The following is a 57,671-nucleotide window of genomic DNA, read 5'->3' as shown; positions in this document are numbered from 1 at the left end:
AGGTTTCTACTTCTACCAGGTTAAACTTTTGCCCGAGAACTGAAAGATATTTCGCGTTTGAGTTCTTGAATTTTTCTACTCTCTCGACAAAAATAGATTCAACCCTAACTTCTTCAAGTCTTTCCGCATCGAAAACAAATCCTTCGTGCTCTTTTCTTAGTACATCTTGTTCGTAAAGGTATCTAAGGTATTCAACTATAAGCCCTGGTAAGCCTCCACTGGCAGCATAGAGCCAATCAACGAGGATGTCTTGATTTTGTATTTTTAAGAAAGACGAGTCTAAAAGCCTTTTTATTGTATGTTTGTCAAACGCTTTTAATTCAACACGAAGATGGAAGTCTTCCGAGTCCTCAACAGAGAAAGCAAGAATTTTTATTCTCCCAGTACTGTCAAAGCTTGCAAGTCTTCTTAAGAATGATTTCAGTCGTTCATCTGCTTCTTGATAGTCATCAACGAATATAACCACGTTATCAAGATGCGTCAAAGCTTGAACCACATCTATGCTCACTGTGTCTGTAGTGCAAACGTTTTCCAGACAATAAGATAAACTCGAAACCAGCTTCTCTGATACTTTGTCTGAACAAACTTGCAATGTTTGTGCAATTAAATCAGATCCACTGGTAACGTGCAAAAAAGGTATTCCTTTTTGCCTGAAGTTACTCTGCAAATTCTCAATCATGGTAGTTTTACCTATCCGTTGTGGACCTATAACACCTATAAAGCCTTGCCCTGGCAGTGGTCGTAGAACAAGTTCTACTATTTGGTTCTCCTCTTCTCTGTGAATTCTTCTTATAGTCAGAATCTTCTTGGAACCAAACACATTCTGAAAAGGAATCTCCTCCACATAGTCTCTCTGACTTGGCTCCTCAACTATCATACGCTGAACAATTCTTTTGAGCTCTTCATTGCTAGTCAAATCGTGGATTATTTTGCCAAAGACATAGATTGTTGATTTGTCTGTTATTTCTTTTCTGAAGTATTCGGGAGCAGCAAACACTTTTCCAGTTTTTGCCATACTTTCAACATGTTCAAAAGATTGTATCAACGGCAGAAATATCCTAATTTCATCGTTAACAATAACTAAGTCATCTAGCCCCATGTAAGGAACAAAGAGACCAGGAATATGTAAGACTGTCTTCATAATAGAAAGCAACTGTGGAAGGAGTTTCTCAACATGTTCACGTCCGTACCTGCTAATAGAATCATACGAAGGAATATCATATACAAGAATATCTCGTTCGCCCTCTTCAAAATAAAAGATTTCAGGAACTATAAGCCCGTAAACGTTGCGAGCTAGTCCTGAACGCAGAATAGCATCTGCCTTACTTTTAATCAAGCTTTTTTCTACGAATTTCGCTACTTTTTTGTAACCCTGAATTTCAACGATATAATCACTGCTCCAGTAGGTATCACCAATGTATTCGAGTATTTCCAACCTATACCACGCCTCCCGCTAAATTTAAACTAAAAACTTTCAACAAGCTCTTAGGAAAAACAGACTCTGTTTTTCCCGGTCTCTTTAGCAATGTACAATCTATTATCTGCAAGTCCTATCAGCTCAGTTATGTTCTGTTTCTCAAAAGAAGATGCAATTCCAAAACTAATCGTTACTTGAAACCCGAAAATATCATAGGAAGTCTTTTCTATTGCCCTTCGAACGCCTTCACATATTTCAACACACCTTGCTTTGTCTACTTTCATCGCACCAACGAATTCTTCACCTCCGTATCTTGCAACAATCCCGTTCTCTCCAATGTCATCTTTCAAAATAGTAGCAATATTTTTCAGCACCATATCACCAGTCAAATGACCGTAAGTATCATTAATTTTCTTGAAATTGTCTATATCCGCTATAAAGACAGTTACTTCTTTTTCCTTTCGTGAAACAGCGGGTTCTTCCATGTATTCTTGAAGAATTTCCAAAAATCTCCATCTGTTGTATAGCCCTGTCAAAACATCCCTCGTTGCCCTTTCTCTATATATTATGCCTCTTACTTGACTTGCAAATAACTCATCCAACAAAGTTATCTTATCCCATATATCCTTTTTCTCTTCTTCCGACAACACTGAACGGTTGCTTGAGAAGAATATTAGATAATCGCTATCCTTGTCTATATTATCCTTGATATGCACCTCGAGAGGGTCAAATGTAACAATGCTTTTCTTTTCATCAGATGTCGCAATGCCTATAGATGCTCTTAGATTCGTCTTTTTATCCCTCACTGATACAAAAACATGATTGGGCTCGAAAAGATTAATCAATATATTTGAAAGTATCATTAGAAATTCATCCAAACCTGTCTTTTGGTCGATTGATTTTAATATCTCGAGTGTATCAACTATCTCGTTTTCCACTGCATTTCTTTGGAAATCAACAAACAAAATATCCTTCAAAGGCTGCTCAAAGTCTTTTTCAATTTCCAAATCAAAAACAATCCTTGCGATTCTTAGCTTTACTAAATCGCGTTTGATCTCATTTTGAATTAGCTCATAATATTTTTGCTTAGCCAGAAGTATGTAAAGCAAAGAGAGTTTTGTCATTTCCGAAGTATAGAAACTGTCCCATTTGTCAAGCTCATCAGCCAATCTCTCTTTGTCGACCTTGTAGATTTGCTCTACAAATAGGTATAAAATCTCTTCTCTCAGCAAAGTGTAATTCGATGTAATATAATCATTCCACGCTCTAAAGAATTCCTCATCATCCTTAGCCATTATCATTGCGGTGAAATATTCAAAGGCTCTTGCATGAATTGCTGGATCGTCGTGGTGTTTTTGGATCAATTCTTTTGCATTTTCTCTATTCCCGCAAAGCATTTCATGGAGAATCAATCCTCGCAAAGAGTGATGAGGTAACTTTTTCTCAGATTCAATTTCAAAAGCTTTCTTAAAGTATCTTAAACCTTCTTCGTAACGCTGCAGATATGAATAAACCATACCATGGAGTCTGTACAAGAAGGATAAATCAGAATAACTTAAGTAATCTTTGTGAGAGTTTTCTAACAAGGAAAACTCGGTAAATAGTTCTTTGAACTTTCCAAAATAAAGTAACTCATGTGCCAGGTTAAGCCTCTGGGTCAAACTGCGGCGCGTGTACCCAATTTCACCCACTATTTTTATGGCTTCTTTGAAATACACTATGGAGAGTAGGTATCCATGGTACGCTATACCAAATGAGTTATATATGCTTACTAAAAGATGTTTCAAACTGTACTGATTAGCAATCTCCAGTGCTTGGTTTAAAAACACTGTAGCTTTCTTCCTATTCGTGTATACCAAAGCATTGCCAATTAACCATAACCATTCCGCCTTTAACTCGGCCCATTTTTCGTTCCAAATTTTAATCTTTTGAATTTCTTCAACGTCAGGACCAGTATCTGATAGTTTATCGTAATACGACAAGTATGCTCTTTCCTTGATAAAAGATAGTTTTAATGACTTGTATTTTGTTAGTTCGAAGGACCTCAAAATATCGTCAATATAAGAAACACAGTCTAAATACTTTTCTTCAACGAATAGTTCAAGTGCTTTCAGGTAAGTAAAAATTCTTTTTTCTGGAAGCTGTATGCTTTTAAAATTTAAACTAATTCCTGCTCGATTTTCAAGTTCAAGTCTCAACTTGTGGAATGCATATGATTCTTCTTTACAATTTTTCTTTAAGATTTCGTAAGCTTCGTATAAAGTATCCGACAGAAAAGAAGGAGAAAATGTGTATTTTTCCAATCCTATCTTCACAAACCTAAGATAAGTAACTGCTGCAGATAGTTCCCTACCAGCCCGCAGGTAGTGAAAAGCAGCTTTAAGCGCGTATTGATTATATGGACTAATGTGTCTACTGTACTCTTTTGCCATCATCTCATGAATTAGTTTTAATTGCGCGTCATCTTCTATTCGAGATGTCAAATCGTGATCAACTATGTACTCACCATCGTCCGACCTTACTAATTGTTCTTCTATGAGTTTTCTTAGCATACTTTCTCCATCTTTGCCTGTTACTGAACTGAATATCATCAGGTCTTGCCTATCAAATTCCTTCCCTAAGGTTTTTATCAACAGCAAGTCTTCCGCCACACGTGAAAGTTTTGCTTCAATATCTTTGTCAGATAACTTCTTCCCTGGTATTTCAATAATGAATTTTTTATCCGGTTGCTTTGATTTGTAAGTCAAAACCACCGTTTTAATTTCAGAATTCTTCAAAATCTCTAAGAATCGTCTTACAAGGTAATGCGGTTCGTCAACATCTTTGACAATCAGTGTTATCCTCCCGAATCTCTTGAAAATATTAATTAGTTCACCAACCGTTGTGTCAAATTTGCAAACTGAATATAAGCACTTCACCAAGCCTGAGAATTCTTCTTGCGTTAATTCATTCCTTTTTTTCAAAAGCAACTGTCTTACAACGTTTGTAAAATCATCGCCTATATAAAATATCGTCTCATTTTTTTCTGTAAAGTGGTAATCAATTCTTGCGATGTAATCCTTAAATAAACGATAGTATCCTTCAGTATCAATTTGGACCACTGTGTAGTTTTTCTCAGCAATTGTGATTTCTGAAATTATCCTGTAAAGTGTGTCATCACTTAACATATCTTTTTCTAAATCAACAACGGTAATGCTACTGTTCTTAAGTTTTGAAACTATACTTGCTTTTTCTCCGTTTTCATCGAAAAGTTCAATAATCTCAGCCAAAATCCGCATTGTTGAATTTTTATCGTAGATGCCATTTTTAAGATACTCTTCGTCAACAAAAACACAGTTAAAACCATCTGATGATTTCACCATTTTGGAGCTATCCAATAACTGTTTGTAAAATTCCGAACTAAAGATTAAGGGAGGTCTAAAGAAAAATTCTCCTGCGTATGTGTAGATATCGAACAAGCTTATAGCAGGAAACGGAGGGATATTACCAAGCAAGACAAACTTTGCAATTCTTAAGATTGATTCTATGAGTCTCTTTCGTTCCTCGTAAGATAGCGAGACTAATTCACCAGATGAGGTTACAATATGCTTCTCACCTGAGTATCTGAAGAATACTGAGATATTTTTATCTGCACGTTCTACTCTAACAGGGAGCAAAAATCTCTTAGAAAATGTGTAACTGTTTAAATGGACTACAAAGTCGTGAAAGTTGTTAACAAAACCGCTGTCAAAAGTCCATTTTAAGTCCCTTCCGTCGTCTGTTTCGGTAATCTCTTCTTTACAAAGTAAATCTCTAATGAGTGCCAGGTTGCAGTTTAAACGCGTAGTTATCCCCCCTGGAAATTAAGAAAAGCGATATCAACAAAGACTTAAAGCTATTTTGTCTTGTTGGTAATGTTGGGCATCTAAATATTCTAAATATTCTTAACAGCCTCTAATTGTGTGCTAAACATCAATTTAGCTTCTCTAACAACTTGTTCTACGATAACGGATAATTCTCCTTTCAGCGTACATCCTGCGGCTCTTGGATGTCCACCGCCGCCTAAAAGAACTGCAAGCTTACTGCAGTCAAACCAATCCTTGGAGCGGAAGCTTATATGTACCTCATTCTTTTCATATTCAGAAAAGAAAATTGCAAGTTCTACGCCCTGTATTGAACGTAATTCCCCAACAAAGCCACCACTGTCATCTTCCGTGCAGTTGTTTGATTCGTAATCTTTTTTCGAAAGGTAAGAATAGACTATCTTTCCATCGTTTTCTGTGCAAATATGCTCCACCATCGTCGACAGTAGTTTAAACTGTTCGATTCTCTTATTTTCAAAAATCCTCGAAACTAAATATGCTTTTCCGCCCATAGAAACAAGTTTTGTCGCATCCGAAAAGACAATTTCGTCTGCGTTGGAGTACCTGAAAAAGCCTGTGTCCGTGGCTATTCCCATAAGATTGATTGTAGCAAGTCTTTCATCGTATGATACACCAAGTTCAGTGTTAATTCTGAGAATCATCTGAGCCGTAGAACCAAACTTTGTATCAACCCAATTCAGAGTTCCAAAAAGTGTATTTGTACCATGATGGTCCACTACAGCCGTTGTTACTTTCCCAAGAAACTCTTGAAACCGTCCAATTCTATCAGGACTTGATGCATCAACGATTAGCATAAAATCTGGTTCAAAACCGCTGTTAACCACTTCGTCGTAACCTTTAATAAGATTCGTCTCATCAAACTCGTAAAAATACCAAGGAATTCTCCAGTCGATACATGCCACAACTTCCTTGCCTAGTTTTTGAAGCCCTAACGTAGCACTCAGAACTGAGCTTATATCATCGCCATCAGGCATTATATGCCCAACAACTAAAATTTTTTTAGCAAGATTAAGTTCGCCTACTATCGAAAGGAAATCGCGATTCATTCGAGCACCTCCAATGCTTTCTTGATTACTTCTGTGAATCTTTCTTTCACCTTGTTAGCAACCTCAACAACTTCCTCATGCGACAAAGGCTGGTCAAGTATACCGGCTGCCATATTTGTGGCACAAGAGAATACTAAAACCTTTATACCGGCGTGTGCACAAGCGATTACTTCTGGAACTGTCGACATTCCTACTAAGTCAGCACCGAGTTTTCTAAAAGCTCTTATTTCCGCCGGTGTCTCATAAGTAGGACCGGTTACAGCTAGATAGACTCCCTCGTTCATGTCTTGAAAGACGCTCTTTACTTTTTCCATCCATGTTCTGTCAAAAACTCCAAGCATGTCTGGAAACCTTGGACCTATATCTTCATCATTTGGACCTCTCAGAGGATTTCGGAACATAAGGTTTATAACATCCTTAACTAAAACTATGTCACCTGGCTTGTAACTTGTATTAATTGCACCTGCAGCGTTTGTGATGAGCATTCGCTCTATTCCGAGCAGTTTTAATGTGTGTATAACAACCTTTATATCACTTGGATTCCATCCTTCGTATATATGAAATCTTCCATTCAAAACAACAACCTCTTTACCGAAGAGTTCACCAAAAATTAGTTTTCCCTCATGCCCAGGTGCTGTAGAATAAGGAAAACTAGGTATGTCTTTATAACTTATATGTGTAGCGTTCTTTACCCCATTAGCCAAAAAACCCAATCCGGAGCCAAGTATGAGTGCTACCTTGGGTTTTGAAGAAATTTTTGAAGCTATATACTTATATGCTTCTTTAACCCGCTTATCCACGAAAATCCCTCCTAAAGAGCTCTTTGCATTATCTCATTCTTGTTTTAAAATTGAGTTGTAGTTCTCGTTTTTGATTTTATTATACCACAAGTTCTTCAAAACCAAAGCCAAAAAACTATGAAGATTGAAAGGGGGAACAGTATGATAAAACCAGCAGCAAGGTATCCGCGTTTGATAATAAATCTTTCCGCCATAACAGAGAATGCTTCAAAAGTTGCACAATTTTGCCATTCAAGGGGCATAGAACTTGTTGGTGTGACGAAACTTTCGCTTGGAAATCCAGCGATTGCAAAGGTAATGAAATCTGCAGGCGTCGATAAAATTGGAGAATCTCGACTGAAGAATATTATAAATCTTTATCAAAATGGTGTCCCAAGTCCCTTCCAGTTGCTAAGGATTCCTATGCTCTCAGAAATCCCTCAAGCTGTGCGTTTGGTTGATGAATTCTTGGTTTCTATGCCTGAAGCTGCTTTTGAGATTGATAAACAAGCGGGCGAATTGGATAAAAACGTTAGCATTATCTACATGATAGATGTTGGAGATTTAAGAGAAGGTGTCTGGTTTGAACACGCAGTTGATGAGATTCTTTCAGTTGCAGTGAAACTAAAACACGCCATTTTAAGAGGAATAGGAACAAACGTTGGATGTTACGGTGGAGTCTTACCAACAAAAGAAAATATGACCATGCTTGTAGAAATTGGGAAAGAACTAGAATCTAAACTTGGATACGAGTTGGTAATTAGCGGTGGAAGTACAGTTACGCTCGCTCTTTTGGAAAATGGTGCGTTACCAGAAGGGATTAATCAATTCAGGGTAGGCGAAGGCATAATACTTGGAACCGATGCTACGGGAGATAGGGATATTCCATATCTAAGACAAGACACAGTAATTCTGGAGGCAGAAGTTATAGAAGTAGATTACAAACCGTCCGTTCCCGTTGGAGAGCTCGGGAAAGATGCATTTGGAAGGACACCACACTTTGAAGACAAAGGATACAGAAAAAGAATTATACTTGCTGTAGGCGAGCAGGATGTGAAACCTGACGGATTAATACCTCTTGAAAAAGGTTTACACGTTCTTCACGCATCAAGTGACCACTTGATAGTAGATACAACAGAAAGTACTGAAACATTTAAATTAGGAGACATAGTTCGTTTCAGAATGAGCTATGGCTGCGCATTGAGGGCCTTCACAAGTCCGTATGTGGAAAAAGTATTCACCGAAGATTAATAATGTTTTCCTTTAGTGCATTTCTAACCTTGTCTCTTCTTTCAACGTAAATTTCTTCACCGGTGAATGGGTCAAAGCCTGTGTAATATATCGTTGTACTTAGTGTGCCAGGAGTAGGCGTGAATATCTGCACTTGCTGAGGAACATATCCAAGGTGCTTTTTTATGAATTCCCTTAGGTAAATGTTTTCCTTTTCACCCTCCCCAGGGTGGGCGACTATAAAATAACCAATAACGTATTTCTTCTGACCTTTCCTTTTTGCTGCTGCTTCGAACCTTTTTTTGAACTCTAGGAATTGTTCGGCAGAAGGTTTTCGCATAATTTTTAGAACATATGGATGAGCATGTTCTGGTGCTAATTTAAGTTGTCCGGATGTAAAATCAACCAGAGAAGATATTGTGTAATCTGCGTTTTTTGAAGCAAGAATCAAATCATGTCTTATACCAGAGCCTACGAATACATGTTTTACCCCTGGGACACTCTTGACTTTTTTCAAAAGTTCAATGAATTCAGCAGCTGCATCATTTTTAGTTTCGCCTGTCAAGGATAACTTACAAACGTTTGGTGTTAAACAATTTCTAAGACATTGCCCTTTGGTATTCCTAACCGGGCAAACCAAACCAAACATATTTGCAGTCGGACCACCAACATCAACAATAGTTCCGTGAAACTCGGGCATTTTGGTTAGAATCCTGACCTCTTCAATTATTGAATCAACTGAGCGTGAAACAACATGCGTTGTTTGGTGATTCGTAATCGCACAGAACGAACAATTCCCAAAGCAACCTCTCACCGCTGTGATGGAAAACCTTACAGTTTCTATAGCTTTTACCGGTCCTTTAGCAAGATAGTAAGGATGAACTCTCCTGGTGTATGGTAGCAAATAAAGCTCATCTAACTCATCTTGTGTTAAGGGCAAAGCTGGGGGATACTGGATAACGTATCGACTGTCGTGCTTTTGAACCAGAATTACCTTTTTCAAAGGTTCGGTATTTTCGACCATTATCCTATAAGCTTCTGCATACTTTCGCTTGTCATTTGCAACCTCTTCATACGATGGGAGATGAATGATATTGAACTGTTCTTCCAAGTTTAAACCTTCCATTGAGCTCTTCCATATTACGGTTCCCAAAATACCATCGAGGCTCTTTCCAGAAGCTATCTTTTCAGCTATCTTTAAGATAGCGCGTTCACCCATTCCGTAGACTAAGATATCTGCCTTTGAATCCAGAAGTATCGACTTTCTTACCTTATCACTCCACCAATCATAATGTGCAAATCTTCTTAGACTTGCCTCGATACCACCAATCACAATCTTGACATCCTTGAACGTTTGTTTAATCCAGTTTACGTACTGTATGACTGCTCTATCTGGGCGTTTGTTATTAATACCACCTGGAGTGTAATCATCACTTTTTCTTTTCTTGCGGGATGCTGTGTAATTTGCAACCATTGAGTCTACATTCCCTGATGTAACACCAAAGAATAAATTAGGTTTTCCAAGCCTTTTTATATCCTCTGGACCTTCCGGTTGCGCTATTATTCCTACCTTATAACCTCTCGCCTCCAAAAGCCTTCCAAGTAAAGCAACACCAAAAGACGGGTGATCCACATAGGCATCACCCGTCACTAGGATAACATCTAAACTTTTTAAATTTCGCAGTTTTATTTCTTCCTCTGTCGTTGGTAAAAACATCTTTAAGTCAGAATTTTTCATATATTCTCGTATTTCTTTCTTTCCCATTCAGTAACGGTAGTTGAATATTCCCACCATTCTCGCTCTTTCAATTTTAAGAACTTTTCCCAAATATGTTCGCCAAGGACTTCTCTAACAAGCTTGCTATTTTCCGCCTCGTTTAGTGCTTCTTTTAAATTCGCGGGTAGTCTGTAAATACCACGTTTTTGCTTTTCACTTTCGGACATCTGATAAATGTTTTCCTCAACTGCCGCGGGCGGTTCTATTTTTTTCTCAATTCCGTCCAAACCAGCCGCAAGAATTACAGCAAATGCTAAGTATGGGTTACATGATGGGTCCGGAGACCTGTACTCGATTCTTGTTGCTTTTCCTCTGGCTTTTGGTATCCTTATCAACGCTGTTCTGTTTCCTTTACTCCAAGCAATGTTCACGGGAGCCTCGTAGCCAGGCACAAGCCTTTTGTAACTGTTGACCGTTGGGTTTGTTATTGCCGTTATTTCTCGCGCATGTGCAATCAAACCACCTATGAAGTATTTCATAACTTGAGAAATACCATCAGGAGCACTTTCATCATAAAAGGCGTTTTTCCCGTCAAGTGTGAATAAGCTCATATGAACATGCATTCCACTACCGTTTACACCAAAGAACGGTTTTGGCATAAACGTTGCATAGAGATTGTTCTTTATAGCAAGCGTTTTAATGACAAGCTTGACCGTTTGAACGTTATCAGCTGCAATAACAGGTTCTGCGTATCTAAAATCTACCTCATGTTGTGAAGGGGCAACCTCATGATGAGTAGTCTCAACATCCAAACCCATTTCCTCCAAGTGGACAGACACTTCTGTTCTGATGTGCTCTGCGATATCAACAGGTAGAAGGTCAAAATAACTACCACTGTCCAAGAATTCGAAAACAGGTCTGTTATTTTGTCTTGGAAGAATGAAAAATTCAACCTCAGGACCTGCGTAGGGAATGAACCCCATCTTTCGAGCTTTTTCTTCAACAAGCTTTAACCTATATCTTGGGTCACCTTCGAATGGATGTTCGGAATCGTTGTAAACATCACATATAATTCTCGCACTTCTGTGACCATCAAATGTCCAAGGAAGCATGGCAACTGTTCTCAAATCTGGTTTAAGGTACATATCAGATTCATGAAGCCTTGCAAAACCCTCAACGGAAGAACCATCAAACATGATACCCGATTCTAAAGCTGTCTCAAGTTCATCAACAGGGATTTCAACATTTTTCATCATCCCGTTGATATCCGTAAACTGCAATCTTACAAACCTGACCTGGTTTTCTTCCACAAACCTAAAAAGCTCCTCACGAGTTATGTCTTTGTTTGACGCCATAACTTTCCCCCCACTCTTCGCAATCTAAAAATAGTGAGTAAAAACACGAAATAACAACTATAATTGTATTTTATCACTTTTACTCTTAACAGTCAATTATAATCACATATTTCCGGCAATATCGTCCAACGCAAAGTTAATACGAAAAAGGAGCTGCACTTTGTTTCAAAAAAATTGTGTTGACAATCTTTTCTTTCCCATTTACAATCTTATTGAGAATCACTCTCAACAAAACTCTAAAACCATTCTTCCCAATTCTGAATCCTGAAATGCGAGGTGAAATATGTGAAACTGTCAGAGGCACCCGTTGGTGCTAAAGTAATGGTCAAGGATGTAGAAGAATCCGAAATTTCGCCAAAGCTCAGAGCCATTGGCATCATGCCCGGGGTAACGATAACAGTAGTAAAGAGTGCGCCGATGGGTGACCCGAGGATATACAAAGTTTTCAATAAACTTATAAGCTTGAGGCAGTCAGAAGCAAGTCTTGTCGAAGTAGAAATACTTAGAGATTCAATTATACCTCTTTCCAGTGCTACTCCGGGATTATATAAAGTAAAACAAATTCTGGGAGGGCATATTATACATCGTCGGTTATCGAAAGTAGGGATAACGGAAGGTTCAACTATCAGACTGCTTGGTGACAGAAGAGTTGTTACATCGCTGGGAACCTTTCATATCGGATTTGGGAAGCTTTCAAAGATACTGGTAACAAGCGCTGAAACTCAATCCGAGCAAGGGAGTTGAAAACTGTGGTGATAACTGTAGGCTTATTGGGTAACCCAAATGTTGGAAAGACCAGCCTTTTCAATAAATTAGTAGGTGCCAGGCAGTACGTTGCTAATTGGCCTGGCGTTACAGTTACGAGGATTGAAGGAGCTACAACTTACAAAGACTACACTCTACATTTTGTTGATTTACCAGGTGTTTACAGTCTAACAGCGACATCTGTAGACGAGAAATTGACAAGAGATTATCTACTTTTTTCTCCACCAAATGTTACTGTCGTTGTCATAGATAGTATGAGTCCTGAACAGGGGATGTTTTTACTCTTAGAAGCTTGCGAGTTAGGATTAAATGTAATCGCTGTGTTTAACGCTATCGATGAAGCAAAAAAATCTGGAACAAAAATTGACAAGTCTTCCCTTGAGAAATTTCTTAGAGCTCCAGTTGTGCTTACATCAGCTCACACTGGAGAAGGAATCGAAGAGCTTAAAGAAAAGATTGTGGAATCCTTCAAAAGAACAACAAGACCTATTGTAATAGATTATGGAAAGGAAACTGAAGAAATAATTAAAGAAATAGAGCAATGTGTAGAAGAAACTTTTAATAAGAGATTTACTGCAGTTAAAATTATTGAAGGAGACAAATATGCAAGAGCGTTTTTGAAAAAAGATTGTCCAAAGGATATATTAGAGACGATTTCTCAGGAAATTAAAACATCAATACCTTTGACGAAGTACGAATATATAACAAACGTTGTCCAGCTTTCGATTCAAAGAACAGGCGAGGCACTTACTGTTACAGAAGCCCTCGACCATGTTTTAACACATAAGTATATAGGTATTCCTGTATTTTTGTCTCTAATTTATATGGCCTTCAACTTTACTTTCAAGGTATCAGAACCTTTGGTAGGGTTACTTGAGTATCTTTTTGAAAAAATCGCAGATTCTGTTGGAAGCGAAACTATACTGAGTTCATTAATATCGCAAGGAATCATAAATGGTGTAGGTAGTGTTTTGGCATTTGTTCCAAGTATCTTTGCACTCTTTTTTGCACTTGGAATCATGGAAGAGAGCGGTTATCTCCCACGCATAGCCTTTTTAGTCGACAAGTTAATGTATTCATTGAGATTAACCGGGAGGTCTTTCATGACATTGTTATTAGGTTTCGGGTGTAATGTAAGCAGCGTCATGGCAGCCCGGGGTTTATCGGACGAGCGCGAAAGAGTTACGACTATCTTGGTTTCGCCTTTCATTAGTTGTAGTGCAAGGATTCCCGTGTATCTTCTGATTGTTAACGTGGCATTCTCAAACCATAAAGCAGAAGCTTTTTTTGCAATATATGCCTTGAGCCTTCTTCTCACAGCTTTGTCATCAAGGATAGTAAACAAAGTAATTCTAAAGGGTGAATCGGTTCCTCTTGTTATGGAATTACCAAGGTACCGATTTCCTAAACTCCCAAATATTCTGACTTACGTGTGGAACAGAGGAAAGCACTTTCTCGAAAAAGCCGGAACGATTATTTTTGCTACAAGCATTGTAATTTGGGTGTTAACTTATTTTCCAGGTAGAGGAGACGTAGATAATAGCTTCGTTTCCATGCTTGGAAAATTTCTTCAACCATTGTTTGCACCTTTAGGATTTTCATGGCAAATAGTGTCAGCGCTTATATTTGGGGGAGTCGCAAAGGAAGTCATAGTATCCTCGCTTTCACAATTTTACGGCAACGTTTCCAATATTCATTTTGACCCTCTCATAGGTGCAACACTAATGACCTTTATACTTGGTTATATGCCATGCTTCGCTACACTTGCAGCAATAAAAAGTGAAACAAATAGCTCGAAATATACATTATTTGCAGTTTTTTACAGTCTTGCTATTTCCTACTTACTTTCGTTGGTAGTATACACAACGGGAAGGTGGATACTATGAGAAGTATTAACAGAATGCTTGCAATAATGTTAATTCTTTCCCTGGTAACCTTCATTTTATACGTTATAGAAGGGCAATATTTGTTCTCTTTGGTGATACTGTCGTTTATGTCCGTTCTAATATCAGGTTTCCAAGAATTTGGAAGTAATGAGTACACTTTTAAAATCGCACATCTGTATGTTGGGAGCATACTTTTCTTAATTGCTGCAGGATATGTATTCTTCACGTTTACATTTTCTATAGTTAATGTACTTATTGGTGAAGAAATCTATAAACTGAGTCCTGGGGACGTTATGCTCTTGATTACAGGCGCATATTCAATTATATATGTAATCCACTTACGAAAAGCTGCGCTAAAACCTGATAAAACAGACTTAATGAGTACAGATGCAAATAAAACTTGTTGTCATTAATTAATGGCGGTAGTATAATATGAACTAGAAAACAAGTTAAAATAAACCTCCCTTCGTATGTCCAAGGGAAGTCCGGTGAGAATCCGGCACGGGGCCGCCACCGTGAGCGGGGACGAAACCTGCACAGTGCCACTGGCTTTAAAGCTGGGAAGGCGCAGGGAGTAGGATGATCCGCGAGTCGGGAGACCTGACATACGAAGGAAGGTGGCCATCCACCACGTAGCCTGGGGATGGCAACAAATTTTTGCAAAGAGGGAGGGTTTGTGTATGGTTAAGTCGTTTTCTTTTGGCTCTTTAAGAAAGCTTTTCGTCATGTTCATGCTCATTGTGACAGTTTTTTCACTTGCTATTGCGGTTGTTGATGATGCTGGAAGAATTGTGAATATTCCAATGCCACCAAGAAGGGTTGTCTCTGCTGCACCAAGTGCGACAAGGTATTTGCAAGCTCTTGGACTTGAAAATCGAATCGTCGGTGTTACTACTTGGGATAATTACAAAAAGGCAGAGAACATAGGCAACATGGTGCCTTTAAACATCGAGAAAATTCATTCTCTAAAGCCTGACCTAGTTATCATGTTCGGTGGTTTCCAATTCCCAGAAGTGGAAAAACTAGAAAAAGCAAATCTCACAGCTTATGTTTTAAACGCAAACACTTTGACAGATATAATTAAAGCTGTTGGTCAACTCGGTGCCGTTTTCAATGTCAAAAACAAGGCCGACAAGCTTGTCTCCGAGCTCAGAAATAAAATGACAGAAATTGGACAAAAAACTTCGAAAATTCCATTGGAAAGCAGACCGACGGTGTTTTTCACAATAACAACACCAGACGAAAATGCGAAACAACTATGGACGGCAGGAACTGGTTCGTATATGAACGAACTTATCGTCATCGCCGGTGGTAGAAATATAGCAGCTCCATACACAGGAAATAACGGATGGTTACCTGTAAGTTGGGAATGGCTTGTTAAAAATGATCCTGATGTAATAATAATCGGAGCATATGGTGATCCAAAAGAAGTTGAGCAGGCTGTAAAAAACCATTCAATAATGAAGAATTTAAAAGCAGTAAAACAAGGTAAAGTTTTGATAGTCGATGGTGATGAGGTTAGCCAAGCAGCACCACATATTTTCAAGTATTTGGATATTTTCTATAACTTCTTCTACGGAGGTAAGTAATAATTGGCTAGAACCCAAAAATGGTTCAAAACTTTGGGGAGGTATTCCCTCCCCTTTATTTTCGTCATAGTTTTTGTTTTTAACTTGTCCTTTGGAACAGTGTATGTCAGTCCTTTGAAAATATTCCAACTTCTTCAACAAGAAAGCGCCGAAAAATATATGATATGGAACTTGAGGTTTCCAAGGGTTTTAATGGCAACACTAACGGGAATAGCACTGTCGTTGGTAGGAAATATATTCCAAGCGATAATGAAAAATCCTCTTGTTGACCCTTATCTTATAGGAACATCCGCCGGAGCTAGTTTTGGTGCACTCTTAGCAATATACTTTATTGTGAACTCGATTGCCCATGTGAGTGTCCCCACGATGAGTTTCATATTTGCGTTAATCGCTTCTAGTCTTTCCATAATACTTGCAAAGAAAGGAAATGTGGTACCAACAGTTCATCTTGTTTTAAGTGGTGTATTGGTTAGCACATTATTTTCCGCTGGTAGTATGTTACTTTTAAACATTGCAAATAAATCTCTTGTAACTGGGCACGTTTGGCTCTACGGTTCATTCTCGGGAATAACTTTCAGAGATTTAACTGTTCCTGTGATTTCCTTAACAGTTTTCGTAACCTTAGCCTTTACGTTAAACAAACAACTGGACGTTATGACCTTGGGTGAAAAAGAAGCAAAGAGTTTAGGTATCAATGTGGAAGCCTTAAAATGGACTTTTTATTTGCTTGGTTCATTTGTTACTGCTACATTTGTTTCCAAAACAGGTATCATAGGCTTTGTTGGACTGGTAGTTCCACACATGGCACGGACAATTGCTGGTCCCAAACATAGTAGAAATCTTTTAGCAACAATTTTAATAGGTGGTATGCTAATGTCAGTTTGTGACACACTTGCACGTACGTTGTTAAACCCTATTGAAATTCCAGTTGGAATTATTACATCGTTCATAGGTGCTCCGTTTATGTTTGTTTTGATGAAGTGGAAAAACGGGGTTGCAAAGTGATTTATTTTCAAGCTAACAAATATAAGAGTTGACTAATCATTACTGTCGAAGTAAAATATAGACAAGAAAGTTAGTTAAATCTTTTACGTACTCTCGGGGCAGGGTGAAATTCCCGACCGGCGGTGAAAGCCCGCGAGCCCTCTATAAATACAGAGGGTTGATCCGGTGAAATTCCGGAGCCGACGGTGAAAGTCCGGATGGGAGAGAGTACGATAGATAAGTTAACATCTTTCGACACTTATCTAACCCTTTAGTGAATGAAAATTCAAGCCCCGAGAGATTTTCTCGGGGCTTTTTATTTTATAGATTTTAGTAAAACCAGGAGGGAGTCCCATGAATAAGCTTGGAGTGCCTAATGATGAGTTTTATATGAAAATAGCTTTAAGATTAGCTAAAAAAGGGCTTGGTTTTGTCAACTCTAATCCTCCTGTTGGAGCGGTAATCGTAAAAGGCGGAAACATAATAGGGAAAGGGTATCACACACGTTTTGGAGCTCTGCATGCCGAAAGAGAAGCTTTGTTAGATGCCAAGAAGAATGGGTTCGATGTATCTGGTGCAACAATGTATGTAACGTTGGAACCTTGTGACCACTACGGGAAAACACCGCCATGCACTGATGCAATTATTGAAAGTGGAATAAAAAGGGTAGTTATCGCAGCAAAGGACCCTAATCCGGTGAGTGGAGATGGGATTAAAAAGCTAATGAAAAATGGAATCGAAGTTAAGGTTGGGGTTTTGGAAAATGAAGCGAAAGAAGTTGCAAAGTTCTTCTTCAAATACGTTACCACCGGTCTTCCCTACGTTACACTTAAATACGCTTCCACCCTTGATGGAAAGATTGCTGATAAGATTGCAAATTCAAAGTGGATTACTCAAGAACTACGAAGTGAAGTGCACAAACTGAGAAGTATTCACAAAGCTGTCTTAATTGGCGCTGAAACTGTTCTAAAGGATAATCCTATGCTCAACGTTAGGCTTCCCAAAAGGAAATTCAGAAACCCGGACGTTGTTGTTCTAGATGAGAATGGGAGGGTCTTAAAAAGAATTATTTCCGACACCGATAAGTTTGAGCTTTTTAATCCTGATTACCAAAGGAGGGTTATTATTTTTTCCTCAAAGCATTATCAAAACGTCGAGCTTCCAGAGTACGTAAAAGTAAAGACTCCAGAAAGTCTATCTGTAGAAAACATCCTAAAAGAGTTGGCAAGAGAAGGTATCGATTCCGTGTTAATTGAGGGTGGTGCTTCTGTATTTTCACAATTTTTGCCTTATGCTGATGAAATATACGGTTTCTACGCAACCAAGATATTTGGTAAAGGGAAATCAATTTTTCAACATTTAAGCATACCCATCGAGGAAAGTGAAATACCTTTTGAAATTCAAAAGATAAGAATTGCCAAGAACAGAAAAGAACTAATGGTGGTGATGAGGAAATGTTCACAGGAATTATCCAGCATGTATGTAAAGGATACTTCGATGGTAAAAGGTTGATTGTTGAAAACCCTTGGCGATATCCCAAGGATAGTTCTCAGTGTGTTTTCATTGGTGAAAGTATATCCGTCAACGGCGCATGTTTAACCGTAGTTAAGGTTGACGAAAACCTACACTTTGATGTCGGAGTAGAAACCTTGAATAAGACAAACCTGCGTTTTGAAAAGTATTTTAACTTAGAACGAGCGTTAAGAGTTGGAGATTCGCTATCTGGTCATTACGTCACAGGACATGTAGATGGAACAATTATCTTCCTTTCAAAACAAAATGTGAAAAATTCTGTGCTTATGACTTTTAAAAAACCAAGAGAATACTGGGCAGTTACACAAAAAGGTTCCATAGCCCTCAACGGTGTAAGCTTAACAATAGCATCTGTATCCGATGAAACATTCACAGTCCAAGTAATTCCACACACTCTCGAGAAAACCAACTTAAAGTTCTTAGTCCCAGGTTCACCTGTAAATTATGAAATCGATATTTTTGCACGATACATGAAAGGGGTGTTAGATATATGGATGAAGAACTTATACAATCTATCAGAGATGACTTTTTAAATGGTAAACCTGTGATTGTCGTTGACGAAGAACGCGAAATTGAAGCGGATTTCGTCTACCCGGCAGAGTTGATGAATAGACAAATAACCGAATTCTTTGTACGTTATGGAAAAGGTCTTTTCTGTGTCGTCGGTCCAGAAGAAAATCTTCTTAAAAGGGGATTTTTCAGACTACCTTCCAATTACGGAGCTAATTATTTCGTCCCCATTGACTGGGGTTCTGGGACAGGTATAAGCACAGTCGAAAGAGCTATAACTTGTAACAAAATCTCCGACGAAAGTACAACGCTTCAAGACTTTAAATACCCTGGTCATGTAACGTTAATAGGTGCAAAAGGTTTCACCACTCGGCGTGGACACAGCGAGTCTTCGGTCGAGCTTGTTAGATTGTTAGGATTTAAACCTTTCAGCTGCATTGTAGAAATTCTCGATGAAAATGGAGACTCTCACAATTTAGAGTACGTGAAACACTTGGCTAAACAATTCAAATTAAAGGTTCTTACTATAAACCAGATTTGGAAATTATACGTAAAGCATGAACAACTCATAAAGGTAAAATCCACAGCAAGGTTACCAACAGAATACGGCGAATTTGAAATCTATGCTTTTGATAACAGACTAGATGGAAAGGAACATGTAGCAATTGTAAAGAAATGGCCAGACCAATCAATTCCTCTTGTTCGCATTCACTCTGAATGTTTCACAGGTGACACGCTTTCTTCGCTAAGATGCGATTGTGGTAGTCAGCTTTCAAGCGCATTAAAAAGGATAGCCGAAAATGGAGGAATATTGATTTATCTAAGACAAGAAGGAAGAGGCATAGGTTTGACCAATAAAATTAACGCCTACCACTTGCAAGACAAAGGATTGGACACTTACGAGGCCAACATTACGCTTGGTTTCAAACCGGACGAACGCGACTATACTGCTGCCTACCAGATATTAAAATCCCTTGGTGTAAAGAGGATAGTATTACTCACAAACAATCCAGAGAAAGTTAAACAACTTGAGGACTTCGGCGTACACGTAGAAAGAACAGAGAGACTGTTTGGTAGAGTAACGGAGCATAACAAATTTTACCTGAAAACAAAGATGGTAAGATTCAATCACTTATTGAAAGACATCGAAGGCTTGGTTTAAGAACTTACATGTGCTTTGAATATGAAAAACATCGAAAATTGAAAAGGAGGTAACGAAAGCCTATGGAAGGTAAAACCGCACAACTAAGACTTAAAATCCAAGAAGGTACGTACGACGGGAGTGGTTTGAAGTTTGCCATCATTGTTCCAAGGTTCAACAGCTCAGTAACAGAAAGACTCCTTGAAGGAGCGATAGACTGTTTGATAAGGCACAACGTCAGAGAAGAGGACATCACGATAGTACGTGTTCCAGGAAGTATGGAAGTTGTATTTGTACTTAACCATCTGATTAACTTCCACTCCGACAAATTCGATGCTATCATCGTACTAGGAGCTGTCATACAAGGTGAAACATACCACTTCAACATAGTTGCTAACGAGATAGGAAAAGCTGTTGCACATTTCAATTCAATATCAAAAATCCCTATAACTTTCGGTGTTCTAACAACAGAAACTGTGGAACAAGCATTGAATAGGGCAGGAATCAAGAGCGGTAACAAAGGTTTTGAGGCTGCCTTGGCTGCATTGGAAATGGCTAATTTGAAAAGAGTATTAGACAGCTCAAAATCTTCTGTGATAAAATAAAAATATGATATGTTCTAACTCTTCTGTGAACTTGAAGGTTAATCGAAACCCTTGCGTAAATAAACGAGAGGAGATGCTCAGACATGGAGAATATTACTATCAAAGCCTTAGGACTCACAAAAAAATTCGGCGATTTTACAGCCGTGGATAATGTGAACTTAAGTGTTAACCGTGGTGAAATATTTGGATTTCTTGGACCAAACGGTGCAGGAAAGACAACTACCATAAGAATGCTAACGGGGGTTTTGAAACCAACAAGCGGAAAGGTAGAAATACTTGGGCTTGATATGAAGGACCACGAAACCGAGATAAAAAGAAAAATAGGCGTGGTTCCGGATGAACCTAAGATATATGAACATCTAAAAGGTTACGAATTTTTAGACTTCGTTATCGCAATTTACAGATTGAACAAGCAAGAATTGAAAAACCGTATAGAAGAATTATGTAATGCCTTTGGTGTAGATTACCTCTCGAAATTTGTTGGTGAGATGTCTCACGGAATGAAACAAAAATTAATGCTCATTTCCGTACTCATGAGAAAACCCGAAGTTCTTTTCTTAGATGAACCAACCGTTGGACTTGATGCAAGAAGCGCAAAGATATTGAAAGAATTACTTCGAAAATATGCAGACGAAGGAACAACGATATTCATGACGACTCACATACTCGAGATAGCAGAAAAGATGTGCGATCGAGTTGCCATTATCAATAAAGGGCAGATTATTGCTGAAAGCTACGTCGCCGAGTTGAAAGAGAAACATGGAAAATCACTTGAAGATATCTTCCTTTCGCTTACAGCAACCGAAGACATTAGAGACATTGTAGAAAACCTGTAATTACATATTGCAATCATACAATTTTAAAGAACGAGGGATAAGACTATGGGAGAACTTAGGATTCTATTCAAGTATCTTGGGCTTTCTTTAAATCCGCAAAACACGGTAAAAACTAAAAGAAAGAGGATTACAAGTTCAAAAGAACCAAATTACGCCTTGCGATACATCTTACTTATGTTTAGTTCTATTCTTCCCATGGCTGTATTTTTGACGATTTCCAACTACAATATCTACAAGCTGTTGACAAATTATCCGGATGTTGCTGAGTCGTTTTTTATCGCCTCGATGTCCATTTTTTCGCTCTTTTATGTTGTGGGGTTTGTTGGAACTGGTATGCATGCTTTCTCAAGAAGTGACGAAATGGAACTACTTCTCACGATGCCAATAAGACGGAGCGTGCTCGCCGTATATAACTTAGTCGTAACCCTTGCTAATCAGCTCTTTACATTAGGTTTTTTTGTATCTACAGTTCTTGGATTTTTACTGGTGGTTAGAACTAACATCGTTGGTTTCATCCTTCGAACATTACTCCACATTGCTTTTTTGACGTCACTGTCAGCGCTTTTATCAGTATTGAGTGGAGGAATCAGTTCAAAACGGTTTGTTAGAGTGTTGAATGCTGTAATTGTGCTTCTGCTTGTTGTTGTTTACCTATTCTTCGTTTACATTCAAGATGTGAATGTAGAACTACTTGGGCAAAATGCGCGGTTTGTAAAATTTGTGGCTTTTACTACGTCAAAATATAACCCGTTCAACTGGTCTTATTCTGATGACCTTTTGTTTTTGATTTATGTAATCATCTTAACAGGTGCCTTTTTGCATTCATTTTGGTATTTCGCCGGACGCGTTGTTTACGAAAACACGCAAACCAAGAAAGGAAACAACAAATCGAATGAAGTTGTCGTCAGTCAAAAAACATACGCTTCAAAGTTTGGAGGGTTTTTGTGGAAAGATTTGAAACTTCTATCACGTAGCGAGCAATTTGTATTCCTCATATTCTATCCTGCTATATTTTCTCTATTCATGCTTTTTGTTGGTGGTTCTTCAATGAACGCCGCTATTCCATTTTTAGCCATTGCTTCTCTTTACTGTGCTATTGAAGCAGGATTATTGACTAAGAACGATTTTGAGTACAGAGAGATATTACGTACCTTCCCAGTAACCATACGAACGATAATAACTCCAAAACTGGCAATACCAATTATCTTAAACGAAGGCTTGTTGATTATAGTGGCTTTCATCTCTTATGCTTTCGGAAAGTTTGAAAAAAATAGCCTGTTTCTCTTTCCTTTATCACTTGCAATTTTCGCGTTAAGTGCATTGATAGGTTCGTACTACAGTATTGTTGACCCAGGTAAGACCAAAAACAATCCTTTTTCTTTGAAAGCAACATTCCTAATAGAGGGTATTGTGTTGGGATTATCTTTTGGTCTGCTTTTAACGTTGACCATAATTTTGGCAAGACCTAATCTGACTACTTGGAAGTTCTACGCTATTTGGCTAACGTTCATCGGTTCCATAATTGCATTGATTATCCTAACGACGAATTATTATCGGAAATTAAAACATGCCCTAACACAAAAAGATTAAAGAAAGAAATAACCTGCGGCTCGTTAGAGTCGGGGGGTTGTTTGGTGTTTTTGATTTTCCTGCCACCTTACTCACTAGTCGAATATCTCAAATGCAACTCTGTATTTGCTGTTGTTTTACCATGTTCAAATGTTGTTTCAGTTGCCTTTCTTCCTTCAATACTGTATCTATCTCCATCCCAATACCATGTAACATTATCCCAAACTACTACAGTATACGTTCCAGCTGGATGTTTTCCGAGCCAGAAGTAAGCATCATCTCGTGGTCTTCTCATTTTTAGCACTGTTGGTGTAGCTGTTGTGTCCGTTCCTTCGAACAAACCGATAAGCAATGGGACAGTTGGTGTTGCATCGTTAATCAGTATGTCTCCGTAAATCGCCCACAACTTCTTCAATTCTCCACGCCAACGATACGCGACCCTTGGGACAAGCATGTAGCTTTCTGGACCTATCTTAATGATACTCCTTGTCCAATCGATCGCAAGGACTATCTGTGACTCATCGGTTTTTACTTGCCAGTTGAGATTTGGAATCACTATTTTTGCCTTCTCTGAAGGAATGTTCACATGAAAATTCGAACCATTTATTGTTATTGTTGCCTGCTCAACTTCAAAACCGAGTGCAACTATAACCGCTCCATTTGGAATATCAAAAGTTAACCAAGTTGCTTCGTCAGTTAAGTTCACAAGGTCCACTTCTTTATCAACAACTGTTGGTGTGGCCCATTTTCCAGCACCAGGTCCTGTTGAATATTTGTAAGAGAATTTCGAAACTTTAACGTATAAATGTTGAATATCTTTTACCCATGGAGCTTGTTCTCTGTAGATGCCTTGCAAGTTCACTGATGAATATTCTTGCGGCTTTACGGTGTCGCCGTCGCCGTCAACTCCGGAAGAAAGCACAACAGATACCGCCGACTTTCTTGGTTCAAACAAGTTTAGTTGGCTGCAACTAAAAAGTACCAATACTATGACACTCAATACAAACACGAAGAATACCTTTTTCATAACTCCGCCACCTCCTTATGCAAGTGTTGTACCATATAAAAACCTTTTCAAATAGACCGAAGTTATATACGACAATCAGAACATGTTATAACGCAGTTTAAAGGATCTTACAAATACTCCTACACAAATAAAATAACTTAAAATGCTTAAAAAAACCTTAGAAAAATCCCTTGCAATTCTAAGGATTTTCTAAGGATTTTCTAAGAATATAAAGATATAATTTAACCGTCGAGATGAAAAAGCAACAATATTTAGAAAATGTTGAGAGGATGGTGGTGATTTCTGATGAGATTTTATGGTTTTGGTCCTTGGTTAGTATCTGGATGTAGAGCAGGTTTTGGAGGTTGGCTATACAACACCCTTTGGTGGCTTAGACCTATAATATCATTTGGACTCTTTCTTATTGCAGTTTTTGTAATTTATAAACTGTTTTTTGCAAAGTCTAACCTTTTAAGAAAAAAGGACAATGCTATTGAAATTCTCAAAGAACGTTTCGTAAAAGGTGAGATAAGTGAAGAAGAATACAGAAAGATGAGAAGTATACTTGAAGAAAAAGAATAAAAAGAATAATTAACAGCCGATCCGTTGAAACCCCAGTACCCCCTTCCCCTCCCAGGAAAGTGAAAAAGCGAGAACATTAAAGAAGTCGCCCCTATATATAATGGGGCGCTCTTCTTTTATTCCTTGTTAGTTTGATGAAAACTTAACTTTTGCAATCCATCTTTGATATATTTGTTTCTCATTGTGATGTCCCAAAGTAGACCTGTCTTGTAATTTTCGATCATTAGCAGTTCTATACCTTTGTCTATACCAATGTAAATTCTTGACACCCAATCTCTGTCTAAATTGAAAGCATCCTTAAAACCGTAGTAACCCCATAACTGGGGCACGTGTTCGAAATAATATCTCACAGTTTCTTCAACTATGTCTGGTGTAAAAACCACGGACCCAATAGCACCACAAGGTGGTACTGTGCCATACCGATTATTCTTTGTTTTCACAAGATGATTTTGCGGCCTATGTGAATAACCTCAAGGAAATGTTACATAAGAAAGGAATCGATGTGACATTTATCGTGAACATTCACGGAACTTCGGCTGGAAGAGCACATACTTTCCCGATAGGTATTTCACAACTCAGGAAGATGTTTGATTTAGAAGGTATAATTCCTGCAACAGATATTTATTTAGGAGACTTCACGATAAGAAATATCATCGACATATGGAATATAAATGAGATACTTAAAGCTACAACGAAGAAACCTTTTGGGGTAATGGAGTTCGAGTGTGGAAATGGAGACTATGGAAACAATTTGGGTGAAAGAATAGACCCGAACGCTACAGTTCACAAGGCAGTCATTTCCTACATTCTGGGCAATAGGTTCCTCAATTACTACCTATTTTCCGGAGGAGTAAACCCAAAGTTAAGAAAAGAAGTTAAAGATGGAAATGGTCGAATAGCTTTTACTGGTGAAGAGCATGGATTTGCAGCACCAATAAAACCGAATGGTGAACTCGATTATACATACGAATATGTAAAATTCGCTAACGAGTTCTTAACAAGCCTCGAAAGGCAGCTGGGAAAGGATTTTTCATTGGTCTATGACAATGTATTAATCGGATATTTAGACGAGTATTATCGCACAGAGTATGCTTACGGAATTGGTAATAGAAAGCGCTCTGATATTGAAATTCACAGGGGATACAATTTTTGGGATAGTTTCTTGAAAACGCTATTTGTTATGGGATTTAGATATAAATTCGTCGACCTTGAATTTTCAAAACCTAATGTCGACCAGCTTTTAATCCTTCCTACAGCAAAATACGTGTCAAAGAGCGTGCAAGAAAATATCGTAAGATTCATTGAAAAAGGTGGAAAAGTTATTTTTTATGGTGATCTTCCCGTTTTTGATGAATTTGGTTCTAAATGCACCATTTTGATTGATTATCTGAATATAAAACCTGGCAGAGAATTCCTACCTTCACCTCACTTTTATCTTTCGGTAAGTTCACCAGATAATCTGTTCCGCGAGTTTAGAACCGACTGGGCACGTGAGATAATCACTAAAGACAACGAGAAGTGCAGTTCTTCTATCTTAGCCTACGTTACTCAGGAGAATGCAGCTTGTTCGGTATTCCTACATCAGATGAACACACTATTTATTGCTGCACATTTTAATACCAATTTCATTTTCTTCAACCGCATATTCGAAATAATGGGCTTGAAACCGCATATTAGAGTTTTGGCAGAAGACAAAGACAAAATTGGAACGCTCTTATTCGCATTGGAGAATATGAAAACTCGAGAAAAATTTTTACTTGCTGTTAATATAGACAACTTCCCCAAAAAAGTTAGAATAATGATTGACGATGTCGAAATTGGAATCAGAAACGTATCTCCGAAGGAGATTATTTTCGAGAAAATTTCTGATTAATACGGAGGAGTCAATATATGGAAAGCAAAAAACGAATATCTTATGTGGTCTTACTTCTTTTAACAATACTCATAATTGCTTTTATCACTTGGGCATACAGTCCTTTAAAACCTGCTGAAGAAGTGAAAGAATATTTACAATCATCAAATTACGTAGAAGTAATACGGGAAAAGAACATATATTTCATACCAAGAAATTTTAAAAAGAACTATTTTGAAAACGTTGGCATTATTTTTTATCCTGGGGGGCATGTTGACTACACTGCTTATGCACCTCTTGCTTATCGCCTTGCCGAAAAGGGAATAACAACAGTGATATTAAACGTTCCATTAAGTTTTGCGATTTTCGATGTGGACTCAGCGAGAACAATAATAAATGGTACGAGGTTTTCAGATAAGGAATGGTTCCTGGCAGGGCACTCTCTTGGCGGTGTGGCGGCTTCTGAGTTCTTAGTTAAACATCCAGAGTTAGTTGGAATCAAGGTCAAAGGGATTATTTTCCTGGCTTCATACCCAGCAAGAGATATTTCATACTTGCCTATAAAATCACTGTGCATCTACGGTTCCGAAGATGGTATTTTACCTCCTAAAACGATTAAGGAAAAGAAAGCTCTTTTCCCATCATCAACGGAATACGTTGAAATACTTGGAGGTAATCACTCACAATTTGGGAGCTATGGTCTTCAGAAAGGTGATAAGGAAGCTAAAATCAGCGCACACGAGCAAATAAGCATTGTGGTTAAAGCCATCAAAGAGTTCTTAGAGAAATATACGTCTCAAAGATAGGATCGAAGTAAAGTGAAATTAAATTTTGAAAGACGCATAATATCTGTTATAATTTCCTCAGAAACTCAAGATATTTTTGGAAAGGAGTGGCGAGATGGCGAACATTTTTCAAAAATTGATACCTTACCGTTCCCCTCTTGAATTACTGAGTGAACACTCAAAACTCTGCGCAAAGGCAGCAAATTTGATGTATACAGCTGTTGAGAAATATCTGAACAACACCTCAGTAGATGACCTATCCAAAGAAGTAGACAAGTTGGAACACGCCGCTGATCAACTTAAACTCCAACTTAGGAATATATATAGCAAACTCAAATGGACATATTTTAACAAGGCAGATTTTCTTGACATACTCCATAACGTGGATTCTATTATCGATTTGACAGACGATGTGGTTAAGGTCTTAACAATAAACCGGATAGACCATGTGCCGGAAGATATTAAAGCTCCCGTTCAGGAACTTACAGATACTGTTAGGAAGAGTGTGGAGCACATGGATGTAATAATTCAGGAACTTAAGACCGTTGTGGAATCTGGTTTTGCACCAAAGGAAATTGAGAAGGAAGACCAAGGTGTAGAAACTGTTGAAGCGGAGGAACGCTCATCGGACAAACTTGGTTTGGAACTTGGTAAAAAATTGTTCGCAAAGAAAAATGAGATGAACCCCGTCGATATAATGTTCTTAAACAATGTCGTAATTCTTCTTATGAGAATTGAAGACAGAGCAAGAAATGTTGTTGAGCGAATCAGAATGATAACGCATAGTTAAAAAGCTTGAGAAGTTTCGAAATTGAGAACTATTGTTTATGTATGTGCACATTAAAGAGGAGGGAAAAAGCGTGATTACACTCTTCACCATACTTGTCGGAATGTTTATGGCATTTACTATAGGTGCAAACGACGTGGCAAATGGTATGGCAACAGCCGTTGGTGCAAAGGCAATAACGCCAAAACAAGCAGCCTTCCTTGCTTCTTTTCTTGAATTTCTTGGTGCGGTTATGTTCGGCGCCACTGTTACAAAAACAATTGCAAATGGGATAGTTTCGATAGAACATATAACGAATCCAAATCACATTATATACGGTGCATTATCAGCACTTTTAGCTGCTGCTACTTGGGTCTTGATAGCAACTGTTTTTGCAATGCCTGTGTCTACAACACACTCAATAATTGGCGGAATGATAGGATTCGGACTCGTAAGTGGTGGGGTTAGGGTAGTTTATTGGTCGAATCTGGGAAAGATTGTGCTTTCTTGGATAATTTCTCCGGTAGTTGGTGGACTGCTTTCTTTTGTAGTTTTTAAAGTTATAGTTCTAACAATCTTGCACCGCCCAAGTCCGTTGAAAGCAGCTAAGAAAGTCGCCCCTGTTTTGATTGGTTTCACTTTCTTCCTCATTTCTTTCCTCTTCTCTCTTAAGACTCTCAAAAAGCCTTACAATGTTTCTCTCTTGGCTGGCTTGGTATTTTTTGTTGTTGCTTTTGTACTATCTTACTTGCTTCTAAGAAGAGTGATTAATAATAAAAGCAATGAATACGATGCCGTTGAAGATATATTTAGGCACGTCCAAGTCATGACATCTGCTTATGTTTGTTTTTCACATGGTGCTAACGATGTTGCAAATGCAGTTGGACCGGTAGCATTGATACTTATGATAAGACAAGCAGGGACAGCAAATCTAGGTGCTATAGAAATTCCAAAGTACATCCTATTCATTGGTGGACTCGGAATTGCCCTCAGAGTTTTACTATACGGTTACAAGGTCATGGAAACTATAGGGTATAACATTACAGAACTCAATAACACGAGAGGCTTCTCTGTCGATTTTGGAACAGCAACAACGGTACTATTATCATCGATATTTGGTTTTCCTATCAGCACGACTCACACCGTCGTTGGTGCGGTTACTGGAGTAGGACTCGCGCGTGGAATCGAAGTTATAAACATAGGTATACTTAGGGATATACTTATCTCATGGTTTATAACAATCCCATTCTCAGCAGGTGCTAGTGCCATACTTTACTTAATTTTAACAAGGTTATTCTGATCTTAGACACGCTATTTCCTTCTCTATACAGTCCGTTATTTGGTCCCACATTGGGACCTTTTTATTTATTTGTCATATACCACGTGATATAATTAAATGGAATAGTGGAATAGAGCAGAATAGGTTATCGAGGGGAGGTATGTGCGTGAAAGTACTCTTTCTTACTAAAATGATAGACTATTTTCTGCAACGCATTGAGGACCTAAAAAAGGAATTCTCCAGTGATTTCTTCATTGTCCCAAAAAATAGAGAAGAAGCGCAGAAACACATTGAAGATGCGGATGTAATAGTGAGTGGAAGTTTGACAAAAGAACAAGTTTTAAACGCAAAGAAACTGAAATTCGTTTTAGTTCCTTGGGCAGGGGTTAATGGACTACCTTTAGACTTATTAGATGAAAGGAATATTATCATTGCAAATAACCACGGTAATGGAAAAATTGTCGCGGAGAGAGCTTTGGGATTAGCATTAGCACTTTTGGGTAGGATTGTAGAATACCACAACGACCTTGCAAAAGGTGTTTGGCACGGTTACGAAGCAGGGGCAAAACCTGAAGATTTCTGGTATTCGCTTCAAGGAAAGCGCGTAACAATTCTTGGACTTGGCACTATTGGAAAACACTTAGCTAAGTTGTTGTGCGGTTTTGAGTGTGAAATAATGGGATTTAAGAGGAATGTTGAACCTGTCAAAGGGGTGAACTATGTAACCAACAATCTTGAAGAAGCAATAAAATTTGGGAAAGTTATTTTCGTAACTTTGCCACTCACAAAGGAAACATATCATCTTATAAATAAAGAAATCATATCACAAATGCAAGGAAAGTTTTTGGTGAACGTCGGTCGAGGACAGATTATTGAAGAAGAGGCGTTGTACTATGCCCTGAAAAATGGAATTCTTGCAGGTGCTGCAATTGACACATGGTATTTGTATCCTGATTCCGACCACACGGTTCAACTCCCATCTAGATATCCAATCCATACTTTAAAAAACGTGGTTATTTCACCACATGTTGGAGGTTTTACGATAGAAGGACAAGTGGGACGAATAGATGAAACTATTGAAAATCTTAGAAGAATTCTTTCTGGTGGAATGCCAAAGAACATTGTTGACTTGAAAAGTGAGTACTGATAAGAAATAAAGCATTGGAAAGGAGCATCCAAATGCCGTTCGATGGTTTTGTAATGAAAACCGTTGTTGAAGAAATTAGGAACCTTATTCTTGGACAGCATGTTAGGAACATATACCTTTACGATAAAGTGATATACTTCTCATTTGACAAAGGCGATTTGAAAATATCCTTGAATCCGAATTATTCGCACGTCTCATTTACGGACCATATAGTTAGGGAACCTGAAAAACATCCATTTGTGGAGTTATTGCGCAGTAGAATCCGTGGCGGAATGGTTACAGAACTTACAACGAACGGCTATGAAAGAACGATGATTATGAAACTGCGCAAATTTGACGAAATTGGAGAAAGACATGAATATGAAATCTACTTCGATATCATGGGGAAGCATTCAAACGCCGTTTTGGTCGAAAATGGATTGATAGTCGATGCCTACAAAAGGATAGAAACACGCATCAGAAAGATATCACCAGGAGAACCATTCGTGTTGTTTACATCTGAAAAACTTTCAATAGATGAAGTAACATTAGAAAAACTAACAAATGCTCTTTATAGGTTCCAAAACAAACAACGGATGATTTCAGAGTTTATTTATTCCACCATCCAGGGATTCTCAAAAATAACTGCCGAAGAAATTCTTTTTCGTTCAGAAGTAGAAGATAAACTACTATCTTTCGTCAGTGAAAGTGATTTGGGGAACATAGCCAAAAGTCTCTCAAGTGTATTAGAAGAAATTAGACAGAAAGTCCTCTACATATACTACGAAAACGAACAGCCCACTGATATCTCAGCATTTAGACTCCACAAATATAAGGACCTAAAAAGATGTGATAATGCTATCAGTTGTATTAATGAGTATTTTGATTTTGTCGAAAATAAGGATAAACTAGTTCAAAAACGCTTCCAAATGCTAAGTATTGTTAACAGTCGAATTTATTCTTTGGAAGATATCCTAACACAGATTGAAAAAGAAAGAGAGGAGTGCTTAGAATCCGATAGATACAGGAAATACGGGGAGCTGATAAAAGCTTACAGTTACCAAATACCACACGGAGTAGATAGCGTGGAACTCTTTGATTGGGAAACGAATCAGAATGTAGCGGTACCACTGGAACCACACCTATCCCCTATAGAGAACAGTGTGAAGTATTTCAAGCTCTATAATAAATTAAAGAAAAAGTTAGAGGGATTAAGCAAACGCGAAATTGTGATTAAAAGAGAATTAGAATACTTGAAACAGTTACAAGATACAATAGAAAACGCAGAAACACTGGAAGAATTAGAAGAGATTGAAGAAGAAATGCTCGAAAACGACTTAATAAAGAAAACGCACAAGAGAAAGAGTAATAAATCGAAAAGTGAACAAGCAGTGTCTGAACCGAGAAAGTACATGTATAACGGTTTTACAATTCTTGTAGGACGAAATAACAAGCAAAACGACGAACTGGTTAGAAAATCCAATGAGCACGATATATGGCTCCACGTACAGGGTATGCCTGGTGCACATGTCGTAATAAAGACGAATGGTCAACCTGTCGATGAAGATGTTCTTTTATATGCTGCAAAACTTGCTGCACAATTCAGTAAAGGGAAGTATTCTACAAAAGTACCGGTGGATTACACATACATAAAGTACGTAAAAAAACCCAAAGGTTTTAAGCCTGGGCTAGTTCTTTACTCAAATTTTAAGACTCTTTTTGTAACCCCTGATGAGAAGTTTCAATGACAAGAACTATCAAAACAATTGCACTCATGAAAAGGTGGATTACACAAAAGTTTGCTAAGATGCGAAGGTGAGATTATGCTTTACGAGCTTGTCAGTGATTACGAGCCCGCAGGTGATCAACCTCAAGCTATTGAAAAGTTGGTGGAAGGCTTAAGAAAAGGCTATCGATTTCAAACGCTTATAGGTGTTACTGGTAGCGGGAAAACATTCACGATGGCAAATGTTATAAAGGAGATAGAAAAACCCGTTTTAGTGATTTCTCCAAACAAAACGCTGGCTGCACAACTATACACAGAGTTCAAATCTTTCTTTCCGAAGAATAAAGTAGAATTCTTTATAAGCTACTACGACTACTATCAGCCTGAAGCCTACGTACCTACTAAGGACCTATACATAGAGAAGAGCGCTGACATAAACGAAGTAATAGCAAGAATGAGGATGAGTGCTATAAAATCGCTAATGACCAGAAGGGATGTTATCGTCGTAGCAAGTGTTTCAGCAATATACGCTTGCGGTGACCCTCGTGATTTCGATACCCTCAACATAAAACTCGCTGTTGGGGAGCGTATCAAACTCAATGACTTACTCAAACACTTAGTACGAATAGGGTACGAAAGAAAAGAAGATATAGGATTAACTGGAAGCTTCCGCTTACGTGGTGACACTCTTGAAATCTTTCCGACTTACCAAGACGAAGGTATCCATATAGAGTTCTTTGGTGATGAAATTGACAGAATCTACACATTCGATAGATTAAACAGAGATGTTATTGAGCGTCTGGACAGGATAACGATATATCCAGCCAAAGAATACGTTACAACCGAAGAAAAGATTGCAATGGCTGTAAAAAGCATACGCCAAGAACTTGAAGAAAGGCTCGCAGAACTTAGAAGGCAAGGCAAGGAGCTTGAAGCTCAAAGGCTGTATCAAAGAACGATGAATGACATTGAACTGTTGAGCACGTTGGGTTACTGCACAGGTATCGAGAACTACTCGCGTCATTTCGATGGGAGAAAACCAGGAGAACCACCTTATTCACTACTTGATTACTACGACGAAGATTACATCGTATTCATAGACGAATCACACATCACAATCCCACAACTCAGGGCGATGTATCACGGCGAGATGTCTAGAAAGAGAAGCCTTGTTGAATACGGATTTAGGCTGCCTTGTGCTTATGATAACAGACCACTTAAGTTTGAAGAATTCCTGTCGAAAGTAAATCAAGTGATATTTGTCTCTGCTACCCCTGGTCCTTTTGAATTGGAAGTTTCTGAACAAGTTATTGAACAAATAATAAGACCAACCGGATTAATTGACCCCCTTGTAGAAGTTAGACCCACGAGATATCAAATCGATGACTTAGTAAAAGAAATCGTTGAAGTAAAAAAGCGAGGCGAACGCGCCCTTGTCACAGTCCTAACAAAGAAAACCGCAGAGATGTTAGCAGAATATCTGGTTGAATTCAACATTAGAGCTTTGTATCTTCACTCCGAACTCGATGCTATCAAACGATTTGAAGTGTTAAAAAAACTCCGCTCAGGTGAAATCGATGTTGTCGTTGGTGTGAACTTGTTAAGGGAAGGGTTGGACCTGCCGGAAGTTTCGCTTGTCGCTATACTCGATGCCGATACAGAAGGCTTCTTACGCAGCGAGACTACACTGATTCAGATTATAGGACGAACAGCACGAAATGAAAACGGAAAGGTGATAATGTATGCAGATAAAATCACTCCGGCAATGCAAAGAGCGATTGAGGAGACAAACAGGAGAAGAAAAATCCAAATGGAGTACAATGAAAAACATGGAATCAAGCCTCAAACAATCGTTAAACCTATGATGGAAGATATCTTCGCACCGTTCAAAGAGGAAGAAGAAGAGCTATACAAAGTCTACGAAGATAGCATCTTTGCCTTGAAAGAATCTCTTCCATTGGAAGATTACGCTGCTCTTCTTGAAGAAGAGATGTACAAAGCGGCATCTGAACTGAGATATGAAGACGCAGCAAGAATTAGAGATGAGTTATTCAGGGTTAAGGAAGAGTTGAAAAACAATAAATGAAAGAAATTAAAAGAAGGGGCACCAGCCCCTTCTTCTCCTCACAATTCTACAACTAACAAATTACAGATGTATTGGCAAACCTGTTATCCCTTCCAGCGCACCAAGAACGCTTTCGCTTAGAGTTGGATGTGGATGTATGGATTCCTCAAGTTCGTGTGCCTTTAATTTATTCCTAACAGCGATAACGCCCTCCATAATAAGTTCGGTTGCAACTGGGGAAACAATTGACATACCTAAGACTGTCTCTGTTTCTTTATCGGCAATTATCTTTACGAATCCTATGTTTTCAAGCATAGTTCTTGCCCTTCCATTCGCCGAGAGCGGGAATTTCGAAATCTTAACTTTATCCTTATCGACATCTTTTTCTCTAAGTCCTGTTGAAGCAATCTCTGGAGTTGTGAATATAATCGATGGAACTGCTGAATAGTCCATCTCAGTCTCTATGCCTGCAATATTTTTCGCTGCAACGATGCCTTCATACATAGCAACGTGAGCAAGCATTATTTGCCCTCTCACATCACCAATGGCATAAACACCTTCAATATTGGTCCTCATTCTCCTATCAGTCTTAATTCCTCGCTCAATTTCTACTCCGAGATTTTTTACATCGTCATGAATATTTGGTCTTCTTCCAATTGCGACAAGTACTTTATCAACTACAACGCTCTCACTTTTCCCTTCTGAATCAATTAGTACGACTTCATATCCATCTGTCACTTTCTTGACACCTTCAACTTTCGTTTTTTCCTTTATTTCGACACCTTTTCTGGCAAATGATTTCTTAATCTCTTCAACCACGTCATCATCTTCATATGGAAGGATATGGTCGGCAAGTTCAACAATCTTCACTTTTACGCCAAGCGAACTAAAGAACGTCGCAAACTCAACTCCTATTACTCCTCCACCAACAATCAACAAAGATGATGGAAGTTCTTTCATAAGGAAAATATCGTTACTTGTCCATATGCCTTCCACTTGATTGAAAGGTGGGAATATTGTTGGCACAGAACCATGTGCTAGGACTAAGTTTGAACTTTCGAGTTTTTCGCCCGTTTCCTTTATTATTACTTTGTTCTTATTAATAACTTCTGCAGTTCCCTTAATAACCGTTACGTTGTTCTTTTTCATCAAATACTCGATACCTTTTCTTGACATCACTATGCTCTTGTTCGCATGAGCCATGATTTTTGAAAGGTCAAAGCCTTCAACAGAAAGCTTGATACCAAGCTTATCAGCCTTTTCCTTTGCCTCGTCGAGTAAGTGCGTTGCGGTTAAAAGTGCTTTTGTTGGGATACAACCCCAGTTTGTACACGTGCCACCAAGGTTTTCTTTTTCAACAAGAGCTACCTTCTTTCCATAATGTGCAAGCTTAATTGCACAAACGTATCCACCTGGACCGCCACCGATAATAATTGCATCGTAGGACATACTTTCAGCTCCTTCCAAAAAAAATAATTCTTTAACACTTTAAAATTATATTATTTCGTGGACTTAGTATCAAGTTCTAAAATTAATCGTAAATGCGATATAATTATTTTAAACGCACTCAAAATCAACAAGGGGGGATGCATTGTGAGTTCATCACAGTTTTCATTTCGAAAGCTCTTACTTCTCGGTTTTGGGTTCTTCGGGATAAGCTTAGTGTGGCCACTGTATAACTCCTACGTTCCGATATTTTTGAAAGACTTCGAGCTGTCATCAACTCTCATAGGTTTTGTGATGACCATTGATAACATCTTTGCTATTATCATGCTTCCGCTTATAGGAGTTCTAAGTGACCAAACGAGAACAAAACTCGGTCGTAGGATGCCTTACATACTTGTTGGTGCACCGCTTGCTGCTATCACATTTTCGCTGATACCTATAACAAAGGCTTGGCACGTATTATGGTTAATGATGCTCAACATTATCTTCATGAATTTCTTCATGGCTCTCTTCAGGTCTCCTGTTATTGCACTCATGCCTGACATAACACCATCTGAGTACAGAAGTCAAGCAAATGGTGTAATCAATTTCATGGGTGGCGTAGGCGCACTTCTTGCGTTTTTCGCAGGAAAACCGCTGTATGACAAAAATCCCGGTCTGCCATTCTACGTCGGAGCTATAATAATGCTTATTGCCAAGTTGCTCGTTGTTTTGTTCATCAGAGAAGACGAGAAATACAAAGTAAAAACTGGAGAGAAAGTAAGATTTGAGAATGTCTACAAGAAAACAATAGATGAATTAAAAGAGAACATGAAAGATGTCTTTACTTCCAAAGAAAAGAGCCTTTTGATGATGCTTCTTTCCATACTCTTGTGGTTCATCGGTTACAACGCACTCGAAACTTTCTTCACAAGTTACGCAAAATTCCAAATGGGGATTAAAGAAAGCACCGGTGCACTTGTACTTGGCTTTTTCTCATTAACGTTTATGCTCTTTGCAATTCCTGCAGGGTTTATAGGCTCAAAAATAGGCAGGAAGAAGACAATGACGATAGGGCTGTCAATAGTTATCGCTATACTCATCGGCACGATACTATCAACAAGGATAATAACAGATGTAGGACTACTAACAAAAGTGTTCTTTGAGTTATTTGCAATTGGAGGCTTTGGTTGGGCGATGGTTAACGTTAATTCTCTACCAACAATAGTTGATATGACTGTAGAGGAAAAAGTTGGAGGCTATACGGGGTTGTATTACTTCTTTTCAATGGCAGCAAACATTATTGCACCACCACTCGCTGGGTTCTTTATCGATAAAATAGGCTACAGCACTTTAATAATACTAACTTTAGTTTTCTTCGTATTAGCTGTTCTAACACTTCAGTTTGTCAAAAAAGGAGACGTAAAAGTAGTACGTTAAGCAAAAAAGTATTATAATTATCCAAAAAATAATCCCCCGTAGCATAGAACCGACGGGGGATTTTTTGATTTCAATGATTGCACCTATCTGCTACTCTTTTTTCTTTAGTCTCACAGCTGTTCCGTAAGCTAATAACTCTGCAGCACCTTGCATCACCGATGATGAACCAAATCGCACACCTACAACTGCGTCAGCCCCAAGCCTTTCAGCCTCGCTAATCATCCTCTTTAGTGCTATGTTTCTACTCTCTACAAGTAGTTCTGTATAGCTTTTTATCTCTCCGCCAGCGAGTGTTTTGAATGCAGCTGCGATATCCTTTCCTAAGTGCTTTGAGTTAACGATACTTCCTGTCACAATTCCGAGTGTCTCGACTATTTCATATCCTGGCACAAAATCTGTCGTTACAACTATCATACTCACACCCCCATTTTGACAGCACTTTTTTGTTAAACTTCCTTCCTTTCAAAAACTAAGTAACCAATCCAGGTAATCACTACGCACACGACTATTATTCCCAGCGTATACCAAAAATCAACACTGCCCTTCTCAAAAATACTTACTCCAAGCTGATATGGAAAAGTATTCAAAAATTTTATCGCCTTTATCAAACCCGCTGTTGTGGTTAAAGCAAGTAAACCCAAGCTGGCAAGAAGAGGCTTGACTTGGTCGTTGAAAAGCACTGAGAAAAACACCCCAACACAATACCATAAAAGTGCTCCGAAAATTGAGTGTATCATAAACTTAGGTACGACTGAGTAGTTATACTCCTTTCCAGCAACCGCTGAATATATAGCCGGAAGTATCGAACCTACTAACATAACAATCAATGTTGCGACAGCTCCAGTGAAGAGTTTATTAAAGTATATCCATTTCCTTGGTTTTCTAACAAGTAAAAACACTATTGTCTCATTCTCAAATTCTCTTGCAAAAAGGGGAAATGCCATTATTATACCTATAATACCCACCATTTGTCCGAAGTTTTTACCATACCACTGAGAATTTATGTAGAAATTCCACTCTTTTAACTTATTTAGCATCGCGCCCGGTAGAAACTTTTCGACCTGGGGATTCCCCGAGTAACCTTCGAGCATGGAGATTGTAAACTTTTGGAATGGTGCCACAATGAAAAACAGTGTTATTGTAACTATTAGAACACCAATAAACCTGACTTTCATATCATAAAACTCTTTCCTCATATTCAGCACCACCTTTTAAGATTTATTGCATGTTTATTGAATCGTTGTTCCCCATTACAAGTGCTTCAAATATCACTTCAAAAGGAACAGGAGTGTATTCCAAATTATTCGAAATAGCATAATCTCTTGTTACAACATAGACATCTTCATTTTTCGTACTCTTGTACTTGTAACCATCAATTTCTGAACCCATTGGTACGGTAACAGCACAGTATTTTTCCTTAATCTCATCAAGATAACCCATATCAAGTATCTTTCCTTTGTTCATAATTGCAACTTTATCGGCTACTTTCTCAACTTCGCTTAAGATATGGCTTGTATAGAGTACGCTCCTATCACCTAATGGTAAATCTCTTATCATCTCAAGCACCTGGCTTCTTACTATCGGATCGAGTCCCCATGTTGGTTCGTCAAAGATGTAAAGCTCGGCATCTTGAGAAAACGCAATTGATAAGTAAAGCTGTGTTGTTTGACCGCTGGACAAACTGGAAACTTTTTCATTTAATGGTATTTGGAATCTCTCAACATACTCAAAGCACTTCTTTTCATCAAACCTCTCGGTTAGTTCTTTAGCAACTTTTACCATTTTTTCCACAGTGTACGAACCATACAATTCCTTTCCATCAGGCACAAATGAAATACTTCCTTTTAAGACAATCTCTCCGGCATCCTTTCTTCTCAAACCAAGGATACACTTGATTGTAGTGGTCTTACCCGCCCCGTTTGGACCAAGAAGTGCGAAGATTTCACCTTTTAAGACTTCAAATGAGATACCATCAACAGCATGGATGTTGCCGTAGTACTTTTTCAAGTTTTTAATGCTCAAAACCAACATGCTTTCATTTACCATCATCTTCACCTTCCTTGTGTTGATAACTTGATTGATTCGATTGTTGATATATTCTCTCAACAAGGCTAAAAACAGTAGACTTTTCTATCTTGAGTTCTTTGCAACGTCGCAATACACTTTCGAGCTCCGTGAGTATCTGACGTTTTACTTTCTCGTGGACAGTATTTTCAAGTCCAACAACGGTATACCCTTCACCACGTTCTGCACGTATAACCCCTTCGAGTTCAAGTTCTCTGTAAGCACGTGCCACCGTGTTCACATTTACTCCTAAGTCTTTAGCCAACGTTCTGATAGAAGGCAACAAATCACCTGGTTTTAGCTTACCGCTAAGAATAAGTGCCTTCACTTTTTCTTTTATTTGTGCATAAATCGGTACCGGAGAATGATAGTCCACAGCAAACCACACACGTAACACCTCTATTGATATGTGCTCATATCGTATACCACTGTAATATTGTACTATTACAGTGGTTGATTTGTCAAGAGGGCTTTTGTTTCGCACAACCGAAACCCAAAGGTCTTTTCTTAGAGAATTAGTTAGTAGCTTTTCAGAGAGTTTTCACATAACTTATAGAAACTTTTATTTTCGTACCTTGACACTATCAAACCCTTTATGGTAAAATTCCTTGCGAAAAGTTTGGAGGTGTAAATATGGTTAATTTGGTCCAGCGAGGCCAAAACCAGAGAAAGAGAAGCGTGGCAAACAACGTCAATAACTTTGTAAATTTTGTACCGGCTCTTTTGAAGAGTATAATCTTAGGTTTTTGTAGAAACCTTTTCGAAAAGTTATCAATATTTGGTTTTGTTAGAAAAGGGACCTCTTTTGAGGTCCCTTTTTTATTACCCTTATGTGTATGTCATCAACACCAAAGGGGGCTTCTGCATGAGAGTATTTGATATATCAACTGGGAGAATTAAAAGTGAACAAATTCCGATTGACTTCCCAGAGAAAATAGACCAAGACGTTGATTCGTTAATACTTACACCACCATTTGTAGACTTACACACACATGTTAGGTTAAATGACCAAGAGGATTACGACACACTCTCTCATGCAGCTTTAGCTGGTGGTTTTGGAGTATGCGTAATTCAACCTAACACAAGACCACCCATAGAAAATTTAGACGTTCTAAAGAATCACTTTGAACTTTCAAAAGACAAAGATGTTCACTTTCTTCATACTATCAGCTTATTTGGAGAGATAAACGATTTAAATAAGCTTGGGAACTATACAAACAACATCGCTGGTTACTCAACAGACGGAATTCGGTACACAAATCCAGATTTAGTAAAAGCTTTCTCGGAGAAAAAGAGTGCTTTGGTATTTGACCATTCACAATTGCACGAAGTTCCAGGAGATTTCTACATAGGTTCGAAAGTACCTAACGCAGTGCGTACATACTCAAACGAGGCAATTGCGATATTCAGAACAGTGTTAACAGGGCTTGAGTTCGGCTTTAATAGATTTCACATTCAGCATGTCTCGACCTCACAATCTTTGGAGACTATAGAGTATCTAAGAAAAAAGGTGAAGATTACCTGTGAAGTAACCCCTCATCACGTGTTCTTCCTCCCAGAGGAGATAAACAATCCAAACCAAAAGATTAACCCCCCGATTTCAAAAGATAGACACATCCTCGTAGATGCCGTGAGAAAGGGTATAATAACATGCTTTGCAACAGACCATGCACCGCATCCTGAAAAGCCAGCAGATTTTGAAAAAGCTCCATATGGAAGTTCACATATAGAAGTAGCGTTTTCTGTGTATCTGAAAGTGTTCGAGGATATCGAACTCGTTTTGAAAAATCTTACAATAAATCCGCTTAGTGTGTTAGGAAAAAGTTATGAAGAACTTGGTTTTAGATTCCCCAACGACGCTGTGTTGATTGATGAAAGGGCCGAGTATATTGTTGAAAGCAACAAATTCTTTAGTAAAGGCAAAAACTGTGCATTTAATGGTTATAAATTGAAAGGAAAGGTCCTTGGAATAAGAAAAAATGGAAGGTGGGTGTTCTGGAATGGCGAATTTCTCCGTTGAAGTGAAAAAGCAAACAAAGTACAAAGCCTTTCTACTGACTAAAAGGAGTGTTGAAGAGATAACCCAAAATACTTACTTAATCACCTTTGAAGAAGATTTCGATTTTCTACCAGGACAGTTTTGCATGGTAAGTGTAGATGGTGCAGGACTAACAAGGAAACCTTATACGCTTGGAAGGTTAAACAAAATGGAGCTTGCTATCTCAGTAAAAATCGCAGGTAAGGGAAGCGAATACATAGTTAAGACCAACGAAAAACTCAATGTCCTTGCACCGCTTGGTAATCCGTTTGTCCCTGAAAGCGGAAACGGTGCAGTTATTGTGGCGCCGTCTTGTCTTGCCGAGGGAATCCATCTTTCCGAACATTTCGATATACCATTAATTGTGGCCTCAAGAACTGAACTGAACGACAAAATTGTGAAGAAATTAAAGATGAAAGTAGTTGTAGGAAATGAAGGGTTTTTAAATTTGCTCAGTGAATTAAATCACTCATTCTACGACTGGATATTCGTGAGCGGTTCCAAAGTCATGGAAGAGCTTGCTGTAAAAAACATGCCAAATAAGGTTGTTTACGTTTCTCTGAACGAGTACATGGCTTGTGGAATAGGTGCTTGCAAAGGATGCGCTGTGGAAACAATCCATGGTATAAAACACGTCTGCACAGACGGACCTGTTTTTAGAGGTGATAATGTATGGCAAGTTCAAAGACACTCAAACTGAGAACACCCATAGTTATAGCCTCCGGACCTGGGGGTTTTGGTGAGTATCTCAATGTAGATTCAATAGATTGGTCGTACGTTGGTGCATACACTCTGAAGACGATAACTCTACATTCAAAGGTTGGTAACAAACCACCGAGGATATACGCATCCAACGTTTTCATGATAAACCGCATCGGACTCGAGAATCCTGGTTTTGATGGTCTCAAAAAGATGATAGATAGTGGGGAATTAGATGTTTTACTTTCAAAGGTTCCACCTATTTTGAGCCTTGGAGGGGATTCGTTCGAAGAGTACATTGAGATAACCAAACTTATGAAACCTTACTTAGATAAGTTTTTGGCTATCGAATACAATTTTAGCTGTCCAAACGTTCATCACGGCGGACTTTCAATCATGTCGGATAGAGAAGAATGGAAGAAACTTCTGAAGGAGATAAGAAAAGAAACGGATGCGTTTATCATTGCAAAACTTGGAATAGAGAGTGGGTTTGTTGAAGAAATGGCAAAGATTGTTGCACTGGAAGGTTGGAATGGTGTCACCGTTATCAATACTATCCGTGGACTTATCGTGAACCCCGAAGGACAAGTTTTACTTGGAGGGCTTTCAGGTCCTGCACTTTATCCTATCGCACTTAGAGTTGTTTACGAGGTGAGGAAGGTTTTACCGGATATTTTCATAATCGCATCCGGTGGTATATACACTGCTCAACAAGCAAAAGAGATGCTCCAATTTGGAGCGAACGCAGTGAGCATAGGAAGTGCGCTGTTCCAAAATGAGGAAATAATCAACAAAATAGGAAAAGAACTTATGGAGTTTTTAAAGAATGAAAAAAATAATAACTTCTAAAGGAGGAGGGGGTTTTATGTTGATAGTCACTCCTGTCGATAGCGAAAAGATGGAAAAAGTCGAGAGGAAAAACTGGGTTGTAACAGAACCGGTACTTAGCTTAGACATGGAAGACCCTATCGATTTCATCGAAAAATACGGAAGTTTTGATTATGTTAAGGTTGGGCACAACCTTGCAGTGCAAGGAAAAAGGCTGCTCGATTATTTCTACGAAAAAGGATATAAAGTTATTCTTGATTTGAAATTTTCTGATATACCGTCAACAGTAGCAAGGTCGATAAAAGCTTGGGAACATCCTGCAATCATTGGTTTCACAGTCCACGCTAACGCTGGGTTAGAGAGCGTTAAAGCTGCTCTTGAATCAACTGACAAGATGATTTTCTCCGTGATAAAGTTAACATCGCTACCAGGAAAGCTCGAGGACTTCGAACATATCATTTTAGGACTTGCGAGGTTGGGCTCTTCGTTTGTGCTACCTGGTATGTGGGCGATAAAGATGCGACGCAAGATAGGTGGAGCTATACTGGTTCCCGGTATACGTATGGAGCAATCAAAAGACGACCAAAAAGATGTGGTATCGTTATGGGACATTTTTGGAATAGCGGACTTCGCTGTACTTGGGAGAGAAGTGTACAAGGCAAAAGACCCTGGAGAAAAGATACAATCTATAAAGGAGAAGGTGAGATTATGGAGATGATAAATGAAAAGGTTTTAGAAATCCTCAGAAAGACAGGTGCTTTGCTTGATGGTCACTTCATACTCTCTTCTGGTTTACATTCCCCCAATTACGTCCAATGTGCTAAGGTTTTCGAATATCCGAAATATGGAGAACAAATCGGGGAATTAATAGCAAGGAAAATCTTAGATGCTGGAGTGGATGTTGATGTTGTTGTCGGTCCAGCACTTGGTGGTATTATCGTAGCATATGAAGTAGGAAAGAAGTTGAACGCACGCGCGATTTTTGCCGAGCGTGAAGACAATGTCATGAAATTGAGAAGGGGATTTGAAATACACAAAGGTGAAAAGGTGCTTATTGTCGAAGATGTTGTTACGACAGGAAAATCAACATTCGAAGTTGTAGAAGTTGTTGAAAGCTACGGCGGGCAAATCGTAGGATTTGCAAGTGTTATAAACAGGTCAGGAAAAGAGAATCCATTTGAAGAAATCAATCAAAAATTTAAAGGGAAGCCGTACTTCTATCTTGTGAAGTTCGATTTCCCTACTTACAACCCTGAAGATTGTCCACTTTGTAAATCCGGTATACCTGCTGTGAAACCCGGAAGCAGAAAGATGAACGCAAAGTAAAGGTTATTTTTGCCTGTACGATTTGAGATATTTTTCTCTCAATAGCTTTGCATGCTCATCTGGGAGAATAGAAACTGTTCCAACTCTGAGTGCTTCTATGTAAATTTGTGCAGTTTTTTCTGCAACGAGCGTTGCAGTAAAGGCTTCTTGAAGATTTTCCCCCACGGTCACAAGACCGTGGTTTCTTAAAAATACACAATGGTTATTTCCAAGAGCTTTTACAGCGTTTCGTGCAAGCTCTTCTGTTCCCGGAAGCGCGTATTCTGAAACAAAAAGCCACTCACCAAGAATCATAACAGCATCTTCGACAATTGGGGGAATTTCTTTTAAAGTCACTGAGACTATAGTTGAATAAACAGGATGAGTGTGTATTATCGCGTGAATATCTGCTCGTGTTTCATAAATTTCAATATGCAAAGGTAATTCCGAAGAGGGTGTTAATTCACCGTAGACTTTCTTGCCCTCGCCGTTTACAACCGTTATATGTTTTGGTGTTAACTTGTCATATGGGAAACCAGATGGTGTGATGTAAATATATCCACCATCTCGTACACTGATATTTCCCCAAGTGCCTCTTGTAAGACCTTCTTCTGAGACCTTACGGGCATAATTGACTATCGATTCGGCTATATCGTAACTGAAGGAAAAATTTTCCGCATTTTTCTTTATCTTCTTCGCCATCTACTTACCCCTTTCGTATTGTTTAAAAGCATCTAAATATTCTCAAAGTGCCCTGAACACACCATTGCTTGTATCTACGTTAAGAAGTGTTGGCAAAATACCAAATTTAATTCTATAAGCTTCCGAAATTTTCTCAAAAATGCTTTCAAAATTTCCCTTCACTAACGCTATGATACTTCCTCCAAAGCCTGCTCCGACTATTCTTGCACCTAGAACATTTGAGTACTCACGCAACTTCTCGATAAGGAAATCAATCTCTTCGCAAGAAACTTCGTAATTATCTTTGAGACTGTAGTGAGATTCATACAGATACTTTCCAACCAAAACCAAGTTGTCATCCTCAAGTGCCGATAGTGTCTTTAAAACCCTCTCATTCTCTGTAACAACATGCAGTGCTCGCTTTTTCAAAACAGGGTCTTGAATCTTTTCAATATCTTCGAGAGTAACTTCCCTAAAAGATGATTTTCTAAGCGCTTGCAACGCAAGTTCACATTCATGCCTTCTTTTATTGTATTCAGACGAACCAAGCTCATGCTTAACTCCAGAGTTAATGAGGTAAAGTTTGGTATCATCGAGCCTAAGAGGTACGTATTTATACTCTCTTGTCATGGTGTCTATAAAAAGGGCGTGGTTTTCTTTTGAAAGTGCAACAGCGTATTGGTCCATTATCCCACATCGAACACCAACGAAATCAACCTCACACTCATGAGCAATCTTTGCAAGTTCTTCACGGTCAATCTCAAATTCCATCATCTGAGAAATAGCATACCCTACCCCGACTTCCAAAGCGGCAGAGCTTGATAATCCTGCCCCCATGGGAAGGTCAGAATCAATGTTCATAGTGAATGGCTTAACTTCGTATCCATGTTCTCTTAGCTTCTGAACCATCCCTATTACGTAATCAGCCCATGAATTTGTTTTTGTAGGGGTATCAAACTCTATTCCTTTCTTCAACTGATGTGAGAAAATTTTAAACTTTTTCGATGGTTCTATTTCAATCTTTACATACCTTTTTATAGCAAATGGTAAGACAAAGCCGTCGTTATAATCGGTGTGTTCTCCTATAAGATTTGCACGCCCCGGTGAATAAACCACAATCTTTTGGTCTGTCATATCACAACTCAACCTCCACATTTCTTAGTTCTTTTGCCGCTTCTTCTGGGATTTTTGGATTTATAAACGCCCATGTTCCGGTTTCAACACTTGCCATCCACTTAATTTTGTCTTTGTCTCGCTTTACAGGGTTAAACTCAATATGGAAATGAAAAGCATGCAGATAGCTCACATCATTAACTGGAGCTTGGAAAAGCATCATCATGTATGGAAACGCTTGTTTGAAAAGTAAGTCATATTTCATTGTAACAACTTTTAGAGCCTTTGCCAAGTGATATCTTTCGGTGTTTGTAAGTTCTACAAGAGTACTTACGTGCCTTTTAGGATATATATGGACTTCGTAGGGCCAACGTGCATAAAACGGAACAAGTGCGATAATCGATTCATTCTCGTAGATTATTCTTTCCTTTAATTTTATCTCATTATCAACAATATCACAAACTGCACAAGTGCCGTTTTCATCGTAGTATTGTGATAAAGCTTGCAGTTTTGCTTCTATACGCTTTGGAATGAATGGAAAGGCATATAATTGCCCATGTGGATGTGGAAGTGTCGCTCCTACTTCCTTTCCCCTGTTTTCAAATATGAAGACGTATTTAATAAACCGGTTTTGTGATAAGTCAAGGTATCTATCAACCCACATCTGGATTAGCTTTTCAATTTGGTGAATAGGCATCATGCTCATAGCACTTTCATGTTCAATTGTATAAACAACAACCTCGCATTTTCCGTTCGAACGTGCCTTTCTATATATACCAGTGCTTTGGACTTCAGGAGCATCCAACTTCATTGAAGGATATCTGTTATCAAACGAAACCAAATCGTACTCTGTTTCAAACTCATCACCACCAGGACAAAGCGGGCAGAAATTCGTTGGATTTGTAGGTCTTGCTTGCGTGTATGCTGAAACCATAATCCATTCTCCAGTGAGAAGATTCCATCTTCGTTCCATCATCGATTATCACCACCCTTAACTTCCTATTTATTGTTCTCCATATAGTAATTGAAGGTTCTACCGTCCGTTCTTTTTTCAACAACCTTTGACAACTCAATCCTTGGTGTATCGTAGTTGACCTTGTATTGCAAAGTTGCGAGGTCTTCTATAACGAGTTCATCACAGCCATTGATACCACAACTTGTGATTTTGTATCTTCCACTCATCAAACCACGAACTTTAAACTTTCTACGCCCGTAGGTCTTGTATTTTTTAACCAAGTTCCACAAATTTTCATCAATTTCGTATGAAAGGTTATCGCTCTGTATTATCATATTATCCAATAAAAGCGACGTGACAGCGTAAAGTTCTCTATGGGCATCACTAAGCTGTGTATCTTCCTTTCTCAGCATAAGACAGTCAGGGTCGTTCCACCATAGTACGTTGTTCATAAAGTTGCGTGTAATAACGTTTCTTAGAGCATAATAGGCATTTGGGTATCCTATATCTGGACTATTTGGGTCCCAGAATGGGGCTGTGTCAGCACTAATTCTCATGCCATCGACTAAACCAACACTTGGTAGAAGGGGAGCACCACATCCAAGAACAAACGAATCTCCTACAGCTTCTCGAATAACTTTCAAACCCTTTCTATAAGCTTCGATTGGCGAAACATTATGTGCGTACCTTTTTCCTTGAATTGCTCCAGCAAAAAGAAAATCAATTTTGAAATAATCGAACCCATTCGCTTTTAAACCAACAAAGAGGTTTTTCAACCACTCCACAGCTTCAGGATGCGTTATATCTAGGGCGTAAATCTTTTTATTCCAATTTTCATACGCAACAACAGGTACACCACTTTCGTTTTTAACAAGCCAATCACGGTGGTTTTTGAATACACTTGATGTTTCCGAAATACTGAATGGAGCAAGCCAAATTCCTGGTTTGTAACCATATGATGCTATTTTATCTGCAACTTCTTTTAGACTTGGGAACTTTTCATTAGGTACCCAATCACCAATGTCAACTTCCCAAGCATCATCTATTTGGAAGACTTCGTATCCTAAATCGAGCTCTCTAGACTTCTCCAAATCGGAAATCATTCTTTCATAATTGAAGTCAAGATAGTATTGATACCAGCTCGACCAACCGACTGGGTTGTGTGATGAAAATGTAACGTTGTTTTCTTTTGCAATAAGTTCGGCATAGTATGTGAACCCGTCATCAGGGTTCAAATTGATTACCACAATAGGTTCAATAGACGTCCATTCATCGAACATCTTACCAAAATACCTTACGTGGACGGATACTGTATCATCAGACAACTTGAAATAAACATGACCAATCTCGGATTTAAGCGCTCCTATTACGAAGGTATCGGCGGCTAAGAAATAATCGCTGATAAGATTATCAAAATAAACTTCCGGCATAATGGATGCACTGAAACCGAATTTTTCAATCAGGTCCTTTGGGAAATTCAATTTAAAATCCTTTGTTATAACCCTGGCAGGTCCCCATGACTGCCAGTTGTTGGCAAGTACCCTATCTGGTCTTGGGAACGAGAATAACTCTACATCATCTAACATTCCTTTTATTTCTCCTGCAATCTTGTAGCCAGCTGGAACCTTATAAACCTCTAATATCATCTCATAGCCATCAGACTTGCGGTAACCCATTATCTGCCTTATTTCTGATAAGTTTTGGATATACATACAGAGGCTCACTCCTTTCTTCAAAAAGATTTTACGTTGTTTCCCTTACAACGAGTTCAACATCCAAAACCAGCTTTTTGTTTACAAATTCTTTTCTTTTTATCATTTCATAAAGTAGTTCAAACGCCTCTTCTCCTTCTTTCTGCTTATCTATACGAACGGTTGTCAGTTTCGGTTGTATAAAATGCGCAAATGCTATATCGTCATATCCTACAACTGACACATCATCTGGAATAGAGTAACCTTTTTCACGGAGTGCCTGTATTGCACCAATTGCGGAGATATCGTTAAAACAGAAAACCCCATCGAACTGAAGTCCGGATTCTATGATATCAAGCATTTTTTTTATACGCATTCTCAACACCTTCTTCCACTTCAAAGACATAACTTTCGTCAAAGGGTAACATATGTTCATAGAGTGCCCTTCTATATCCTTCAAGTCTCATACGAGCGACGGATTTGTACAAATATCCACTAAGGTATACGATTTTCTTCCTACCTTTTTCAATCAAGTGACTTACTGCCAAATAACCTCCCTTGACATCGTTGCTGTAAACCTCTGGAACCTCCATGTCTTCAAAATGAACGCCAAGGATAACAAAAGGAACAGAGGATTTTATAAGCAGTTGAATATCCTCGCTTTTTTCTTGCGTGGGAGAAATGATAATCCCATCGACCCTCCTGCTGAGCATAGTTTTTACCGCATCTTCCTCTAAGCTGTAATCTTTTTCCGTGTTCATAAAAATGACGTTAAAACCACGTTTCCTGGCTGCCATTTCTATTGATTTGAGCACTTCTGAATAAAACGGGTTCGAACTATCCTCCAGTATCACACCTATGACTTTGGTCAACCCGTATCTCAAAGACGTCGCAGTCGCATCTTTTATATACCCAAGCTCTCTCGCTATTTTCAAGACCCTTTCTTTTGTTTCTTTGTTTATGTCTGGTTTGTTATTAAGTGCTCTTGAAACTGTATTTATCGATACACCAGCCGCTTTGGCAACATCACGTATCGTTACAAACTTTTTCAAATTCAGCACCTCCTGTTTAAGATTATCTTTTAACCAACGAAACTAAGTTCGAATGGTTTCAAGACATGTAGGCTTCCATCAATATACACGTTGTTCTCAATTGGTAATGTGTTCAGAACAACTGTCAATTCTCTACCATTTCGTTCCACATTCACCAACTCGTATCCTTTACCTAAGACCCTGGGTTTCAGATTTTCAGACAGCAATAATTTCCAACCATTCTCATCAAGGACAGAAGCTACATAGTAGCGGTTGTTTTTAACTGTCGCAAGTGGGGTCCCATTTTCAAAACTGCCGATAACTTTCGCGCTGAAAACTTCGAGCTCATCTTTCCAGAATAAACTATTAACACATTGAGAGAAGAGATAACCTTTTTCTTTCTTGATTCCACCAAAATCAACTACTTCAATTCCGAATTCATCAATAAGATGCCACGGCATTCTTTCAGTTAGCCAATTATATTTATCCTTTATCGACGACATTGCGGTGAGATACACTGGACCTTCAAATTTTTTGATTTTCTCCAAGAACTCTTCAGAAATATAAGAAGCATAAGGAACTATCAATACATCGTACCCTTCAACCTCATCTTCATTAAACACGAACTCTGCATTGTATCCAAGTTTCTTAACGGCTTTGTAAATATCTACAATTGCATCCCAATACTTAAAGTTTCGATTCAGATGGTTTATTCTATGTATCCATTCATTTTCGTAATCGAAGAAGATAGCCACCTCGGGTTTTGGAGTGATAACCCCCGGCGTTTGACTTTTCGCTTTTGAATAAGCTTCCAACCGTTTTGTTGGTCTTCCGTAGTAGTCCAATAACCCGGCATGGTATTGCTCAGCCCCGAACCGAATTTGGTCAAAACGAAACGGCATTACACCCATTGCCCCATTTAAATACGCCTGTTTGGTCCACATTGCAAGATATTCGGATTCGTAATTTTCGTTAACTTGCCTCCAGTTCACCCTTGCCGGTTGTTGTTCAATAACTAAAAATGGTTGGTGTTTCAAAGACCTCATTAAAGAATGATTTGCCGACTGTCTTAGTGGGTCGTATTCTTCTGTTGCTATATAATTATCCCAAGAAACAAAATCAACGTATCTCGCCATCTTTCGATAGTCCAAATCCATGAAATCAACCATAAAGTTGTGAGTTACAGGCTTTGAGGAATACTTTCTGATTACTTCAACCTGACTTTTTAAGAAACGTATGGAACTGTCAGACATAAATCTATAAATGTCAAGCATCTGGTGAGGATTCTCAAATGTTGGGGTGTTTATTGGAAAGACAATCTCGTCCCAGCTTTTGTATGTTTGACTCCAGAAAACCGTTCCCCAATGTCTATTCAAATTCTCTAAAGTCCCATACTTTTCTTTTAGCCATTCTCGAAACGCAACGAGGTCTTCGTTGCCAAAGCTGTACGTTGTGCCATGACACCCGAATTCGTTATCAATTTGCCATACATCAATTACATCACCATATCTGGATGCGTATTGTTCAACAATTCGTAAGGCGTATTCAAGATATGCTTTCGAGTTTGGGGAGTAATGCCTACGACTTCCGAACCCCCTAACCCTACCATTCCAGTCAACTGGTAGGATTTCTGGATATTTGCTCACAAGCCAAGCGGGAGGCGTTGCGGTCGGCGTTCCCAGGATTATCTTGATACCATTTTCAGAGAGTAGTTCTATCGCTTCATCAAGTAAAGAAAAATCAAACTCGCCATCGCTTCGTTCTACAACACTCCACATGAATTCACCTATCCTAACCCACTCAATGCCATAAACCTTCATCAATTCAACGTGTTTCTTCCAAAATGACCTGTCCCAATGTTCTGGGTAGTAGTCCGCACCATAAATGTCCATATGTAAAACCTCCTTGAAATTTACGTTATTTATGTATTCATTACTGCTTTTCCAAAAAAGCCTCTAGACTCTTTCTAATTTCAATGTTCTGTTAGTGGTTCGGTAACGTTACCGAACATCCTAATGCTATTTAATCAAATATTTCTAAGATTTCAAACCATCAATATTGACAAATTTTGTTGATTATCTGAATCTATTTACTCTATACATACTAAATCTTCATTAATTAACGAAATTCTTGTTTGAAATCAGTAAGAACCAGTGTTACAATAGTTCGTGAAACGAATTAATTCATTTTTAGGTGGGGTTGTACTCATGGCAAAGGTAATGAATCCGTATCGGGCTCTTAAAAACAAACACTATCGAAACTTCTGGTTTGCCCAGAGTGTTTCTTTAATCGGCACATGGATAGATACAACTCTAAGAGGCTGGGTGGCTGTTAACTTGTTTTCAGAAGACAAAGCCGCAGGTTTCATAGGGTTTATAGCTTTTCTTAAAGGTTTCCCGTCGGTTTTCTTTTCACCAATCGCTGGGGTTTTGATAGACTGGTTCGGTCCTAAAACCATACTGCTTTACACGCAGCTTTTGGATGCTGTTAACGCGTTTTTCATGGCTTACCTTGTTTGGAAGGGACTGTTAAGTCCTTTCTTTCTGCTCTTCCTCAGCCTTATGATGGGAATTACAAGCGGTTTTTATCTTCCTTCTAGGAACACATTTATATCAAACATCGTTCCGAAAGACATGCTTCCAAATGCACTTGCGTTACACTCAATGATTTTTAACGTTGCAAGGATGATAGGACCAACAATTGCGGGTTTTGTTGTAAAGTTGTATGGTTTGGAGTTTGGGTTCATAGTCAACGCTATTTCATTTCTACCGTTGATAGTTGTACTGTTATTGATTCCAGACAACCACGCCAAAACTTACAGTAATTTGAGTTTTAAAAGGTTCTTTGAAGACCTCACGGAAGGTGTACGTTATGTATCAAAAAACTCTGTATTAATTAATACATTCGTAGGACTAACCATGTATTCCCTTTTCGGAATGCCATTTGGCATGTTGATGCAGGCTTTTGTCAAAAGTGTGGTGAAATCAGATATACTTGGTTACGGGCTGATTATGGGAATGATGGGTGTAGGGGCTTTTATTGGTGCTAACATAGTAGCGTCTATAAATCCGGAACGTTTAATAAAGCTAAGAGAAGAGTTTTTGCTGGCTGTAATCGGAACAAGCATTCTGATTGCTTCCATCAAACCTGCCCTAACACCTTATGCAGCGTTCTTAATAGGTGCTTGTCAGTCTTCATTTTTTAACATCACAAACAGTAGGACACAGCTTTTGTCTCCTTCAAATATGAAGGGAAGGACAATATCTCTGTATTCATTTATCAACACCGGCGGTTCACCAACTGGAACCTTTATCTTAGGAATACTGGGTAATTTACTAGGGGTTAGAAACGTCTACATTCTCTCGGGTCTAATATTGCTCTCCTTTTCGATTTCAAGACTCTTCCCGTTAGTCAACCTTTCAAAACAGCCAAAAAATTTCCAATAAAGCCCGCTAAGGAAGATTAACCCGCTATCTCTCCTTCGTGCTCACTGAAAAGAAAATTCTACAATTCATTGTATACTATTGCAGTCGAACCACAAGATGTGGTATAATATACGTCGCTAAGTTAGGGAGAAATACTATGTTAAATTCGGGGAGGGAAAGCAGTATGTCTTCTGTTTATAGTACATTGAATAAGTTTATCGACTATTGGAAAAACATTGAACCATCAAAAAATGCCTACAAAATACTTTCCGAAAGATACTTTCTAAAAACTCCATCTGGTGAGTATCTTGAGACCAAGTGGTCGGACATTTGCCATAGAGTTGCGCGTGTAATCGCAACAGCGGAATTGGTAAACAATCCTGCCATGGAAAGTAAAAGTGACAGCGAGAAACTGGACGAAGTTAAATTCTGGGAAGAAACATTCTACAACTTTTTACTCTCAAGGATATTCATCCCAAACAGTCCCACCTTGTTTAACGCCGGCATGGGTGTCAGGCACGAACTACTGTGGAAACCTATCGAACAAATGACACTTGAAGATTACTGGGAAATTTACAATTCAAGGAACCATCTCCATATGCTTTCTGCATGTTTTGTAGTTCCAGTTGAAGACAGTATCGAAGGTATATTCGATGCGGTTAAAGAATACGCACTAATTACCAAAGCTGGTGGTGGTATCGGTAGTAACTTCTCGAGGTTGAGACCCAAAGGAAGTTTTGTCGCGGGAACACACGGGCAAGCAAGTGGTCCTGTTTCTTTCATGCATGTTTTCAACTCAGCCGTTGGTGTTGTCGAACAAGGCTACAGAAGACGTGGTGCTCTGATGGGAATTTTGAATATCGACCATCCGGACATCGAAGAGTTCATCACCGCAAAAGAAGGTAACGATGGAGAGAAAGTATTAAAATTCTTCAATATATCAGTTGGAATAACAATGCCCAGGGAAGAGCTGTTGAAACTTTACATGGAAGATGGAGAAATTGAATTGAAGCATCCAAAGTGTAATACTACAAGAAAAGTAAAGGTTCGAGAGCTACTTAAGAAAATGGCTAAAAATGCTTGGAAAACAGGAGACCCAGGACTGGCATTCCTAAGTGAGATGAACAAATACTACGCCATGTATCCAGAAATGGTTATTGAGAGTACCAATCCATGTGGTGAAATAGGACTTGCGCCATACGAAGCTTGTAACTTAGGTTCTATTGATGTTGCGAAGTTCTATTTGAATGGCAAATTCGATTGGGAAGCATTTGGTGAGGCAACAAGACTTGCCGTCAGATTCCTTGATAACGTAATAGATGTGAACGTTTTCCCACTGGAAAAGATTACAAAGGCAGTAAAAGATAGCAGAAGAATAGGTCTTGGAATCATGGGATTTGCAGACTTGCTCTACCTACTTGACATCCCGTATGATTCTCCTGAAGGAAGGCAATTTGCAGCGGATATGACTGCGTTCATGGCAATACAAGGCCATAGCGAGTCGAACAGGTTAGCAAAAGAAAAAGGCAACTTCCCGTTGTTCGAAAAGAGTAGATACTATCGTGAAGAAGGGTTTGCCCCATTTGCAATGGGTATAAGCAAATTTGACGATGAGTTAAGACAAGTTCTTTCGGAGTCAAAGTACGGTAAGCGTAATGTCGCGGTCTTAACTATAGCCCCAACTGGGTCAATATCAAATATCGCAGACACAAGTAGTGGATTGGAACCAAACTTCCTCCTCGCGTATGTTAGGTATATGAACAAACACGATGGTGGAAAAGAAGCATTGTTCTACGTCAACAAAGTCCTTGAACAAAAACTTGATAAGGAGATATTGGAACGAATTAAAGATAGGTTAGTAGAAAAAGGTTCACTAAAAGATATACCCGAAGTGCCAGAACACATTAAAAGGGTTTTCGTTACCGCAATGGATATATCACCAATGGACCATCTACTGATGCAGGATGCGTTCCAAAGGTATGTTGATAACAATATTTCAAAGACAATAAACATGCCAAATAGTGCTACCGAAGAAGATGTCTTGAACATTTACCTCGAAGCGCTGAAACTTAATATTCGTGGATTGACCATATACCGCGATGGTTCACTGCAGACGCAAGTACTTACCTCCGCAAAGAATTTGAAAACGAAAGATGCACCAAAGGTTCAATTCTTTGTGCTTGACGAAAAGCACAAATTAAGGCCTAAACCAAGAAAGGATACATTGAGAAGTGTCACAAGGAAATTCAAAACAGAGTCAGGTACCACATACATCACCGTTAGCTTCGATGATAACGGAGAAGCTGTTGAAATATTCTTGTCGAACGGAACTGAACTTGCGGAAGCGATTGGAAGACTTAGTTCAATTGCCTTAAGGGCGGGGGTATCAGCAGAGGAAATTCTTGAACAATTAAGAAAGGTTAAAGGAACATATACGCCCGCTCTGGCAAAAGAAATTAAGAACGCCATCGATGACTTTGTTGAACTCTGGGGTGAAACTCCAGCAGAAACTATCGATACATTTGTGATAGATGGAACTGCAAAAACAGCCGAAGAAATTGAGAAATTTGTTACTGCAAACGGTTTGCAATGGGCAGAAGGTTACTACGTAGATGCGGATGGAAATACGTATTGTCCATCATGTCTCTCGAAAAATAGTATAATCAAACAGGAAGGATGTACGAGCTGTAGAAAATGTGGCTGGAGTAAGTGTAGCTGATAATTGAGCACGGCCAATGATAAAAACACCCCGTACGCTAATCAAAAGCTTCACGGGGTGTTTTTTTATTTTTTAGACTTGCTCTTCTTGTTGGATATTCACAGGTGAGTTCTTTAATATCATGTAGGCTAGTGTTTCAAATGAGAGCGTTATGTCAACATCTTCAACTGGTATATTGGTCCTTAGTTTTATTGGCGAGAAATTCACAATTCCTTTTATACCAGCTTTTTCAACTAGCTCTGCAACATATTGGGCGGCACTTTCAGGAACAGCGATAACAGCTATCTCGATATTAAGCTCTTTCACTTTCTCGTCCAATTCACTGATGTGGGAAACAGGTATTCCAGCTATCTTTTTACCGACTTTTTGCCTGTCGTTATCGAAAATAGCAACTACATTGAATTTGTGCTTTGCAAGTCCAGGATAATTCGCAAGCGCACTACCCAAATTTCCAGCACCTATAATCGCAACGTTCCATTCTTTATTCACACCAATGATGTACGCTATTTCCGAAATCAACTTGCTCACATTGTAACCAAGCCCACGCTTACCAAATTCTCCAAAGTACGACAAATCCTTTCTGACCTGACTTGGTTTAATATTCAACCTATCCGCTATGTCCTGCGAAGATACGAAGTTCACACCTTCTTCTTTGTACCTTGTTAAACAACGATAATAAAGTCCTAACCTTCTGACTGTCGGTTTTGGTATTTTCATATATCGCTCCCCCTACTCTAGTTTTCACTTTTTTGGTGAATTTGTTCATGTTATCCTTTTCACAATTGAATTTTACCACTTTTGTTTGTGAAGTGCAACATCTTCAACAAAACTAATTGATGAGAATTTTAGCTTTCAGGGGGGAAAATTTCACAAATATGCTCAAAAATCAAAGACCTGTTTCAAAAGTTGTTAATATTACTTTAATTCTGCTAGGGATTCTCGCTGAAGATTCAACCACGACGAAATAGTTGCAAATTCTATCTGAACTGGCACAGTCGTAGCAAAATCCTTTCTGAACACATGGAGTTGACAAGTTAAGTCGCTTACTGTTCATGGGTGAGATAAATCTTAATCTTTCACGTGCATCTTCCATACTCTTTACTACCTTGTTCACACTGGAAACAATAATTACGTTTTTTGGTCCATAAACAATCGCTGCTACCCTGTTTCCATTGCCATCTAGGAATACAAGTCTTCCATCTTCCGTGATAGCGTTAGCACCTGAGAGGTAGTAATCCACTGTAAAAGCCTTCAGCTCCAGTTCTCTACGTTCTTCTGGTGTCTTTGCAGCGTACCTGTCGTAGTAGACATAATTCCCGTTCCGGAAGATATCCAAAACTCCATTTTCAATTAACGTCAACGACCCACCGTTTGCAACTGTTGAACCTTCAGGCACAAGTTCACGAACTTTTTTTAGTAGTTCCTCTTTTGAATTAACAATGTGAACCTCAAAATGTCTTCTCTTCATTTCTTTGGCAAGTTTTTCGGCAAGTGCCTTATACTTCCACAGGTAAAGTTCTTCACGCATGCGAACACCTCCAAGGAAGTTTTAGGACTAGGAAAACAAAAACGGGACCTTTAAAGGTCCCGTCTTAATTGGCGGGGACGACGAGATTTGAACTCGCGGCCACCGGTGTGACAGACCGGCGTGCTAACCAGGCTGCACCACGTCCCCGTCTTTTTTTGTTTGAGCCAGTTCTTCACTGACCGTGCATAATTTTGCCATAACTTCCCATTGTTGTCAATAGGGATTTTTATAACCTTTATGTTTACTATGAAAATTAGTTGTGAATTTGTATGATAATTTTTTAAATAAATATTTCCAAAAATCTGTCTTAAGCGCTTCTTTATACTTCTTTTGTGTATGTTAAGCTACTTGACTATACAAAAGAAATGTTTTAAACTATATCGTGAAAGTAGTCACGAATTCATAAAATATAACAAACTTACTTCCCATCTCAAGGCGAGGGGACAGATTATGGAGTATTCAAAAAGCGACGAAAGTAAACTAACAATCTACGTATGTTTAGGAAGTTCGTGCCATTTAAAAGGTGCATACAAGGTAGTTGAGAAACTCAAAGAATCTCTTACAGACCCACGTGTCGAACTACGTGGCAGTCTTTGCATGGGCAACTGTTCGGAAGGGGTTAATGTAAGAGTTGGTGATATATGTGTTGGAAATATAAGTTTATCGAACGTGGAAAGCTTGATTGAGAAAATAAAGGAAAGCCTCAATGTCATAAAT

The 57,671-nt window shown here is 38.7% G+C and carries 51 protein-coding genes, 1 tRNA gene and 2 riboswitches (2 of these 54 running past the window's edge); of the genes, 29 read left to right on the top strand and 23 right to left on the bottom strand.

All coding sequences use genetic code 11. The features are described 5' to 3' along the window. The 4 genes from JM64_RS02980 to JM64_RS02965 form a co-directional block, all read right to left on the bottom strand. Positions 1-1,435 carry the 5' end (the start) of a diguanylate cyclase domain-containing protein gene (locus JM64_RS02980; protein ID WP_064011437.1) on the bottom strand. Its footprint begins 2,516 nt before the window's first position, so 1,435 of the gene's 3,951 nt are visible here — the first part of the coding sequence; it begins with the start codon at positions 1,433-1,435; its stop codon lies off the left edge, out of view. 50 nt (positions 1,436-1,485) lie between these two features. Further along, complete coding sequence (locus tag JM64_RS02975; protein ID WP_064011436.1) at positions 1,486-5,073, bottom strand: tetratricopeptide repeat-containing diguanylate cyclase; 3,588 nt, start codon at positions 5,071-5,073, stop codon at positions 1,486-1,488. A 257-nt stretch (positions 5,074-5,330) separates the two neighbouring features. Then, positions 5,331-6,326 carry a DHH family phosphoesterase gene (locus JM64_RS02970; RefSeq protein WP_064011435.1) on the bottom strand — a complete coding sequence of 332 codons (996 nt, stop codon included), beginning with the start codon at positions 6,324-6,326 and terminating at the stop codon, positions 5,331-5,333. Beyond that, positions 6,323-7,126 carry a purine-nucleoside phosphorylase gene (locus tag JM64_RS02965; protein ID WP_082868258.1) on the bottom strand — a complete coding sequence of 268 codons (804 nt, stop codon included), beginning with the start codon at positions 7,124-7,126 and terminating at the stop codon, positions 6,323-6,325. The genes JM64_RS02970 and JM64_RS02965 overlap by 4 nt, the downstream gene beginning before the upstream one ends. Positions 7,127-7,267: 141 nt before the next feature. On the opposite strand from JM64_RS02965, the gene JM64_RS02960 reads away from it, so the two are divergent. Next, positions 7,268-8,356, top strand: coding sequence for an alanine/ornithine racemase family PLP-dependent enzyme (locus JM64_RS02960; RefSeq protein WP_064011433.1), 1,089 nt, complete (start codon positions 7,268-7,270; stop codon positions 8,354-8,356). Here the strand turns inward: JM64_RS02960 and JM64_RS02955 are convergent. Further along, positions 8,343-10,052, bottom strand: coding sequence for a YgiQ family radical SAM protein (locus JM64_RS02955; RefSeq protein WP_064012478.1), 1,710 nt, complete (start codon positions 10,050-10,052; stop codon positions 8,343-8,345). The genes JM64_RS02960 and JM64_RS02955 overlap by 14 nt on opposite strands. A gap of 17 nt (positions 10,053-10,069) precedes the next feature. Further along, positions 10,070-11,389: a type I glutamate--ammonia ligase gene (glnA, locus tag JM64_RS02950; RefSeq protein WP_064012479.1), complete on the bottom strand. Its 1,320-nt coding sequence runs from the start codon at positions 11,387-11,389 to the stop codon at positions 10,070-10,072. Between the two features lie 303 nt (positions 11,390-11,692). Here glnA and JM64_RS02945 point away from each other — a divergent pair, with 303 nt between their 5' ends. The 11 genes from JM64_RS02945 to JM64_RS02895 all read left to right on the top strand — a co-directional run bounded on the left by JM64_RS02945 (position 11,693) and on the right by JM64_RS02895 (position 22,846). Further along, positions 11,693-12,151, top strand: a complete 459-nt coding sequence (locus tag JM64_RS02945) for a FeoA family protein (RefSeq protein WP_064011432.1) — start codon at positions 11,693-11,695, stop codon at positions 12,149-12,151. 5 nt (positions 12,152-12,156) lie between these two features. Further along, entirely contained in the window at positions 12,157-14,058 is a 1,902-nt protein-coding gene (gene feoB, locus JM64_RS02940) for a ferrous iron transport protein B (RefSeq protein WP_082868257.1), read from the top strand. Then, positions 14,055-14,471 (top strand): hypothetical protein, encoded by a 417-nt coding sequence (locus JM64_RS02935; RefSeq protein WP_064011430.1) that lies wholly within the window; start codon positions 14,055-14,057, stop codon positions 14,469-14,471. The genes feoB and JM64_RS02935 overlap by 4 nt, the downstream gene beginning before the upstream one ends. 41 nt (positions 14,472-14,512) lie before the next feature. Beyond that, positions 14,513-14,680: riboswitch (cobalamin riboswitch) on the top strand. Between the two features lie 58 nt (positions 14,681-14,738). Continuing rightward, on the top strand, positions 14,739-15,647 hold the full coding sequence (locus JM64_RS02930) for an ABC transporter substrate-binding protein (protein ID WP_064011429.1): 909 nt from the start codon (positions 14,739-14,741) through the stop codon (positions 15,645-15,647). Positions 15,648-15,650: 3 nt separating this feature from the next. Further along, positions 15,651-16,652: a FecCD family ABC transporter permease gene (locus JM64_RS02925; protein WP_082868256.1), complete on the top strand. Its 1,002-nt coding sequence runs from the start codon at positions 15,651-15,653 to the stop codon at positions 16,650-16,652. 85 nt (positions 16,653-16,737) lie between these two features. After that, positions 16,738-16,865: riboswitch (FMN riboswitch) on the top strand. Positions 16,866-16,985: 120 nt separating this feature from the next. After that, positions 16,986-18,143, top strand: a complete 1,158-nt coding sequence (ribD, locus tag JM64_RS02920; protein WP_064011428.1) for a bifunctional diaminohydroxyphosphoribosylaminopyrimidine deaminase/5-amino-6-(5-phosphoribosylamino)uracil reductase RibD — start codon at positions 16,986-16,988, stop codon at positions 18,141-18,143. Next, complete coding sequence (locus tag JM64_RS02915; protein WP_064011427.1) at positions 18,086-18,697, top strand: riboflavin synthase; 612 nt, start codon at positions 18,086-18,088, stop codon at positions 18,695-18,697. The genes ribD and JM64_RS02915 overlap by 58 nt, the downstream gene beginning before the upstream one ends. Continuing rightward, positions 18,655-19,836, top strand: a complete 1,182-nt coding sequence (locus tag JM64_RS02910; RefSeq protein WP_156487887.1) for a bifunctional 3,4-dihydroxy-2-butanone-4-phosphate synthase/GTP cyclohydrolase II — start codon at positions 18,655-18,657, stop codon at positions 19,834-19,836. Before JM64_RS02915 ends, JM64_RS02910 begins: the two co-directional genes overlap by 43 nt. Positions 19,837-19,898: 62 nt before the next feature. After that, a complete protein-coding gene (ribH, locus tag JM64_RS02905; RefSeq protein ID WP_064011426.1) occupies positions 19,899-20,420 on the top strand; it encodes a 6,7-dimethyl-8-ribityllumazine synthase in 522 nt (173 codons plus the stop codon). Positions 20,421-20,503: 83 nt separating this feature from the next. Then, positions 20,504-21,256, top strand: a complete 753-nt coding sequence (locus JM64_RS02900; RefSeq protein WP_064011425.1) for an ABC transporter ATP-binding protein — start codon at positions 20,504-20,506, stop codon at positions 21,254-21,256. 45 nt (positions 21,257-21,301) lie between these two features. Then, positions 21,302-22,846, top strand: a complete 1,545-nt coding sequence (locus JM64_RS02895) for a hypothetical protein (RefSeq protein WP_064011424.1) — start codon at positions 21,302-21,304, stop codon at positions 22,844-22,846. Positions 22,847-22,913: 67 nt separating this feature from the next. On the opposite strand, the gene JM64_RS02890 is transcribed toward JM64_RS02895, so the two are convergent. Then, positions 22,914-23,852 carry a DUF4382 domain-containing protein gene (locus tag JM64_RS02890; protein WP_064011423.1) on the bottom strand — a complete coding sequence of 313 codons (939 nt, stop codon included), beginning with the start codon at positions 23,850-23,852 and terminating at the stop codon, positions 22,914-22,916. 285 nt (positions 23,853-24,137) lie between these two features. Between JM64_RS02890 and JM64_RS02885 the strand changes: the two genes are divergently transcribed. Beyond that, on the top strand, positions 24,138-24,413 hold the full coding sequence (locus tag JM64_RS02885; protein WP_082868255.1) for an SHOCT domain-containing protein: 276 nt from the start codon (positions 24,138-24,140) through the stop codon (positions 24,411-24,413). A gap of 116 nt (positions 24,414-24,529) precedes the next feature. On the opposite strand, the gene JM64_RS02880 is transcribed toward JM64_RS02885, so the two are convergent. Continuing rightward, a complete protein-coding gene (locus JM64_RS02880; RefSeq protein ID WP_064011421.1) occupies positions 24,530-24,853 on the bottom strand; it encodes a glucoamylase family protein in 324 nt (107 codons plus the stop codon). 62 nt (positions 24,854-24,915) lie between these two features. On the opposite strand from JM64_RS02880, the gene JM64_RS02875 reads away from it, so the two are divergent. The 7 genes from JM64_RS02875 (at position 24,916) to uvrB (ending at position 34,033) form a co-directional block, all read left to right on the top strand. Beyond that, positions 24,916-26,286, top strand: coding sequence for an SET domain-containing protein (locus JM64_RS02875; RefSeq protein ID WP_156487886.1), 1,371 nt, complete (start codon positions 24,916-24,918; stop codon positions 26,284-26,286). Between the two features lie 17 nt (positions 26,287-26,303). Then, the gene (locus JM64_RS02870) at positions 26,304-27,071 is read left to right on the top strand and encodes an alpha/beta hydrolase (RefSeq protein ID WP_064011419.1); all 768 of its coding nucleotides are present in this window, start codon (positions 26,304-26,306) and stop codon (positions 27,069-27,071) included. A gap of 94 nt (positions 27,072-27,165) precedes the next feature. Next, entirely contained in the window at positions 27,166-27,840 is a 675-nt protein-coding gene (locus JM64_RS02865; RefSeq protein WP_064011418.1) for a DUF47 domain-containing protein, read from the top strand. Between the two features lie 70 nt (positions 27,841-27,910). Then, the gene (locus JM64_RS02860; protein WP_156487885.1) at positions 27,911-29,116 is read left to right on the top strand and encodes an inorganic phosphate transporter; all 1,206 of its coding nucleotides are present in this window, start codon (positions 27,911-27,913) and stop codon (positions 29,114-29,116) included. 145 nt (positions 29,117-29,261) lie between these two features. Continuing rightward, positions 29,262-30,242, top strand: coding sequence for a 2-hydroxyacid dehydrogenase (locus tag JM64_RS02855; RefSeq protein WP_064011416.1), 981 nt, complete (start codon positions 29,262-29,264; stop codon positions 30,240-30,242). 32 nt (positions 30,243-30,274) lie between these two features. Then, complete coding sequence (locus JM64_RS02850) at positions 30,275-31,969, top strand: Rqc2 family fibronectin-binding protein (RefSeq protein ID WP_064011415.1); 1,695 nt, start codon at positions 30,275-30,277, stop codon at positions 31,967-31,969. 75 nt (positions 31,970-32,044) lie between these two features. Next, complete coding sequence (gene uvrB / locus JM64_RS02845) at positions 32,045-34,033, top strand: excinuclease ABC subunit UvrB (RefSeq protein WP_064011414.1); 1,989 nt, start codon at positions 32,045-32,047, stop codon at positions 34,031-34,033. A gap of 60 nt (positions 34,034-34,093) precedes the next feature. On the opposite strand, the gene lpdA is transcribed toward uvrB, so the two are convergent. After that, complete coding sequence (gene lpdA / locus JM64_RS02840; RefSeq protein WP_064011413.1) at positions 34,094-35,461, bottom strand: dihydrolipoyl dehydrogenase; 1,368 nt, start codon at positions 35,459-35,461, stop codon at positions 34,094-34,096. Positions 35,462-35,605: 144 nt separating this feature from the next. Between lpdA and JM64_RS02835 the strand changes: the two genes are divergently transcribed. After that, positions 35,606-36,877: an SLC45 family MFS transporter gene (locus JM64_RS02835; protein ID WP_064011412.1), complete on the top strand. Its 1,272-nt coding sequence runs from the start codon at positions 35,606-35,608 to the stop codon at positions 36,875-36,877. Between the two features lie 90 nt (positions 36,878-36,967). On the opposite strand, the gene JM64_RS02830 is transcribed toward JM64_RS02835, so the two are convergent. From JM64_RS02830 to JM64_RS02815, 4 genes are read right to left on the bottom strand one after another with little or no spacing between them, the layout of a single operon-like run. Next, positions 36,968-37,291, bottom strand: coding sequence for a YbjQ family protein (locus JM64_RS02830; RefSeq protein WP_064011411.1), 324 nt, complete (start codon positions 37,289-37,291; stop codon positions 36,968-36,970). A 32-nt stretch (positions 37,292-37,323) separates the two neighbouring features. Next, positions 37,324-38,073, bottom strand: a complete 750-nt coding sequence (locus JM64_RS02825) for an ABC transporter permease subunit (RefSeq protein WP_064011410.1) — start codon at positions 38,071-38,073, stop codon at positions 37,324-37,326. Positions 38,074-38,095: 22 nt separating this feature from the next. Next, a complete protein-coding gene (locus JM64_RS02820; protein WP_156487884.1) occupies positions 38,096-38,923 on the bottom strand; it encodes an ABC transporter ATP-binding protein in 828 nt (275 codons plus the stop codon). Then, positions 38,913-39,425 carry a GntR family transcriptional regulator gene (locus JM64_RS02815; protein ID WP_231882442.1) on the bottom strand — a complete coding sequence of 171 codons (513 nt, stop codon included), beginning with the start codon at positions 39,423-39,425 and terminating at the stop codon, positions 38,913-38,915. Before JM64_RS02815 ends, JM64_RS02820 begins: the two co-directional genes overlap by 11 nt. 381 nt (positions 39,426-39,806) lie before the next feature. Here JM64_RS02815 and JM64_RS02805 point away from each other — a divergent pair, with 381 nt between their 5' ends. From JM64_RS02805 to pyrE, 5 genes are read left to right on the top strand one after another with little or no spacing between them, the layout of a single operon-like run. Further along, positions 39,807-40,961 (top strand): dihydroorotase, encoded by a 1,155-nt coding sequence (locus JM64_RS02805; protein WP_064011407.1) that lies wholly within the window; start codon positions 39,807-39,809, stop codon positions 40,959-40,961. After that, positions 40,942-41,679: an iron-sulfur cluster-binding protein gene (locus tag JM64_RS02800; RefSeq protein WP_064011406.1), complete on the top strand. Its 738-nt coding sequence runs from the start codon at positions 40,942-40,944 to the stop codon at positions 41,677-41,679. The genes JM64_RS02805 and JM64_RS02800 overlap by 20 nt, the downstream gene beginning before the upstream one ends. Next, entirely contained in the window at positions 41,652-42,527 is an 876-nt protein-coding gene (locus JM64_RS02795; protein ID WP_064011405.1) for a dihydroorotate dehydrogenase, read from the top strand. The genes JM64_RS02800 and JM64_RS02795 overlap by 28 nt, the downstream gene beginning before the upstream one ends. A 49-nt stretch (positions 42,528-42,576) precedes the next feature. Continuing rightward, entirely contained in the window at positions 42,577-43,224 is a 648-nt protein-coding gene (gene pyrF / locus JM64_RS02790; protein ID WP_064012474.1) for an orotidine-5'-phosphate decarboxylase, read from the top strand. Then, positions 43,215-43,832 carry an orotate phosphoribosyltransferase gene (gene pyrE / locus JM64_RS02785; RefSeq protein ID WP_156487882.1) on the top strand — a complete coding sequence of 206 codons (618 nt, stop codon included), beginning with the start codon at positions 43,215-43,217 and terminating at the stop codon, positions 43,830-43,832. The genes pyrF and pyrE overlap by 10 nt, the downstream gene beginning before the upstream one ends. Before the next feature lie 3 nt (positions 43,833-43,835). On the opposite strand, the gene JM64_RS02780 is transcribed toward pyrE, so the two are convergent. From JM64_RS02780 to JM64_RS02755, 7 genes are read right to left on the bottom strand one after another with little or no spacing between them, the layout of a single operon-like run. Then, positions 43,836-44,513 carry a class II aldolase/adducin family protein gene (locus tag JM64_RS02780; protein ID WP_197473451.1) on the bottom strand — a complete coding sequence of 226 codons (678 nt, stop codon included), beginning with the start codon at positions 44,511-44,513 and terminating at the stop codon, positions 43,836-43,838. 42 nt (positions 44,514-44,555) lie between these two features. Then, the gene (locus JM64_RS02775; protein ID WP_064012471.1) at positions 44,556-45,611 is read right to left on the bottom strand and encodes a galactokinase; all 1,056 of its coding nucleotides are present in this window, start codon (positions 45,609-45,611) and stop codon (positions 44,556-44,558) included. 16 nt (positions 45,612-45,627) lie between these two features. Next, entirely contained in the window at positions 45,628-46,581 is a 954-nt protein-coding gene (gene galT / locus JM64_RS02770) for a galactose-1-phosphate uridylyltransferase (protein WP_064011404.1), read from the bottom strand. 23 nt (positions 46,582-46,604) lie between these two features. After that, positions 46,605-48,272, bottom strand: coding sequence for a glycoside hydrolase family 36 protein (locus tag JM64_RS02765; protein ID WP_064011403.1), 1,668 nt, complete (start codon positions 48,270-48,272; stop codon positions 46,605-46,607). A 31-nt stretch (positions 48,273-48,303) separates the two neighbouring features. Beyond that, entirely contained in the window at positions 48,304-48,627 is a 324-nt protein-coding gene (locus tag JM64_RS10220; protein ID WP_269446860.1) for a LacI family DNA-binding transcriptional regulator, read from the bottom strand. Next, on the bottom strand, positions 48,605-49,303 hold the full coding sequence (locus JM64_RS02760) for a LacI family DNA-binding transcriptional regulator (protein WP_269446859.1): 699 nt from the start codon (positions 49,301-49,303) through the stop codon (positions 48,605-48,607). The genes JM64_RS10220 and JM64_RS02760 overlap by 23 nt, the downstream gene beginning before the upstream one ends. Before the next feature lie 29 nt (positions 49,304-49,332). Further along, positions 49,333-51,174 carry a beta-galactosidase gene (locus tag JM64_RS02755; RefSeq protein ID WP_064011402.1) on the bottom strand — a complete coding sequence of 614 codons (1,842 nt, stop codon included), beginning with the start codon at positions 51,172-51,174 and terminating at the stop codon, positions 49,333-49,335. A 315-nt stretch (positions 51,175-51,489) separates the two neighbouring features. Between JM64_RS02755 and JM64_RS02750 the strand changes: the two genes are divergently transcribed. Next, the gene (locus tag JM64_RS02750) at positions 51,490-52,728 is read left to right on the top strand and encodes an MFS transporter (protein ID WP_064011401.1); all 1,239 of its coding nucleotides are present in this window, start codon (positions 51,490-51,492) and stop codon (positions 52,726-52,728) included. 163 nt (positions 52,729-52,891) lie between these two features. Then, a complete protein-coding gene (locus JM64_RS02745; RefSeq protein ID WP_064011400.1) occupies positions 52,892-55,426 on the top strand; it encodes an adenosylcobalamin-dependent ribonucleoside-diphosphate reductase in 2,535 nt (844 codons plus the stop codon). A 72-nt stretch (positions 55,427-55,498) separates the two neighbouring features. Here the strand turns inward: JM64_RS02745 and JM64_RS02740 are convergent, their stop codons facing one another. The 3 genes from JM64_RS02740 to JM64_RS02730 all read right to left on the bottom strand — a co-directional run bounded on the left by JM64_RS02740 (position 55,499) and on the right by JM64_RS02730 (position 57,101). Further along, positions 55,499-56,143, bottom strand: coding sequence for a redox-sensing transcriptional repressor Rex (locus tag JM64_RS02740; protein ID WP_064011399.1), 645 nt, complete (start codon positions 56,141-56,143; stop codon positions 55,499-55,501). A 169-nt stretch (positions 56,144-56,312) separates the two neighbouring features. Beyond that, entirely contained in the window at positions 56,313-56,954 is a 642-nt protein-coding gene (locus tag JM64_RS02735; RefSeq protein WP_064011398.1) for a lactate utilization protein, read from the bottom strand. Between the two features lie 69 nt (positions 56,955-57,023). Beyond that, a tRNA-Asp gene (locus JM64_RS02730) sits at positions 57,024-57,101 on the bottom strand. A gap of 303 nt (positions 57,102-57,404) precedes the next feature. Here JM64_RS02730 and JM64_RS02725 point away from each other — a divergent pair. Beyond that, positions 57,405-57,671, top strand: partial view of a (2Fe-2S) ferredoxin domain-containing protein gene (locus tag JM64_RS02725; protein ID WP_064011397.1) — the 5' portion only. 21 nt of this gene lie beyond the right edge of the window; the window shows 267 of its 288 coding nt (coding positions 1-267); its start codon is at positions 57,405-57,407; the stop codon falls past the right edge of the window.

This window comes from Fervidobacterium pennivorans (genome assembly GCF_001644665.1).
Lineage (GTDB): Bacteria > Thermotogota > Thermotogae > Thermotogales > Fervidobacteriaceae > Fervidobacterium > Fervidobacterium ngatamarikiense.
This window is presented reverse-complemented; position numbering and strand designations above follow the sequence as displayed.

Excerpts from the sequence above, each read along its gene's own strand:
- JM64_RS02935 (WP_064011430.1), top strand. The coding sequence starts at position 14,055 with ATGAGAAGTATTAACAGAATGCTTGCAATAATGTTAATTCTTTCCCTG.
- JM64_RS02970 (WP_064011435.1), bottom strand. The coding sequence starts at position 6,326 with ATGAATCGCGATTTCCTTTCGATAGTAGGCGAACTTAATCTTGCTAAA.
- JM64_RS02870 (WP_064011419.1), top strand. The coding sequence starts at position 26,304 with ATGGAAAGCAAAAAACGAATATCTTATGTGGTCTTACTTCTTTTAACA.
- JM64_RS02930 (WP_064011429.1), top strand. The coding sequence starts at position 14,739 with ATGGTTAAGTCGTTTTCTTTTGGCTCTTTAAGAAAGCTTTTCGTCATG.
- JM64_RS02885 (WP_082868255.1), top strand. The coding sequence starts at position 24,138 with ATGAGATTTTATGGTTTTGGTCCTTGGTTAGTATCTGGATGTAGAGCA.
- JM64_RS02915 (WP_064011427.1), top strand. The coding sequence starts at position 18,086 with ATGTTCACAGGAATTATCCAGCATGTATGTAAAGGATACTTCGATGGT.
- JM64_RS02800 (WP_064011406.1), top strand. The coding sequence starts at position 40,942 with ATGGCGAATTTCTCCGTTGAAGTGAAAAAGCAAACAAAGTACAAAGCC.
- ribD (WP_064011428.1), top strand. The coding sequence starts at position 16,986 with ATGAATAAGCTTGGAGTGCCTAATGATGAGTTTTATATGAAAATAGCT.
- JM64_RS02910 (WP_156487887.1), top strand. The coding sequence starts at position 18,655 with ATGGATGAAGAACTTATACAATCTATCAGAGATGACTTTTTAAATGGT.
- JM64_RS02890 (WP_064011423.1), bottom strand. The coding sequence starts at position 23,852 with ATGAAAAAGGTATTCTTCGTGTTTGTATTGAGTGTCATAGTATTGGTA.
- ribH (WP_064011426.1), top strand. The coding sequence starts at position 19,899 with ATGGAAGGTAAAACCGCACAACTAAGACTTAAAATCCAAGAAGGTACG.
- JM64_RS02735 (WP_064011398.1), bottom strand. The coding sequence starts at position 56,954 with ATGCGTGAAGAACTTTACCTGTGGAAGTATAAGGCACTTGCCGAAAAA.
- JM64_RS02780 (WP_197473451.1), bottom strand. The coding sequence starts at position 44,513 with ATGGCGAAGAAGATAAAGAAAAATGCGGAAAATTTTTCCTTCAGTTAC.
- JM64_RS02745 (WP_064011400.1), top strand. The coding sequence starts at position 52,892 with ATGTCTTCTGTTTATAGTACATTGAATAAGTTTATCGACTATTGGAAA.
- JM64_RS02795 (WP_064011405.1), top strand. The coding sequence starts at position 41,652 with ATGGCAAGTTCAAAGACACTCAAACTGAGAACACCCATAGTTATAGCC.
- JM64_RS02850 (WP_064011415.1), top strand. The coding sequence starts at position 30,275 with ATGCCGTTCGATGGTTTTGTAATGAAAACCGTTGTTGAAGAAATTAGG.
- JM64_RS02900 (WP_064011425.1), top strand. The coding sequence starts at position 20,504 with ATGGAGAATATTACTATCAAAGCCTTAGGACTCACAAAAAAATTCGGC.
- JM64_RS02825 (WP_064011410.1), bottom strand. The coding sequence starts at position 38,073 with ATGAGGAAAGAGTTTTATGATATGAAAGTCAGGTTTATTGGTGTTCTA.
- JM64_RS02765 (WP_064011403.1), bottom strand. The coding sequence starts at position 48,272 with ATGTATATCCAAAACTTATCAGAAATAAGGCAGATAATGGGTTACCGC.
- JM64_RS02895 (WP_064011424.1), top strand. The coding sequence starts at position 21,302 with ATGGGAGAACTTAGGATTCTATTCAAGTATCTTGGGCTTTCTTTAAAT.
- JM64_RS02960 (WP_064011433.1), top strand. The coding sequence starts at position 7,268 with ATGATAAAACCAGCAGCAAGGTATCCGCGTTTGATAATAAATCTTTCC.
- JM64_RS02955 (WP_064012478.1), bottom strand. The coding sequence starts at position 10,052 with ATGTTTTTACCAACGACAGAGGAAGAAATAAAACTGCGAAATTTAAAA.
- JM64_RS02755 (WP_064011402.1), bottom strand. The coding sequence starts at position 51,174 with ATGGACATTTATGGTGCGGACTACTACCCAGAACATTGGGACAGGTCA.
- JM64_RS02740 (WP_064011399.1), bottom strand. The coding sequence starts at position 56,143 with ATGAAAATACCAAAACCGACAGTCAGAAGGTTAGGACTTTATTATCGT.
- pyrF (WP_064012474.1), top strand. The coding sequence starts at position 42,577 with ATGGAAAAAGTCGAGAGGAAAAACTGGGTTGTAACAGAACCGGTACTT.
- JM64_RS02805 (WP_064011407.1), top strand. The coding sequence starts at position 39,807 with ATGAGAGTATTTGATATATCAACTGGGAGAATTAAAAGTGAACAAATT.
- lpdA (WP_064011413.1), bottom strand. The coding sequence starts at position 35,461 with ATGTCCTACGATGCAATTATTATCGGTGGCGGTCCAGGTGGATACGTT.
- galT (WP_064011404.1), bottom strand. The coding sequence starts at position 46,581 with ATGATGGAACGAAGATGGAATCTTCTCACTGGAGAATGGATTATGGTT.
- JM64_RS02820 (WP_156487884.1), bottom strand. The coding sequence starts at position 38,923 with ATGGTAAATGAAAGCATGTTGGTTTTGAGCATTAAAAACTTGAAAAAG.
- JM64_RS02865 (WP_064011418.1), top strand. The coding sequence starts at position 27,166 with ATGGCGAACATTTTTCAAAAATTGATACCTTACCGTTCCCCTCTTGAA.
- uvrB (WP_064011414.1), top strand. The coding sequence starts at position 32,045 with ATGCTTTACGAGCTTGTCAGTGATTACGAGCCCGCAGGTGATCAACCT.
- JM64_RS10220 (WP_269446860.1), bottom strand. The coding sequence starts at position 48,627 with ATGCGTATAAAAAAAATGCTTGATATCATAGAATCCGGACTTCAGTTC.
- pyrE (WP_156487882.1), top strand. The coding sequence starts at position 43,215 with ATGGAGATGATAAATGAAAAGGTTTTAGAAATCCTCAGAAAGACAGGT.
- JM64_RS02830 (WP_064011411.1), bottom strand. The coding sequence starts at position 37,291 with ATGATAGTTGTAACGACAGATTTTGTGCCAGGATATGAAATAGTCGAG.
- JM64_RS02750 (WP_064011401.1), top strand. The coding sequence starts at position 51,490 with ATGGCAAAGGTAATGAATCCGTATCGGGCTCTTAAAAACAAACACTAT.